The organism is Pseudomonas sp. QTF5 (assembly GCF_000512695.2).
Classification (GTDB): domain Bacteria; phylum Pseudomonadota; class Gammaproteobacteria; order Pseudomonadales; family Pseudomonadaceae; genus Aquipseudomonas.
In genome coordinates this window covers 112,531-169,547 of sequence record NZ_AZRW02000008.1, presented here as the reverse complement: position 1 = coordinate 169,547, position 57,017 = coordinate 112,531, and the positions used below count along the sequence as shown (strand labels likewise).

The following is a 57,017-nucleotide window of genomic DNA, read 5'->3' as shown; positions in this document are numbered from 1 at the left end:
TCTTCCGCTTCCTCCTGCTCCGGGTTGTTCGCCTGGATCTTCAGCTGACCATTGGCCAGTTGCAGACGGATGCCACGGTACTTCTCGTTGGACAGAATCGCGGTACGGCTGAACGCTTCACGCAACGCCTGGCGATCGCCGAGTACCAGCTTGTCGCCGCCTTTAGGCAGAACACGCTCGTAGTCAGGGAATTTACCGTCGACCAGTTTCGAGGTGAAAGTGAACTCGCCGGTGGTGGCGCGGATGTGGTGCTGGCCCAACACGATGCTGACGTTGCCGTCCGGTTCGGTCAGCAGACGCGCCAGCTCCAGAATACCTTTGCGCGGCACGATCACCTGATGACGATCCGGCTGACCGATATCGGCCTGCATCGAGCACATGGCCAGACGGTGACCATCGGTGGCTACGGCGCGGATGACCCCGGCCGAGACTTCCAGCAGCATGCCATTGAGGTAGTAACGTACGTCCTGCTGCGCCATGGCGAAGCTGGTGCGTTCGATCAAACGACGCAGTTTGCTTTGCTCGAGGCTGCAGGTCAGCGAGCCCGGGCCTTCTTCCACTGTCGGGAAGTCATTGGCCGGCAGGGTCGACAGGGTGAAGCGGCTACGGCCGGCCTTCACCACGAGCTTCTGCTCATCGACCTTGATGTCGATCAGCGCATCGTTCGGCAGGCTCTTGCAGATGTCCATCAGCTTGCGCGCAGGCACAGTGATGGAACCCGGGTCCGCAGGCTCTTCGAGTTGCACACGACCGACCAGCTCGACTTCCAGGTCGGTACCGGTCAGCGACAGTTGCTGGCCTTCGACAACCAGCAGCACGTTGGAAAGCACCGGCAAGGTCTGTCGGCGCTCGACGACGCCTGCGACCAGTTGCAGGGGTTTCAACAGGGCTTCGCGTTGAATGGTGAAATGCATGGTCTAGTCCCTTGCCTTAATAAGCTGCGCTGGTGTTCATCAAGTAGTCAGTGTACGCAGCAGGTTCTTATAGTCCTCGCGGATGTCCGCGTCGGATTCCTTAAGCTCGTTGATCTTGCGGCAGGCGTGCAAAACAGTCGTGTGGTCGCGGCCGCCAAACACATCGCCGATTTCCGGCAAGCTGTGGTTGGTCAGTTCCTTGGACAACGCCATAGCAACCTGACGCGGACGTGCCACCGAGCGTGAACGACGCTTGGACAGCAGGTCGGAGATCTTGATCTTGTAATACTCGGCGACGGTGCGCTGAATGTTATCCACAGAGACCAGTTTGTCTTGCAGCGCCAACAAGTCTTTCAGGGATTCGCGAATCAGCTCAATGGTGATATCGCGGCCCATGAAGTGCGAGTGGGCGATCACGCGTTTGAGCGCGCCTTCCAGCTCACGAACGTTGGAGCGAATACGCTGGGCAATGAAGAACGCCGCGTCGTGTGGCAGATCGACTTTGGCCTGGTCGGCCTTTTTCATCAAGATCGCCACGCGGGTTTCCAGCTCCGGCGGCTCGACGGCAACCGTCAGGCCCCAGCCGAAACGTGACTTCAGGCGTTCTTCAAGGCCTTCGATTTCTTTCGGATAGCGGTCACTGGTAAGAATGACCTGCTGGCCACCTTCAAGCAGGGCGTTGAAGGTGTGGAAAAACTCTTCCTGGGAGCGTTCCTTGCGGGCGAAGAACTGAATGTCATCGATCAGCAAGGCATCCACCGAGCGGTAGAAGCGCTTGAACTCGTTGATCGCATTCAGCTGCAAAGCCTTGACCATGTCCGCGACAAAACGCTCGGAATGCAGGTACACAACCTTGGCATTCGGATTCTTCTTTAACAGGTGGTTACCCACAGCATGCATCAAGTGGGTTTTACCCAAGCCGACACCGCCATAAAGGAAGAGCGGGTTGTAGCCGTGCTTGGGGTTGTCCGCCACCTGCCAGGCCGCAGCCCGGGCGAGTTGGTTGGACTTGCCTTCGACGAAGTTCTCGAAGGTAAAGGTGCGGTTCAGGTAGCTGGTGTGCTTGAGCGCGCCTTCGACCTGCACCGTGCGCTGTTCGGAGCGGACCGGGGCCTGTTGCGAACTGGCGCCGGCCATTGGATCGAAGCTGTCGCGGGACGGCTCTTCACTGACTTCAGCAACTTTTTGTGTCGCACGTTTGGTCGGAGCAGCTGCCGGACCAGGCGCTGGTGCGCTGACAGGCGCTTGAGCGGCCTGAGCCTGGGACGCCGCAGCGGCCAACGGGGCATTGGGCGCCGCCCGCGGTGTCGAACTGCGTTTGCTGCCTATTAATAAGGAAAGCGCCGGCGCCAGGCCATTGCCATTCTCATCCAACAGTTCAAGGACGCGGCCCAGGTATTTTTCATTGACCCAGTCGAGAACAAAACGATTCGGCGCGTAGACACGCAGCTCATCGCCTTCGGCTTCGACCTGTAGTGGACGGATCCAAGTGTTGAATTGTTGGGCAGGCAGCTCATCGCGCAAAAGCTCTACGCACTGCTGCCAAAGTTCCACTGACACGGATATCCCCTAAGTTGAAAGCCGGTGAGGCAAAAACAAGCGGTCATTGTAGCGACCAGTCGTCCACTTATCCACATGCAGGTTGCGCACAGGACATGATTTATCAATGCGTTAACCCAAAAAAAGAAGACCAACGGTATGTGCATAAGCTCTGTGGATAACCGCCCATGAGGGCACTGGACAAGTGGGGGCGAAACACGGTGGATAACCTGCCTGTGGATAACTAGCCTTTCCACACACAGCTTATCCGACAGCGCAGCACAGGCTGACCACCGTTTTCCACCGTAGTTGTCATTCTCTGTACATCACGGTTTAGAAGGGCTAAAGGCAGTTATCCCCAGAAGACCGTGGCCCTAGCTTTTATAAGCATTACAGAAAAGCTTTAAATAATTCCCTTCTTTATTTCTATATCTAGCGAACGGCCTTCGGCGACCAAATCGTCTGGAGATCTATTTATAAGGAAACGCTGGTTGGAAATTGACCTAGAGGCTTGCTTTCTCTAGAATCCCCGGTCTCTTAAAACGGGGGCCATTCCGGCCCGTTGTGGACGAACCAGGTAACACGACAATGAAACGTACTTTCCAACCAAGCACTATCAAACGCGCTCGTACCCACGGTTTCCGTGCTCGCATGGCTACCAAGAACGGTCGTGCCGTCCTGTCGCGTCGTCGCGCCAAAGGTCGTGCGCGTCTGGCAGTTTGATAATCCGGCACTGGAGGTGAGTCAGGACTTCAGTCGGGAAAAGCGTCTGCTTACTCCCCGGCATTTCAAGGCAGTCTTTGACTCCCCTACCGGCAAGGTTCCGGGGAAAAATCTCCTGCTCCTTGCGCGCAACAACGATCTTGATCACCCCCGTCTCGGGCTGGTTATCGGGAAAAAGAGCGTAAAGCTCTCCGTCGAGCGCAATCGCCTCAAACGTCTGATGCGCGAATCGTTTCGCCTGAACCAGGATTTACTGGTCGGTTGGGACATCGTTATTGTCGCGCGCAAAGGTTTGGGTGACGTAGAAAGCCCCGAATTGATTCAGCATTTCGGCAAACTCTGGAAACGTCTGGCACGCAGCAAGCCGGTACCAGCAGCTAAAACCGAAACTGTAGGGGTAGACAGTCCCGATGCGTAAACTGGCGCTCGTTCCGATCCAGTTTTATCGCTATGCCATCAGTCCTTTGATGGCCAGTCACTGTCGTTTCTACCCCAGTTGTTCCTGCTACGCGTATGAAGCCATTGAAAATCATGGCCTTCTGCGCGGTGGCTGGCTGACCTTTCGTCGTTTAGGTCGCTGTCATCCGTGGAATCCCGGTGGTTATGACCCGGTTCCATCTATCCCTACCTCCCGTTCTTCTTCGATGGCCGAGTAATCATGGATATCAAACGCACGATCCTGATCGTCGCCCTGGCAATCGTGTCCTACGTTATGGTTCTTAAATGGAACCAGGACTATGGCCAGGCTGCCCTGCCGACTCAGAATGTTGCTTCCAGTACTACCGCACCGGGCCTACCGGACACTGCGACTGGCAATAATGCTTCTGTCAGTGACGACATTCCACGCGCCGCAAGCGATACCAGTGCAACTGCACCTGCTGAAACGCCAGTGGCAGCAAGCAAAGACCTCATCCAGATCAAAACGGATGTGCTCAACCTGGCCATCGATCCACAAGGTGGTGATGTTGCCCAGTTGACGTTGCCGCTGTATCCACGTCGCCAGGACCATCCTGAAATTCCATTCCAGCTGTTCGATAACGGCAACGAGCGGACTTATCTGGCTCAGAGCGGCCTGATCGGCACCAACGGTCCGGACGCAAGTCCTGCCGGTCGTCCGGTTTACTCCTCCGAGAAGAAGATTTATCAACTGGCTGACGGTCAAGACCAATTGGTCGCGGACCTGAAGTTCAGCAAGGACGGCGTCAACTACATCAAGCGTTTCACGCTGAAACGTGGCCTGTATGACGTAACCGTTTCCTACCTGATCGACAACCAGAGCGCTCAGCCCTGGTCCGGTGCAATGTTCGCGCAATTGAAGCGTGATGCCAGCTCCGATCCTTCTTCCAGCACCGCCACCGGCACCGCGACTTACCTAGGCGCCGCCCTGTGGACAAGTAACGAGCCGTACAAGAAAGTGTCGATGAGCGACATGGACAAGGCTCAGCTGAAAGAAACCGTCACTGGTGGTTGGGTTGCCTGGTTGCAGCACTACTTCGTGACTGCATGGATTCCGGTCAAGGGCGAAAACAACATCGTCCAGACCCGTAAAGACAGCAAAGGCAACTACATCATCGGCTACACCGCCCCGGCAATGACTGTCGCGCCAGGTGCGAAAGCTGAAACCAGCGCCGTTCTGTACGCCGGTCCGAAAAGCCAGGCTGTGCTGAAAGAGTTGTCCCCAGGCCTGGAGCTGACTGTCGACTACGGCATTCTGTGGTTCATTGCCCAACCAATCTTCTGGTTGCTGCAAAATATCCATGCGCTGGTCGGTAACTGGGGCTGGTCGATCATCTTCCTGACCATGCTGATCAAAGGGATTTTCTTCCCGCTATCGGCTGCCAGCTACAAATCCATGGCGCGCATGCGTGCAGTGGCACCGAAACTGGCCGCGCTGAAAGAGCAACATGGCGACGACCGGCAGAAAATGTCGCAATCCATGATGGAGCTGTACAAGAAAGAGAAGATCAATCCGCTGGGTGGCTGCTTGCCAATCCTCGTGCAGATGCCGGTTTTCCTTTCGCTATACTGGGTTCTGCTGGAAAGCGTGGAAATGCGCCAGGCGCCGTTCATGCTGTGGATTACTGACCTGTCGATCAAGGATCCGTTCTTCATTCTGCCGATCATCATGGGCGCAACCATGTTCATCCAGCAGCAGTTGAACCCGACACCTCCGGATCCGATGCAGGCGAAGGTCATGAAAATGATGCCGATCATCTTCACCTTCTTCTTCTTGTGGTTCCCTGCTGGTCTGGTGCTGTATTGGGTTGTGAACAACGTTTTGTCGATCGCACAACAGTGGTACATCACGCGTAAAATCGAAGCGGCTACCAAAAAAGCCGAGGCGTAACTTACTCTGTGGATAACCACTCAAAACGCCCCCTAGTGGGGCGTTTTGCTATCTGTCACTTTTGTCTGGATACCGGTTTATGAGCGTTCCTCGTGAAACCATCGCTGCCGTCGCCACCGCTCAAGGTCGCGGCGGTGTGGGCATTGTCCGTATTTCCGGGCCGCTGGCGAGTCTGGCGGCCAAAGCCATCAGCGGTCGCGAACTGAAACCGCGGTTTGCCCATTACGGTCCGTTCCTCAGTGCAAACGAAGAGGTGCTAGACGAAGGCATCGCGCTATATTTCCCGGGACCGAACTCGTTCACCGGCGAAGATGTGCTTGAGCTGCAGGGCCACGGCGGCCCGATCGTTCTGGATATGCTGCTCAAGCGTTGCCTGGAACTGGGCTGTCGTCTGGCCCGGCCGGGTGAATTCAGCGAGCGTGCCTTCCTCAACGACAAGCTCGATCTGGCTCAGGCCGAAGCCATTGCCGACTTGATCGAGGCAAGTTCTGCACAGGCGGCACGAAATGCCCTGCGTTCGTTGCAGGGTGCGTTTTCCCAGCGTGTGCATAACCTCACCGAGCAATTGATAGGCCTGCGCATTTACGTCGAAGCAGCCATCGACTTCCCCGAGGAAGAAATCGACTTCCTCGCGGATGGTCATGTCCTGAGCATGCTCGACAAAGTGCGCGATGAATTATCCACAGTACTGCGTGAAGCCGGGCAAGGGGCCTTGCTACGCGACGGCATGACCGTGGTGATCGCCGGCCGGCCGAATGCCGGCAAATCCAGCCTTCTGAATGCCTTGGCTGGACGGGAAGCGGCGATCGTGACCGAGATTGCCGGCACGACCCGGGACATTCTTCGCGAACATATCCACATCGATGGCATGCCGTTGCACGTGGTCGACACTGCCGGCCTGCGCGATACCGATGATCAGGTGGAGAAAATTGGCGTCGAACGGGCATTGAAAGCCATCGGCGAGGCAGATCGGGTATTGCTGGTGGTCGATGCCACAGCTCCCGAGGCCCTTGATCCATTTGCCTTGTGGCCTGAATTTCTCGAAACCCGCCCGGATCCGGCAAAAGTTACGCTGATCCGTAACAAGGCTGATCTGACGGGCGAAGCGATTGCTCTGGAAGTCAGCAACGATGGCCACGTTACTATCAGCCTCAGTGCGAGGTCTGCCGGCGAAGGCCTGGAACTGTTGCGCGAACATCTCAAGGCCTGCATGGGTTACGAGCAGACCTCCGAAAGCAGCTTCAGTGCTCGCAGGCGTCACCTGGAGGCATTGCGTCATGCGAGTGCGTCCCTTGAGCATGGCCGTGCGCAGCTGACGTTAGCGGGTGCCGGTGAACTGCTGGCCGAAGATTTGCGGCAGGCACAGCAGTCTTTGGGCGAAATCACCGGCGCGTTCAGCTCCGATGATCTGCTGGGAAGGATCTTTTCCAGCTTCTGTATCGGTAAATAACCCCTTTCGCTGTCCACAGACAGGCCATTCAGGCCTGTCTGTTCTCTCCTTTTCTGAAATTTTTCCCCCAGTGCCGAGCAGATTCTTCGCTTGAGCGGATTTCCCTTGCCCGGGATTTGCTTATTCGACGGCTTTTCTGTGGATTAAGCCCTGTGAATAAGTGCCGCTAAGGGCAGTTGATAACAAGGCCTGAAAACTGAAGATAACCACCTCTGTGGATAACCGACCCTTTCATCCACAGGCTTAAACCGGTTATCCAAGGGCCTCCTTGGCACATGACCACAGGGTTTTGAATCTCTGTACATATTGAAAATAAAGGGCTGTATCAATCTATCCACAGAAAGGTGGCTCAGTAGAAATAAACATAAAAACAAAGATTTAATTAATTTCTCTCTTTTTAATTTCTATAACCTCGAGTTCTCCACAGCTGGTTAAATTTTGTGCAAAGGGTTCTTTAGGAAGGGCGAAGTCCCTATACTTGCCGACCAGGTCCAAAAACCTGAGCTCAAACTATTTCCGGATTACCTGACTGAAGCAGGCACGAGGTGCGTGGTGGATTTCCCTTCCCGTTTTGAAGTGATCGTCATCGGCGGCGGTCATGCCGGTACCGAGGCAGCACTTGCATCTGCACGTATGGGGGCAAAAACCCTGTTGCTGACGCATAACGTGGAAACCCTCGGTGCCATGAGTTGCAACCCAGCCATTGGCGGGATCGGCAAAAGCCATTTGGTTAAAGAAATCGATGCCCTGGGCGGCGCGATGGCCATGGCGACCGATAAAGGCGGTATTCAGTTTCGCGTATTGAACAGCCGCAAAGGCCCAGCCGTGCGTGCAACCCGCGCTCAGGCAGATCGGGTTCTGTACAAGGCCGCTGTCCGCGAAACTTTGGAAAACCAGCCGAACCTGTGGATATTTCAACAAGCTGCTGACGACCTGATCGTCGAGCAGGAACAAGTGCGCGGTGTTGTCACCCAAATGGGTCTGCGTTTCTTTGCAGATTCCGTGGTGTTGACCACTGGCACCTTCCTCGGTGGACTTATCCACATCGGCATGCAGAACTATTCCGGTGGTCGCGCCGGTGATCCGCCGTCGATTGCTTTGGCTCATCGCCTGCGCGAACTGCCATTGCGGGTCGGTCGCCTGAAAACCGGTACTCCGCCGCGTATCGACGGTCGCTCTGTGGATTTCTCGGTCATGACCGAGCAGGCAGGGGATACGCCGATTCCGGTGATGTCGTTCATGGGCTCCAAAGAGCAGCATCCGAAACAGGTCAGCTGCTGGATTACCCACACCAACGCCCGTACCCACGAAATCATCGCTTCGAACCTTGATCGTTCGCCGATGTATTCCGGTGTGATCGAAGGTATCGGCCCGCGTTATTGCCCATCGATCGAAGACAAGATCCACCGCTTTGCCGACAAGGAAAGCCACCAGGTCTTCATCGAGCCGGAAGGTCTGACCACCCACGAGCTGTACCCGAACGGGATATCCACTTCCCTGCCGTTCGACGTGCAGCTGCAGATCGTGCAATCGATTCGTGGCATGGAAAACGCGCACATCGTTCGCCCAGGCTACGCCATCGAGTACGACTACTTCGACCCGCGTGACCTGAAGTACAGCCTGGAAACCAAAGTGATCGGCGGTCTGTTCTTTGCCGGGCAAATCAACGGCACCACCGGTTACGAAGAAGCCGGCGCCCAAGGTTTGCTGGCCGGAGCCAACGCCGCACTGCGTGCGCAGGGCAAAGATGCCTGGTGCCCGCGTCGCGACGAAGCGTACATCGGCGTTTTGGTCGACGACCTGATTACCCTGGGAACCCAGGAACCGTATCGGATGTTCACATCCCGCGCCGAATACCGTTTGATCCTGCGCGAAGACAACGCCGACCTGCGTTTGACCGAAAAAGGTCGCGAATTGGGTCTGGTGGATGACGTGCGTTGGGCGGCGTTCTGCAAGAAACGCGAAAGTATCGATCTGGAAGAGCAACGCCTGAAAAGTACCTGGGTTCGCCCGGGCACCGAGCAGGGCGATGCGATTTCCGAGAAATTCGGTACGCCGCTGACCCACGAATACAATTTGCTCAACCTGCTGAGCCGTCCGGAAATCGACTACGCTGGTCTGATCGCCGTGACCGGTGGGGGCGCAGAAGATCCACAGGTCGCCGAACAGGTCGAAATCAAAACCAAATACGCCGGTTACATCGATCGTCAACAGGATGAAATCGCGCGCCTGCGGGCCAGCGAAGACACCAAACTGCCTGTGGATATCGATTACACGAACATCTCTGGTCTCTCGAAAGAGATCCAGAGCAAGCTCGGCGCGACCCGTCCAGAGACCCTGGGCCAGGCGTCGCGTATTCCGGGCGTGACCCCGGCAGCGATTTCGCTGTTGATGATTCATTTGAAAAAACGCGGCGCGGGCCGTCAGTTGGAGCAAAGCGCTTGAGTTCGTTGGTCACCTCGCAACACGCCGAAGAGTTATCCACAGGTGCTCGCCAGCTCGGTGTCAACCTGACGGAAGCCCAGCATGCACAGCTGCTGGGTTATCTGGCCCTGTTGATAAAATGGAACAAGGCCTACAACCTCACCGCAGTGCGTGATCCAGACGAAATGGTTTCACGGCATTTGCTCGACAGCCTGAGTGTTATGTCCTTCATCGAAAACGGCCGTTGGCTGGATGTGGGCAGTGGCGGCGGCATGCCAGGGATACCGTTGGCGATCCTGTTTCCCGAGTCGCAAGTGACCTGCCTGGACAGCAATGGCAAGAAAACCCGCTTCCTGACCCAGGTCAAACTCGAACTCAAACTGGATAACCTGCAAGTTATCCACAGTCGCGTCGAAGCCTTCCAGCCGGAACTGCCATTCAACGGGATCATTTCCCGGGCGTTCAGCAGCATGGAGAACTTCAGCAACTGGACTCGCCATTTGGGCGATGCCGATACACGTTGGCTGGCAATGAAGGGCGTTCATCCCGCCGATGAGCTGGTAGCATTGCCGGCAGACTTCCACCTCGATAGCGAACACGCCCTGGCCGTACCCGGTTGCCAAGGCCAACGCCATCTGCTGATACTGCGCCGCACGGCATGATTGGGAACACAAGCAAGAATGGCTAAGGTATTCGCGATAGCGAACCAAAAGGGTGGTGTGGGCAAGACCACCACCTGCATCAACCTCGCAGCTTCCCTGGTCGCTACCAAGCGTCGGGTGCTGTTGATCGATCTCGATCCACAGGGCAACGCCACCATGGGTAGCGGTGTGGATAAACACGGCCTGGAAAACTCGGTCTACGACCTGCTGATCGGTGAATGCGATCTGGCCCAGGCCATGCACTATTCCGAACACGGTGGTTACCAGTTGCTGCCGGCCAACCGCGACCTGACCGCGGCCGAAGTTGTTCTGCTGGAAATGCAGATGAAGGAAAGCCGTCTGCGCAGTGCGTTGGCGCCAATCCGTGAAAACTACGATTACATTTTGATCGACTGCCCGCCGTCGCTGTCGATGTTGACGCTCAACGCGCTGGTTGCCGCCGACGGGGTGATTATCCCCATGCAGTGCGAGTACTTCGCGCTCGAAGGGTTGAGCGACCTTGTGGATAACATCAAGCGCATTGCCGAACTGCTGAACCCGAACCTGAAAGTCGAAGGCCTGTTGCGGACCATGTACGACCCGCGCTTGAGCCTGATGAACGACGTATCGGCGCAGCTCAAGGAACATTTCGGCGATCAGCTCTACGACACCGTGATTCCGCGCAACATCCGTCTGGCCGAAGCGCCAAGCTATGGGATGCCGGCGCTGGCGTACGACAAATCATCGCGGGGCGCGATTGCCTATCTGGCATTGGCTGGCGAGATGGTTCGCCGTCAGCGCAAAAACTCACGCATCGCCGCTGCTCAGGCAACTTAAGGGATCCCCATGGCCGTCAAGAAACGAGGTCTCGGACGTGGACTGGATGCACTGCTGAGTGGTCCGACTGTCAGCGCGCTGGAAGAACAGGCTGTACAGGCCGATCAACGTGAACTCCAGCACCTGCCGCTGGACCTGCTCCAGCGTGGCAAATACCAGCCGCGGCGGGACATGGACTCACAAGCGCTTGAGGAACTGGCGCAATCGATCAAGGCCCAGGGCGTGATGCAGCCGATCGTGGTTCGTTCGATCGGCAGCGGCCGCTTCGAAATCATCGCTGGCGAACGCCGCTGGCGTGCCAGCCAGCAGGCTGGTCAGGAAACCATCCCGGCAATGGTTCGCGATGTGTCGGATGAAACCGCCATCGCCATGGCGCTGATCGAGAACATCCAGCGTGAAGACCTCAATCCGATCGAAGAAGCGGTGGCCTTGCAGCGGTTGCAGCAGGAATTCCAGCTGACTCAGCAACAAGTGGCCGAGGCTGTGGGTAAGTCCCGCGTCACCGTCGCCAACCTGTTGCGTCTGATTGCGTTGCCGGAAGTCATCAAAACCATGCTGTCTCACGGTGACCTGGAAATGGGTCATGCCCGTGCCTTGCTCGGCTTGCCGGAAAACCAACAAGTCGAAGGGGCGCGACACGTTGTCGCACGGGGGCTGACTGTGCGCCAGACTGAAGCACTGGTTCGCCAGTGGTTGAGTGGCAAACCGGAGCCTGTGGAACCGGCAAAACCGGACCCGGATATCGCCCGACTCGAGCAGCGCCTGGCCGAGCGCCTAGGCTCTGCGGTGCAGATCCGCCACGGAAAGAAGGGTAAGGGGCAGCTGGTGATTGGCTATAACTCTCTTGATGAGCTTCAAGGTGTGCTTGCACACATCCGCTGAAACAATTCCTCATGTAGCGTGAAGTCGGAAATCACTACCTGACGGTTGAATAGGGGCAGAACCGCCCCTATACTCTGCGCGCATTTTGTCGGCACAAATTATGCCAGATTATTGAATTCCGGCAGCCGACCATTGGGGAGTAGAAGTGATGGAAAACCGCACGCCAGACCGCTTGCCGTTCCATCGCTTGGCAGTTTTTCCGGTGTTAATGGCTCAATTTGTCGTTTTGCTGATTGCCGCTTTGGCGCTCTGGCAATGGCATGGAGTCGTTGCCGGGTACTCAGGACTTTGCGGAGGCCTGATAGCCTTGCTTCCCAATATTTATTTCGCTCACAGGGCATTTCGGTTTTCCGGCGCCCGAGCAGCTCAAGCCATCGTCCGGTCTTTTTATGCCGGCGAGGCGGGCAAACTGATTTTGACGGCAGTGCTGTTTGCATTGACGTTTGCAGGTGTGAAGCCACTGGCGCCGTTAGCAGTATTCGGCGTCTTCGTGCTGACCCAACTGGTCAGCTGGTTCGCTCCCCTGCTGATGAGAACAAGACTTTCGAGACCTTAGGGCGTTTGAGGCAACCATGGCAGAGACAACCGCTTCGGGCTATATCCAGCACCACTTGCAGAACCTGACCTTCGGTCAGCACCCAACTGGCGGGTGGGGTTTTGCCCACACCGCAGCAGAAGCCAAAGAAATGGGCTTCTGGGCTTTCCACGTCGATACTCTCGGCTGGTCGGTCGCGTTGGGTCTGATCTTCGTTCTTCTTTTCCGCATGGCGGCAAAGAAGGCGACTTCCGGTCAACCTGGTGCTTTGCAGAACTTCGTTGAAGTATTGGTCGAATTCGTCGATGGCAGCGTGAAAGACAGCTTCCATGGCCGTAGCCCGGTGATTGCACCGTTGGCGCTGACCATCTTCGTCTGGGTCTTCCTGATGAACGCCGTCGACCTGATTCCGGTTGACTGGATTCCTCAAGTGGCCATGTTGATCTCCGGCGATCCGCACATTCCGTTCCGCGCCGTATCGACCACTGACCCGAACGCTACCCTGGGCATGGCCCTGTCGGTATTCGCGTTGATCATTTTCTACAGCATCAAGGTCAAGGGCATCGGCGGTTTCATCGGCGAACTGACCCTGCACCCATTCGGCAGCAAGAACATCTTCGTTCAAGCCCTGCTGATTCCGGTGAACTTCCTGCTTGAGTTCGTGACACTGATTGCCAAGCCAATCTCGTTGGCACTGCGTCTGTTCGGCAACATGTATGCCGGCGAACTGGTCTTCATTCTGATTGCTGTGATGTTCGGCAGCGGTCTGCTCTGGCTTAGCGGCCTGGGCATAGTTCTGCAGTGGGCGTGGGCTGTGTTCCACATCCTGATCATCACCCTGCAGGCGTTTATCTTCATGATGCTGACCATCGTTTACCTTTCGATGGCGCACGAAGAGAACCATTAAGACCAGTCTCGACTGGTCTGATGTCCCACCCGGTAACACGGGTGGGGGCCCGAACAGGGCTATGAAACGATTTGTTTTACCGCTTTAAAATCTAAAAAACCTAAACCATACGACGTAAAAGTCGGGAGGAAAGATGGAAACTGTAGTTGGTCTAACCGCTATCGCTGTTGCACTGTTGATCGGCCTGGGCGCACTGGGTACCGCAATTGGTTTCGGCCTGTTGGGTGGCAAGTTCCTGGAAGGCGCAGCGCGTCAGCCAGAAATGGTTCCAATGCTGCAAGTTAAAATGTTCATCGTTGCCGGTCTGCTCGACGCCGTAACCATGATCGGTGTTGGTATCGCTCTGTTCTTCACCTTCGCGAACCCATTCGTTGGTCAACTCGCTGGCTAATCACTCGAATCGTCGAGTGATTAGTGTGTTGTGCAACGAACGAGCGAGGTGTTGGCGTGAACATTAATGCAACCCTGATTGGCCAGTCCGTTGCGTTCTTAATCTTTGTACTTTTTTGCATGAAGTTCGTATGGCCTCCGGTCATCGCGGCTTTGCACGAACGTCAGAAGAAGATCGCGGATGGACTGGACGCTGCCGCCCGAGCAGCTCGCGACCTGGAGTTGGCCCAAGATAAAGCGGGTCAACAACTGCGCGAAGCGAAAGCTCAGGCAGCTGAAATCATTGAGCAAGCCAAGAAACGCGGTAACCAGATCGTTGAAGAGGCTGTTGAAAAAGCCCGTATCGACGCTGACCGTGTGAAGGTTCAGGCTCAGGCCGAGATCGAGCAGGAACTGAACAGTGTCAAAGACGTGCTGCGTGCCCAACTGGGTGCACTGGCTGTCGGCGGCGCCGAGAAGATCCTGGGTGCCACAATCGATCAAAACGCGCACGCGGAGCTGGTAAACAAACTGGCTGCTGAAATTTAAGCGAGGGCGATCATGGCAGAATTGACCACGTTGGCCCGACCTTACGCTAAGGCAGCCTTCGAGCACGCCCAGGCCCACCAGCAACTGGCCTCTTGGTCAGCCATGCTCGGCCTGGCTGCAGCAGTGTCGCAAGACGACACCATGCAGCGCGTGCTCAAGGCCCCGCGACTGACGAGCGCAGACAAGGCCGCCACGTTTATTGACGTGTGCGGCGACAAGTTTGATGCCAAGGCACAGAACTTCATTAACGTCGTTGCCGAAAACGACCGTCTCCCGCTTTTGCCGGAGATCTCCGCTCTGTTCGACCTGTACAAGGCCGAGCAAGAGAAGTCGGTAGACGTTGAAGTGACCAGTGCATTTGCATTGAACCAAGAACAGCAAGACAAACTCGCCAAGGTTCTCAGTGCACGACTCAACCGGGAAGTGCGCCTGCAAGTTGCGGAGGATGCCGCCCTGATAGGTGGTGTCGTAATCCGCGCCGGCGACCTGGTTATCGATGGCTCGGTTCGCGGCAAACTCGCGAACCTTGCCGAAGCATTGAAATCTTGAGTTTGAAGGGGCAGCAGAGCAATGCAGCAACTCAATCCTTCCGAAATAAGTGAAATTATCAAGGGCCGCATCGACAAGCTCGATGTGACCTCCCAAGCCCGTAACGAAGGCACTGTCGTCAGCGTATCTGACGGTATCGTGCGGATTCACGGTCTGGCCGACGTCATGTACGGCGAGATGATCGAGTTTCCGGGCGGCGTCTTCGGTATGGCACTCAACCTGGAGCAAGACTCTGTAGGTGCCGTTGTATTGGGCGCATACCAGTCTCTGGCTGAAGGCATGAGCGCCAAGTGCACTGGCCGCATCCTCGAAGTTCCGGTTGGTAAGGAACTGCTGGGTCGCGTAGTCGACGCACTGGGTAACCCTGTTGACGGCAAAGGTCCACTGGGCAACACCGAGACCGACGCGGTCGAGAAAGTTGCTCCAGGCGTGATCTGGCGTAAGTCGGTAGACCAGCCTGTACAGACTGGCTACAAGGCTGTCGATGCCATGATCCCTGTCGGCCGTGGCCAGCGTGAGCTGATCATCGGTGACCGTCAGATCGGTAAAACCGCTCTGGCGATCGACGCGATCATCAACCAGAAAAACAGTGGCATTTTCTGCGTCTACGTAGCGATCGGTCAGAAGCAATCGACCATTGCCAACGTGGTTCGCAAGCTGGAAGAAAACGGCGCTTTGGCCAACACGATCATCGTGGCTGCCAGTGCTTCGGAATCTCCTGCACTGCAATTCCTGGCACCGTACTCCGGTTGCACCATGGGTGAATTCTTCCGCGACCGCGGTGAAGACGCGCTGATCGTTTATGACGATCTGTCCAAGCAAGCAGTGGCTTACCGCCAGATTTCCCTGCTGCTGCGCCGTCCACCAGGCCGTGAAGCTTACCCAGGCGACGTGTTCTATCTCCACTCCCGTCTGCTGGAGCGCGCATCCCGCGTTTCGGAAGAATACGTAGAGAAGTTCACCAACGGCGCAGTGACCGGCAAAACCGGTTCCCTGACCGCACTGCCGATCATCGAAACCCAGGCTGGCGACGTTTCCGCGTTCGTTCCGACCAACGTGATTTCCATCACCGACGGTCAGATCTTCCTGGAATCGGCCATGTTCAACTCGGGCATCCGTCCTGCAGTGAACGCCGGTGTTTCGGTATCCCGTGTGGGTGGTGCCGCTCAGACCAAGATCATCAAGAAGCTGTCCGGTGGTATCCGTACCGCTCTGGCTCAGTACCGTGAACTGGCGGCATTCGCCCAGTTCGCTTCTGACCTGGACGAAGCGACCCGTAAGCAACTTGAGCATGGTCAGCGCGTTACCGAGCTGATGAAGCAGAAGCAATACGCACCAATGTCGATCGCTGACATGGCGCTGTCGCTGTATGCCGCTGAGCGTGGGTTCCTGACTGACGTCGAAATCGCCAAGATCGGCAGCTTTGAACAAGCGCTGATTGCTTTCTTCAACCGCGATCACGCCGATTTGATGGCGAAGATCAACGTGAAGGGTGACTTCAATGACGAAATCGACGCTGGCATGAAAGCCGGTATCGAGAAGTTCAAGGCCACCCAAACCTGGTAAGCCGCAGCGGGAGCCGCAAGGCTCCCGCTTGCTAACCTGATAGGTGTTACATGGCAGGCGCAAAAGAGATTCGCAGTAAGATTGCGAGCATCAAAAGCACGCAAAAGATTACCAGCGCCATGGAAAAAGTGGCGGTCAGCAAAATGCGCAAGGCACAAATGCGCATGGCTGCTAGCCGTCCTTACGCGGAGCGCATCCGCCAGGTTATTGGCCATCTGGCCAACGCCAACCCGGAATATCGCCACCCATTCATGATCGACCGTGAAGTAAAGCGCGTCGGTTACGTTGTGGTGAGCAGTGACCGTGGTCTGTGTGGTGGCTTGAACACCAACCTGTTCAAGGCCCTGGTCAAGGACATGGCGGTAAACCGCGATAACGGCGTCGAGATTGATCTGTGTGTAGTGGGTAGCAAGGGTGCGGCTTTCTTCCGCAACTTCGGCGGTAACGTCGTTGCAGCTATCAGCCACCTGGGTGAAGAGCCGTCGATCAATGACTTGATCGGCAGCGTCAAGGTGATGCTGGATGCCTACCTGGACGGCCGTATTGACCGCTTGTCCGTGGTGTCCAACAAGTTCATCAACACCATGACGCAACAGCCTACCGTGGAGCAGCTGATTCCACTGGTGGCAACCGCAGATCAAGAACTCAAGCACCACTGGGATTATCTGTACGAACCGGACGCCAAAGAGCTGCTTGACGGCTTGATGGTCCGCTACGTGGAGTCGCAGGTCTACCAGGCGGTGGTCGAGAACAACGCGGCTGAACAAGCTGCGCGGATGATCGCGATGAAGAACGCTACCGACAACGCCGGTGATTTGATCAGCGATTTGCAGCTGGTCTACAACAAGGCGCGTCAGGCTGCGATCACCCAAGAGATCTCGGAAATCGTCGGCGGCGCTGCCGCGGTTTAACGGTTCAAATATTCAGAGGATCCAGCTATGAGTAGCGGACGTATCGTTCAAATCATCGGCGCCGTTATCGACGTGGAATTTCCACGCGACAGCGTACCGAGCATCTACAACGCGCTGACAGTTCAAAGCGCGGCCGGGACCACCCTGGAAGTTCAGCAGCAGCTGGGCGACGGCGTGGTTCGTACCATTGCGATGGGTTCCACCGAAGGCTTGAAGCGCGGTCTGGACGTTGTCGACTCTGGCGCAGCCATCTCCGTACCGGTCGGTAAAGCGACTCTGGGCCGGATCATGGACGTTCTGGGCAACCCGATCGACGAAGCTGGTCCTATCGCCACTGAAGAGCGTTGGGGCATTCACCGTCCAGCGCCTTCGTTCGCTGAACAGGCTGGCGGCAACGACCTGCTGGAAACCGGCATCAAGGTTATCGACCTGGTTTGCCCGTTCGCCAAAGGCGGTAAAGTCGGTCTGTTCGGTGGTGCCGGTGTAGGCAAAACCGTAAACATGATGGAACTGATCCGTAACATCGCCATCGAGCACAGCGGTTATTCCGTGTTCGCCGGTGTGGGTGAGCGTACTCGTGAGGGTAACGACTTCTACCACGAGATGAAGGATTCCAACGTTCTGGACAAAGTGGCACTGGTTTACGGTCAGATGAACGAGCCGCCGGGTAACCGTCTGCGCGTAGCACTGACCGGCCTGACCATGGCCGAGAAGTTCCGTGACGAAGGTAACGACGTTCTGCTGTTCGTCGACAACATCTACCGTTACACCCTGGCCGGTACTGAAGTATCCGCACTGCTGGGCCGTATGCCTTCTGCAGTAGGTTACCAACCGACCCTGGCTGAAGAGATGGGCGTTCTGCAAGAACGTATCACTTCGACCAAGGAAGGTTCGATCACCTCGATCCAAGCGGTATACGTACCTGCGGATGACTTGACCGACCCGTCGCCAGCGACCACCTTCGCCCACTTGGACGCCACCGTCGTTCTGTCCCGTGACATCGCTTCCCTGGGTATCTACCCAGCGGTAGACCCACTGGATTCGACTTCGCGCCAGCTGGACCCGAACGTTATCGGCCAGGACCACTACGACACCGCTCGCGGCGTTCAGTACGTTCTGCAGCGTTACAAAGAACTGAAGGACATCATTGCGATCCTGGGTATGGACGAGCTGTCGGAAGCCGACAAGCAGTTGGTAAACCGTGCTCGTAAGATCCAGCGTTTCTTGTCGCAGCCGTTCTTCGTGGCTGAAGTCTTCACCGGTGCATCGGGTAAATACGTTTCCCTGAAAGACACCATTGCTGGCTTCAAAGGCATCCTCAACGGTGACTACGACCACCTGCCAGAACAAGCGTTCTACATGGTCGGCGGCATCGAAGAAGCGATCGAGAAAGCCAAGAAACTGTAATCCCGGCGCCCGGCAACGGGCGCTAATTTAGGTTGAGGCAATCAGATGGCTATGACAGTCCATTGCGATATCGTCAGCGCGGAAGGAGAAATCTTTTCCGGTCTGGTCGAGATGGTGATTGCGCACGGTGCACTGGGTGATCTTGGTATCGCCCTGGGTCACGCGCCGTTGATCACTAATCTCAAGCCGGGCCCGATCCGCCTGGTCAAGCAGGGCGGGGAAGAGGAGGTGTATTACATCTCCGGCGGTTTCCTCGAGGTTCAGCCGAACATGGTCAAGGTGCTTGCCGACACTGTGCAACGTGCTGCCGACCTGGACGAAGCCTCCGCTCAGGAAGCCGTTAAGGCTGCCGAGAAGGCCTTGCATGAGCGGGGCGCGGAATTCGACTACGGTTCTGCTGCCGCACGTCTGGCCGAGGCTGCAGCTCAGCTGCGCACCGTCCAGCAGATCCGCAAGAAGTTCGGCCATTAATCGGCCATAGACTTGTTGTGCGATTGATTAAAAAGGGTAGCCTCGGCTACCCTTTTTTCTTTTCCGATTTTCATCACCTGGTCGCAGTTGCTGACCACCCAGGATTGGTAGCCAGTCATGTCTCTTGAAATCGTTATCCTCGCTGCCGGCCAAGGCACTCGCATGCGTTCGGCCTTGCCAAAAGTCCTGCATCCTGTTGCCGGTAATTCGATGCTTGGCCATGTTATCCAAAGCGCCCGGCAACTTGATCCCCAGCGCATCCATGTGGTGATCGGCCATGGTGCCGAAGTGGTGCGCGAGCGTCTGGCCGCCGATGACCTGAATTTCGTCCTGCAGGACCAACAGCTGGGTACCGGTCATGCAGTGGCCCAGGCTGTGCCTTTCATCGAGTCCGACACGGTGCTGATTCTGTACGGCGACGTGCCGTTGATCGAAGTCGAAACCCTGCAACGCTTGCTCAAGCATGTCGTGCCAGGGCAGATGGGCCTGCTGACCGTTGAACTGGACGATGCGACTGGTTATGGCCGCATCGTGCGCGACACTGACGGTAAAGTTGCAGCCATTGTTGAACACAAGGACGCCAACGAGGCTCAACGTGCCATCAACGAAGGCAATACCGGCATCCTTGCTGTGCCTGCCGATCGCTTGGCCGACTGGACGAGCCGTCTGTCGAACAACAATGTACAGGGTGAGTACTACCTGACCGATGTCATCGAAATGGCGGTCAGCGATGGTCTGGTGGTGGCTACCGAGCAACCCCATGACCCTATGGAAGTGCAAGGCGCCAACGATCGCAAGCAACTGGCCGAGCTTGAGCGTCACTACCAGCTGCGCGCCGCTCGTCGTTTGATGGCTCAAGGCGTAACCCTGCGCGACCCCGCACGTTTCGATGTGCGTGGTGAGGTCATCGTCGGCCGCGATGTGCTGATCGATATCAACGTGATCCTTGAAGGCAAAGTGGTCATCGAGGACGACGTGGTGATCGGCCCGAACTGCGTGATCAAGGACAGCACCCTGCGCAAAGGCGTGGTGATCAAGGCCAACAGCCATATCGAAGGCGCGATGCTCGGTGAAGGCAGCGATGCCGGTCCGTTCGCTCGTTTGCGTCCGGGCACGGTGCTGGAAGCTCGCGCGCATGTGGGTAACTTCGTTGAGCTGAAGAATGCCCACCTGGGCGAGGGCGCCAAAGCCGGTCACCTGACGTATCTGGGCGACGCCGAGATCGGTGCGCGCACCAACATCGGCGCGGGCACCATCACCTGTAACTATGACGGCGCCAACAAGTGGAAAACCGTGTTGGGTGAAGATGTGTTCATCGGTTCCAACAACTCGTTGGTGGCGCCTGTGGATATCTCAGCGGGGGCGACGACGGCGGCCGGTTCGACCATTACCCAGAATGTGGATAAGGCTCAGTTGGCCGTAGGTCGGGCTCGGCAGAAGAACATCGATGGCTGGAAACGGCCGGAGAAGGTCAAGAAGAGCTGAGTTATCCACAGCGCATGATGTGACGCTCATGAGATCGCTTTCGCGGGCATGCCTCGCTCCTACGGAATATCACCGTCCGTGGGAGCGAGGCTTGCCCGCGAAGCTTTTTATCCACAGATCATTTTTATCATGTCTCGCTTGACGAAGTTTCGCTTATAGGTTTTGATTGCTTACGTTATCTTTCGAATCGAAACTTACCAAGCCCATGTCAAAGCGCAACACGCCCCAACGCCGCCACAACATCCTCGCCTTGCTCAATGAGCAGGGGGAAGTCAGTGTGGACGAACTGGCCAAGCGCTTCGAAACCTCGGAAGTTACGATTCGCAAGGATTTGGCGGCGCTTGAAAGCAATGGTTTGTTGCTGCGTCGCTATGGCGGGGCGGTCACCATGCCTCAGGAGCTGGTCGCCGACCTCGGCCAACCGGTTTCCAAATACAAGCAGGCCATTGCCCGCGCCGCCGTCACGCGGATACGCGAGCATGCGCGAATCATCATCGACAGCGGCAGCACCACCGCCGCGATGATCCCGGAACTCGGCCAGCAACCGGGTCTGGTGGTGATGACCAATTCCCTGCATGTCGCCAACGCTTTGAGCGAACTCGAGCACGAGCCGGTGCTGTTGATGACCGGGGGGACCTGGGACCCGCATTCCGAGTCCTTCCAGGGGCAGGTGGCCGAGCAAGTACTACGCTCATATGACTTTGATCAGCTATTTATCGGTGCCGATGGCATCGATCTGGTGCGCGGGACCACCACTTTCAACGAATTGCTGGGCTTGAGCCGTGTCATGGCCGAGGTTGCCCGCGAAGTGATCGTGATGGTCGAGGCCGACAAGATCGGCCGCAAAATTCCCAATCTGGAGCTGCCGTGGAGCAGCGTCCATACCCTCATTACCGATGATCGTCTGCCACTTGCGGCACGCGATCAGATTCAGGCCCGCGGCATCAATTTGATCTGCGCCGCCGTCAGTCAGGAGAACTAGCATGTGTGGAATTGTCGGTGCAGTCGCAGAACGTAACATTACCGCCATCCTGCTCGAAGGCCTCAAGCGTCTGGAATACCGAGGCTATGACAGCGCCGGTGTGGCGGTGTACACCAACGATGAAAAACTCTTGCGCACGCGTCGTCCGGGCAAGGTCAGCGAGCTGGAACAGGCGCTGATCGAAGAGCCTCTGGTCGGCCGCCTGGGCATTGCCCACACCCGCTGGGCGACCCACGGCGCGCCCTGCGAACGCAACGCTCACCCGCATTTTTCAGGCGATCTGGCGGTGGTGCACAACGGCATCATCGAGAACCATGAAGCCCTGCGCGAGCAACTCACGGCTTTGGGCCACGTATTCACGTCGGACACAGACACTGAAGTCATCGCGCATTTGCTGAACGAAAAACTCAAGCTTCAACCCGACCTGACGCTGGCCCTGAAAGCGACCGTGCAAGAGCTGCACGGTGCTTACGGCCTGGCGGTGATCAGCGCCCTTCAACCGGATCGCCTGGTGGCGGCACGCAGTGGCAGCCCATTGGTGATCGGTCTGGGTATGGGTGAGAACTTCCTGGCCTCCGACCAGTTGGCGCTACGTCAGGTCACCGACCGTTTCATGTACCTGGAAGAAGGCGATATCGCCGAAATTCGCCGCGACAGCGTGCAGATCTGGGACATCAATGGCGCGCTCGTCGAGCGTGAAAGCGTTCAGTACCGCGACGGTGCCGAAGCGGCTGACAAGGGCGAATTCCGCCATTACATGCTCAAGGAAATTCACGAACAACCGGTCGTAGTGCAGCGCACTCTCGAAGGTCGCCTGAGCCATAACCAGGTGCTGGTCGAGGCATTCGGCCCAGGAGCTGCCGAGCTGTTCGCCAAAGTGCGCAATGTACAGATCGTCGCCTGTGGCACCAGCTATCACGCCGGCATGGTTGCCCGTTACTGGCTCGAAGAACTGGCCGGCATTCCGTGCCAGGTCGAAGTTGCCAGCGAATTCCGCTACCGCAAAGTAGTGGTGCAGCCGGACACCCTGTTCGTGAGCATTTCCCAGTCAGGTGAAACCGCCGACACCCTGGCCGCGCTGCGTAATGCCAAGGAGTTGGGTTTCCTCGCCAGCCTGGCAATCTGCAACGTCGGCATCAGCTCGCTGGTGCGTGAATCGGACCTGACGCTGCTGACCCAGGCCGGTCGTGAAATCGGCGTGGCCTCGACCAAAGCCTTCACCACTCAACTGGTTGGCCTGCTATTGCTGACCCTGTCTCTGGGTCAGGTTCGCGGTACGTTGGCCGAAGGCGTCGAAGCCACGCTGGTCGAAGAACTGCGTCGCTTGCCAACCCGTTTGGGCGAAGCCTTGGCCATGGACAGCACCGTGGAGAAAATCGCCGAGCTGTTTGCCGAGAAGAACCACACGCTGTTCCTCGGTCGCGGCGCGCAATTCCCGGTGGCGATGGAAGGAGCTCTCAAGCTCAAGGAAATCTCCTACATCCACGCCGAAGCCTATCCGGCGGGAGAGCTCAAACACGGCCCATTGGCGCTTGTGGATAACGACATGCCGGTGGTCACCGTGGCGCCGAACAACGAGTTGCTGGAGAAGTTGAAGTCCAACCTCCAGGAAGTCCGTGCTCGTGGTGGTGAGCTGATCGTCTTTGCCGACGAGCAGGCCGGCATGACCAATGGCGAAGGCACTCATGTCGTCCAGATGCCGCACATCCACGACATCCTGTCGCCGATCCTCTACACCATTCCGTTGCAGTTGTTGTCGTACTACGTGGCTGTGTTGAAAGGTACTGACGTTGATCAGCCACGTAACTTGGCGAAATCGGTGACGGTGGAGTAATTCAAATGACGCAGGAGCACGATGAGTGCTCCTGCGTCGTTGTTTTACCAAAGCACTGCCATACGATGCTCAAAACGCTGTCAGAAAAACCCCTGAAAAAATTCGCAAAAAACACCAAGGTCAAGGAAAACAGAGGCTTTGAAGGTAGTCTTGAATCCGCTAAAAAATCCGCGATTCTGGAAGCTTCATGAGCGCTTAGTTCGGAATAAGCGGCTCAATATGTTGAAATCTGATAGGCGAACTATCCTGATATAGGTTTCATTTTCGCGAGGGCGTGAGGGAAACACTTGGCGATAATCGCTCTAGCGCCCGTCGGAAACTTTCCACTTTGGCTGAATCTCCTCGAGTTCTGTGGGTAATGGCGCCATAGGCATAAGGGAGTAAACCTTCCAGCCAATCTCGTGGGTGGATTTCTACACTGTTCTCCAAGGTCGACACGACCCAGTCTGGCAGCCACGACACATCGCGGTCCGAGAAGTTGACTTCGCCTGCGATAAGCAACGCCAGCGTGGTACGCAACGAAGACTTGTCCTTCAATAATTGTTCTTGCAGCGCCTGGCAAGCGTCCGAGTCATCCAGTAACACGCGAAGATCGTTGGGCTTGCTCAGCTTCAGCGAGGCCGGAAGCAGCGCAGACAACGCCGGTAACGAGTCCATCCAGCGTTTTTGCACCTCCAGATCAATCCCGACGAAGTCCAGCGCCGGGGGCACAAGCGGCGCGTGACGGATAACCGTGGGTGTCAGGTAGCGCAGGCGAAGGCTCATGATGTCCATAAAGAGCCGGTCACTGGCGCATAGAAACTCAACGGCAGGTGCGGTGCCCAGTATGTTTGATGACGGTGGGCCGATAATGAACGTCGCATTGCGTCGATGGGGCAGGTGATGAATGTCGCCCCAGCTGTCGTTCAGGCAGTGGGCGAGCCAAGCTTGGGGCGTAGGGCCGTTGAACGGGTCCAGGTTCATGGGAACGCCAAAACCGTTGAACACCACGTGACCGAGGGGATTAAGGCGGCTCTTCAATAGTTGGTGGAATCCGTGATCAAACACGATCGGGGCATAAGCGCTCTGGGTGTAGAGGTCGACAATAATGACGTCGTACCGGTCGGGGGTGACGACCAGGAAGTGGGCGGCATCGGCGACCACGCTTTCAAAGTGGATATGCGTCGCAAGTCGGTTCCGGTTGTCGAGGCTGCGCACGAGTGCGGTCTCGTCCAGATCAACAGCCAATAGACTGGCCACTCTGGTGCTGGCTGCGATCGGCGCCAGCGCCACACCGTCCGAAAGCCCCAGCATCAGAACCGAGATTCGATCCTTGGACGGATCCCCCAGGAAACCGGTACAGCCCATGTCGTCATAATATTGGCCGCAGAAGATCTGTTCATGTCGAGCAGATTCAGGTCGATCCTTGAAGTCCGGCATGGTGAAAGACAACTCCGTTTGTAAGAGGCGGGGGTACGGCGAGGCACGTCAGTGCGCAAATGCTTCAGGGTATTTGTCCAGGTAGGCATCATTGAGCTGCGTATCTTGGGAACGCATGAAAGTTTTGAAATCCGGTACCAGAAAGACCAGCAGAGACAACAACAGCACCATGACGCCCAGCAGCGTGATTGTCAGTGCGACCCCCAGATAGGCAATCAAGGTGTTCATTGCGAAACTGCCCAAGGGGCTGGCCGCCGCAGACAGAAATGAAACCGTGGCAAATATGCGGTTGCGATGGAGCTTGGGCGTCGCCAGTAACCTCACAGCGGAGGTGGGGATGTTGATCAACATCAGGCCGACACCGCCGCAGAAAAAGGCCGCGGGCACGATGAACGACGATGAAACGGTGCCGACCACCACTAAGTTGCACCCCAGTAATGCAAAACCTGCGGACACACACATGTCACGGGGGACCCGGTCGGATAGCCAGCCGATGATCTTGTAACTGCCCGCCAGAATGCCCAGCCCGAAGCACGAATCCAGAAGACCGATGTAAGTGACTGGGTACTGGATGACCTCTTTTACGTACAGTGGGATCAGGATGGTGAAGAACGGAAACAAGGCAAAGTTGATCAGCATTGCAATGATGGCCAGGTAAAATTCGACTTTCACTCCGTAAACCACTTTGAAGCCGGAATAGATCATGCTGAAGCCGCTGGCGCCCGGGGCTTTTTCGCCTTGGTCAGTGGAACCGATGTGGCTCGGGATGGTCGCGATCAACGCCCCGGCGATGAGAATCGCAAAAAAATCGACGGCAAAGGCGAACGAGATACCGAACCCGTAAATCAACCCGCTGGCCAATACCGGCCCCAGCAGAATGGAAAAGGACGACATCACGCTTTTGGTCCGAAAGGCCAGGGAGACTTTATCGTCGTCTGCAAACAAAGGAATGATCGACGCCTGGAGAGGATCGCGCACGCCGACGATCGCACTGCTGATCATCATTAGCGCGCCCACCGTCCAGGGGTTGAACGACCCCGTGGCGGACAGCATCACCATCAACAGCGCTGTCAGCAGGCTGATCCATGAGGCCAGCTTGATGATCAGGAGTTTGTTGTACTTGTCCCCCAGCCATCCCAGCAGGGGTTTAGCTAACACCTCCGCTGCGATGGAACAGGCAATCATGTTGGCGAAATACAGCGCAGAGCCTGTTTCCTGCAAGGCCCACCAAGCCACCGCCAGTTGATTGCATCGTCCCCCCAGAACCATCAGCAAAAAGCTGAATTGCACTTTCAGTAGACGCCGGTCGATTCCGGGAAAGCCCCACGTAATGCCTGAAAAATTTGCACTCATTGACGTACCTTTGATCCAGATAGGTGACTGCGCAATCAGGGGCGTTCAAATAGGACGGGGTATCGTTCATCAGGGTAAATCGCCAGATATCGCTCGATGCCACCCTCAAGGCTATAGAGTTCCGCTTGCTGGCTGACGCTGCGAACTGCCAGCAGGGCCGCCTTGCTCCTGACGCCTGATCTGCAATAGAAAACGATACGGTGAGTGGTATCGAGTTCTTCCTGGCGCTTGATGATGTCTTTAAGCGGAATCAGTCTGCCGCCCAGGGAACCTTGCTGGTGCTCGCTGACGTCGCGCACATCGACCAATTGAAATGGCGCTTGTGTCGCTATCCAGTCATGCAGTGTGTCGGGTGACAGCCAGTCGCTGTCGCGCCACGCAAGCGTGGTCGTAGCGCCAAGCGTTTTCGCAGGGGGCCGGTCCCGTGTTTTTTTGTTGATGTTCAATAGGTGGAAAGTGTTGTCCAGGCAGTCGATAGACAACAATTGCCCGCTCAAGGGCTCCCCGGCACGGAGGATAAGCTTGAGTACTTCATTGGCTTGAAAGCAACCGAGCAAGCCAGGTATGACGCCAAGAACGCCCGCTTCCGAGCAGTTTTGTGTCAAGTGCGGTGGCGGCGGTGTTTCGAACAGATCCCGGAAGCATGGCCCCCGTTGTTGGGTGTGCCGGTTGTAATAGTTAAACACCGACACCTGCCCCTCGAACTGACTGATCGAGGCATAGACCATCGGCTTTTCACACTCGATACAGGCGTCACTGATAAGGTATTTGGCGCCGAAGTTATCAGTGGCGTCGACGATGATGTCGTATTCCGCCAGCAGCGACAGGACGTTGTCCGGGTTCAGCGTCGTGGCAACGGTGTGGACGACGATGTCGGGGTTCAATTGGTTGATGCGGCGCTTGGCTGCCAATACTTTCAGGTCGCCTACATCGGCAATCGCATAGAGAATTTGTCGGTGCAGATTGCTCACGTCGACGATGTCGTTATCAACAATACCGATTGTCCCGATGCCAGCACCTGCCAAGTACAGGAGTACCGGGCAACCCAGCCCCCCGGCGCCGACCACCAGCACCTTGCTGTCTTTGAGGCGCTGCTGCCCCTGAACGCCGACCTCGCTGAGGATGATTTGGCGGGCATAACGGGATGTATCCGTCTTCAGATTGCATTGCATGTCAGCCACCTGCCACTGCGTTGATCAGAATCAATTGCGCGTTATTGTCCAGGGGACAACGGCGGTGTTGCTCACTGGTCACGGGCACGCCGTCGATGAACAACCCCACGAACGGCAGCGGGTACAGGTCCTCAGAGAAGACCGGGCCAATTAGGTCGGGAAACCGAGCGGTCAGATTGTTCAGTACATCGCTAACACACAAGCCCTCAGTGGCGTATGTTTTATGTTGATCGGTGTAGGACATGAACTGCCGGGGAAAGTGTACGACGGCCATGGGTCATCCTTGAACGGTGTCAGTTGTCAGGTCGCTGGAAAACGCATCCAGCCTGGAGGTGATCAGTTTTCCGATTTCGGACAGTTCGGCCGACGTTTGGAGAGTGGCCAGACTTTTGAGGAAGTACTGGTGCAAGTATTCGAGCCGTTCGGGTCGAGCTCGCACGGAACCGCTGGCCAACAACCGCTGGTGGTAGTTCACGGCGCTGACCGCAAACAGGCAAGCCAGCAAGACACCCCTAGGGTTCTTGCCGCCGGTTCCTGATGGCAGTATGTAGTTGTTCGAACTGTCTTTGAGCTGGAAGTCGTAAATCTCAGCGATCAAACTGGACCAGATATGGGACAGTTCATGCACCAGCAACTCTTCAAGATCTGTCATGCTGGTAAACGCGGCTTCGCCCAGAAACATTTGTTGCGGCAGCACGGGATTGGTCAGGCTGACTTGTTGAGTCAGCAACTTATGTATTTTAACCGGCAAGTCCAATAAATTGGCCCATTCCGGCAGCAAGGCTTTGAGGTTGCTCTTCGCTTCAGCCACCATGATCTGCTCGGCGTTACCGAGCGCTTGATGGGGCGGAAACGCGGGCGCACCTTCGACGTGCCGACTATATAGGGTGGTGGCAAAGTCTGGTTGCAAATAGGAAGTTAAAGGTAACTCGCCTCCCTCGATATTTTTACGTACAACGGCGACGAGCGTTAAAAGTTTGATGCTATTGAACATGGGGTGCACAAAGGGCAAACCATTTATTTCACACAGTATCTCTGATGGCGACATTCTGTTTTACCGTCCGCGTCCATGGTTGCAGTTTGAGAAAATCGATCAAGTCCAGGCTCTTTATTCTGTAGGCAGAAAAGTTGGCCAAGGCGCTATCTATTTGTTGCTCCGCGACAGGGAGTGCCAGCAAGGCTTCTTTCAAACAATTTAGTGTTCGATGTCCGTACCACATATTTTTTAGGTAGTGAAGTAGGTGTTGTTCTTGTGCTGGCGTAATGATCTGTTCAGTCGTCCACTGTCTTAAAAATTGCCTGATATGAATAAGTGGTTCACTGAGTGAAAGAAAAGGCTCTTGTGCTTGATGTATCAGGGTCACTTCGTCGTCGGACATGTCAGGATCACTGGCGAATTGTCGATACACTTCACCAAAGCCTGTCATTCCCAGCGTATCCATTTCACAGGCACGAATGGCTCCCATGGACGACAATCCCCAAATGCGCCAACCCGCGCCCAGGGCGTCGAGTATCTCGGCATGGCCGACGGCAGGGTGTGCATGAAACACGCCATCGACAATGGCGAGGTTCGAAGGGGGTGATTGCGCCACTAGGCGTTCGATATCGCCGCGTTTGACAGGCGGGCGTAACACCAGGTCGCCACCGCACAGTAATTGATTGTCTATTCCTTGCAGGGAGGGGCCCGCAAACAGTGTGCATACTTCAAGCGCTTTGTTTGACATACGTAAGTAACCTCGGACCGACCCTTTTCAAACCGGGTTCAAAGGCTTCAAGCCCCGGAATAATGATTCTGACCACAGTGATGTCGTCCGTCGTTTTACTTAGCAAAACCCTTAGCACAGTACTGAGCCCGATATTCTGCAACCGCTCAACGAGCAACTCCCAGGCCGATTCGATCGTGGGTATCGCGGCTTCTTGGCAGTCGATGGAGGAGTAATCGATCATCTGTTTCCGGGAGGTGGCCACGGTACGCAAGCGTGAGATGGCCTGAAGCTCGACCGAACGGCCCTTCTTCTCGAAGTATTTGACGCGCTCGATGATGTCGTCCCGGCCTCCATGGATGTGGCTTAAACGGCTCTGGGCCGCCTCGCAGATGGCCCGGATCAAGGCGATTTCCTTGATTGGATGCAACCCTGAGCCGGTGGCCACAGAGATGGGCGCCTGGGAAGACTCTTCCATGATAAAAGCCTGAAAGTAGGCCATGCCAAAACAGTTCTCGGTGTAACGAACCGACAAGCTTAATCCCGCGTCATTGATTTTATTGATCAGGGCGTCGGTTTCTACGCTGTAGCGGTCCAGATTGACGATGCAGGAGCGGTCATGCAGGTGATTGAAGGCTTGAACATCGCGCTCCATGAGTTCGCAAACAGCGTGTACCGAGGCTTCCACCAAGTCATTTCCTGAAGCCAGGCCACTGGAGCTTTCCCCGAAGAGTCGTTGCCCGGGGTTTTCAGAGTAGGGAATGAATACCAGTTCGGCGGGTGCAAGCACCTTTTGCTTGCGCAATACATCGTCAACTTCGACAGCCATGATGAGCGAATCGGCGTCGGCAGAGAAGCCATACAACATGCAGAACTGATTGAATGCTATTCGTCCTTCGTGGCTTTCAATGAGTTGTCTCGGCGTGGTTTTTAACAGTTTCAGTTGTGCAGTGTTGTATTGCGCAAGGCTGAACTCGATGGCTTCCATGTACGCGCCTATTTTGGCTTCTGCTGATCTGAGGCCTTTGCCAGCGTTTACGCACAGCGAACCCTTCAAAGCATCCGGTCGTATACTGGCAAACACCGGAATGCCAATACGGTCCAGCCAGGTTGTGTCGGTCACTCGGGTAATGCCCAAGCGCGGGGCTATGTTGTTGACGATAATTTTTAATGTTTCTTCGGCACTGCGGCGACGAAGGCTCGAACTAAGCCTTTGCATAAGTGGTCACCTTTTAGTGATTGATCAACAAGCATCATGTTCGACACTATAGAAAACGGGAGGGAATTACTTCCCTCCCGTTTTTTCAGGCTGCGATTTTTACGTCTTCAGCCAGAGCCAGCGTCAATACATTGTTGTTCGACTGATGTGCCACAAAACCAGCATGCATGAGGCTTTCATCGTTCAGAATGACGGAGAACTTCTCCGCAGTTTCTGTGTCCAGTTGAAGCTCGAAGGTTACATCATTAATTGTAGAATCCATTAGCTGTTACTCCATCCTTAGTATTGCGTTTGAGAAGGTCTGTTGCGCAACACCTAGATTTTTTGCAGATGAAGTCGGGGATGTCAAGCTAATAATTTATATCCGCGACCTGGTCTGGTTTTAACTGTAATTGTTTTTCGGGCGGCGCCTACACGAATTAGAGAATATTCGTACAGAGGACGGGTAAGTTGTAGGAAGTTTTAATTATGTTTTTTGTCAGCCGAAAAATAGGTTTGTTGTATAGGTTCATGATTAATAATGGTAAATAATATCGTTTAGAATTATTAATGTGGTTTATTAACAGATTTCATTTTTCTGGTTTTTCTACTTTAAAGGAGCTTCGGTATGAAGAAGCTAAACTACTTATTTTTCGCAATAGACTACGAGAAGCTGCCGCGGCTTCGATCTTTTGATTTTTAATGAGGGAATGCCCGATGGACCGCTTCCAGGAAATGCAGGTCTTCGCCACCGTCGCCCAGGAGCAAGGCTTTTCGGCGGCGGCACGGCGTTTGGGGATGTCGGCGGCCAGTGTCACCCGGGCGGTGGCGGCGCTTGAAAGGCGCATTGGCACCCAGTTGCTGACACGTACCACCCGCAGCGTGCATTTGAGCGAGGCGGGTCAGCGTTATCTTGAGGACTGTCGGAGAATTCTCACCGAGGTGCAGGAAGCGGAGGATTCGGCGGCCGGGAGCCACGTCCAACCCCGGGGGCAACTGACGATCACGGCGCCGGTATTGTTCGGTGATTTGTTCGTTACGCCGGTCATGGTCGGTTACTTGTCTCAATTCCCTGAAGTCAGCATCAATGCTCTACTGGTCGACCGGGTGGTGAGCATGGTCGAGGAGGGCATCGATGTGGCTGTGCGCATCGGGGATTTGCCTGACAGCAATCAGCATGCAATTCGCGTGGGCGAAGTGCGGCGGGTGATCTGCGCTTCCCCTGGATTCCTGACTGACCATGGTCGGCCCCGGCATCCTGCAGATTTGAGCGCAGCCCCGATCATCGCCACCTCGTCCATTGGGCAGCACAGAAGCTGGCCGTTCCTTGACGGGGGAGAGCCGATCAGCGTTCGTCTGGAACCGCGCCTTGTGGTCACCGCCAATCAGGCGGCTATTACTGCCGCCGCCATGGGACTGGGACTGACCCGAGTGCTGTCGTATCAAGTGGCGAGCCAGGTCGCCGCCGGTGAGCTGGAAATCGTTCTGGCTGACTTCGAACTGCCGCCATTGCCCATTCATGTGGTCTACCAGGGTGGGCGCAAGGCCCCGGTGCGGGTCCGAAGTTTTGTGGACTTCGCGGTGAAGGTACTGCGCGAACACCCCGCCCTGCACGGCTGAAGGGTTATTGCGCTGGCTGAAATAATGGATTGCATTTGCTGGTTATTCTGTTGTTTTGGTTGCGGATGGAAGATAGCCCCCTATCGGCGCTGATCTTTCCTGAAACGGCGCCACCACCCAGCGGAGTCGACCATGCAAGCCATCAAACTCTACAACTTCCCACGTTCTGGCCATGCTCACCGTGTGGAGCTGATGCTGTCGCTGTTGCAACTACCAACCGAGCTGATCTTCGTCGATTTGGCCAAAGGCGCGCACAAGCAAGCGGATTTTCTGGCGCTCAACCCGTTTGGTCAGGTTCCGGTGATTGATGATCAAGGCGTGGTGCTGGCCGATTCCAACGCGATCCTGGTTTACCTTGCGCTGAAATACGGCAACGGTCGCTGGCTGCCAACTGATCCGGTGGGTGCGGCCAAGGTTCAGCGCTGGTTGTCGGTCGCCGCCGGGCCGATTGCCTTTGGCCCGGGCAGGGCAAGGCTAATCACGGTGTTTGGTGCGCCTTACAACGCGCAAGAGGTGATCGCTTATGCCCACACCTGGCTCAAAGTGATCGATCAGGAACTGGGCGCAACGCCCTATCTGGCCGGTAGCGAGCCGACCATCGCCGACATCGCCGCGTACAGCTACATCGCCCATGCCCCGGAAGGCAATGTGTCGCTGGATGACTACGCCAACATCCGCGCCTGGCTGGCGCGGATTGAAGCCTTGCCAGGATTTGTCGGTATGCCGCGCACCGTCGCCGGTTTGCAAAAAACTGCCTGATGCTCACGGCCCGATTCAGTCGGGCTGTTCTTATTGCGCGAGGAGCGCAGGGGAGAAGCCGTTATGGAACGTTCACCTTGGCACGCAGGCGAGAAACAGTTGCAGGCTCACGTGGGTGTCGCCGAGCGAATGGACGCATTAGGTCGTAGGGTGATTCGCAGCGAGATGCCGGATCAGCACCGCACGTTCTATCAGCAACTGCCGTTCATGCTGTACGGCGCGGTGGATGCTGACGGCAACCCTTGGGCCGGCATTCTTGAAGGAGCGCCGGGCTTTGCCCATTCTCCAGAGCCTACGCTGCTGCAGTTCGGCAGCCTGCCTGGCCACGACGACCCTGCGCAATTGCAAGAGGGAGCGGCGATCGGTCTGCTTGGTATCGAACTGCACACCCGACGTCGCAACCGTCTCAATGGCCGAGTTGGCGCTGTGACGGCGAGCGGCTTCGAGGTGAAGGTGGAGCAGTCTTTCGGCAATTGCCCAAAATACATTCAATTGCGCCAGTTTCGCTCGGTACCCTTGGCGGATCCGTCGACCCGTGTCGCGCAGGACCTTAACGGGCTGGATGACGCGGCCAAAGCCATGATCGCCGGCGCCGATACCTTCTTTGTCGCCAGTTATGTGGACGTCGATGGCCAACGCTCGGTGGACGTTTCTCACCGGGGTGGCCAGGCCGGTTTCGTCCAGGTAGAGGGCAATCGCCTGACCATCCCGGACTTCGCCGGCAACCTGTTCTTCAATACCCTGGGCAACTTGCTGATCAATCCTCGTGCCGGTTTGCTGTTCATCGATTTCGATTCGGGCGACCTGTTGCACCTCAGCGGTCGCACCCAAGTCATCCTCGAAGGCCCGCAGGTCGAAGCCTTTCAAGGGGCCGAGCGGCTGTGGACATTCGAGGTGGAGCGCGTGGTGCGACGGCCCGCGGCACTGGCCTTACGCTGGCGCTTTGACGGCGTGTCACCCAAAAGTTTGCTGACCGGTACTTGGGCCCAGGCGAATGCGCGCTTGCAAGCCCGGGACCCGGTTGATCAGCGGTCAGTTGATTTATCCACAGGCGCTGGCGGCAGGACCGGATAACGGACAGATGCTGATTTGTTGTGCGGTGCCGGCGCAGGGTTCGCAGCCGTTGGTGTTGGATCTGTAACTGAACCAGACAACACAGAAAATCCCCTGTGGGAGCGGGCTTGCTCGCGAAAGCGGTGTGTCAGACAACTTCCATGTTGAATGTTAAACAGCCTTCGCGAGCAAGCCCGCTCCCACATTTGATCTCGGCTGGCCTGAAAACATTTGCGAATATCCTACAGATTTGGCTGTTCTGAAGGACGATTCCGACAAGTTCTAGCGGTTGTCGTGTCAGAAGTCGGGGGGATAGGCTTTGGGGGTCGCTGCAAATTCAGTGATCGGGTTTGGTCGCCCAGGTTTAGAATGGCGCACTTTTGTGCTTGCTTCATGTCGAGCTGCGCGTGGGAGGGCTTAGGCCCTGCCGGGTTCCATTCCCTGGTCGACCAACCCGCGTACGGTTCGCCACCCTTCTGCTTGGTCGCAGAGGGGTTGAGGTAGTGATCGAGCGCGCGGTCAGCGGCTTCGTGGAGTTTTTTTGAATTGAGGGATTCGTAGGGGGAAACGTCTTCGGTTTCCCAACGGGGACAAGCCCCCTCGCCACAGTTCGCTCCTACGGAGTCAGGCGTAGGACAGGGATTTTTCTTCCAGTAATTCTTCGTACAACTCCGTCCACTTGCGACCCATTTCGTCAGCCGTGAACAACTGTTGATAACGCGCCTCAGCCTTCACGCCCATTTCGGCCGCAAGCATCGGGTTTTCCCACAGCGTGCGCATGGCTTCACGGAACGCCTGTGGATGACTCGGCGGCACCACCAGTCCGGTTTCGTTGTGGATGTTGATGTAGCTGGTGCCGGTACCGATTTCGCTGGAGATCATTGGTTTGCCGTACATCGCGCCTTCGAGCAGCGAGATGCCGAACGCTTCGGAGCGCAGGTGCGACGGAAATACGATGGCGTAACTCAGTTGCAGCAGCGCGACTTTGTCTTCGTCCCCCAGACGCCCGAGAAAGTGAATATTGCGTAAACCCAGCGCCGCGGCCTGGGCGTGCAGTTCGGCTTCCAGCGGCCCGGCGCCAACGATCACCACTGGGTAATCCACGTCTTTCAAGGCGTCGAGCAGGATGTGCAGGCCTTTGTAATAGCGCATCACGCCCACAAACAGGAAAAACTTATCCCCAAGCGTTTGCCGCCAATGGTCCATGCGTTCGTTGTCGGGTTGTGGATAACCTGCCTTGTTAAGGCCATAGGGAATGACTCGGGTCTTGTCCTGAAACTGCTGCAATACATCACTGGTGTGCAGATAGTTGGGGGAGGCGGCGACGATCCGGTCGGCGCTGGCAAGGAAACGGTTCATCAATGGCCGGTAAAGTTTGAGCAGGTGCTTCTGGCGAATGATGTCCGAGTGGTAGGTGACGACGCTGGGTTTGTTCAGGCCGCTGAAGAAATGCACCAGGTCCATGAACGGCCACGGGAAGTGGTAATTGACCACGTCCGCCTCAGCCGCCATTTCGCGAAATTGCTTGAAGACGCTGTAAGAAAAGCCTGTGGAAGCGAACTGAATGTCGAGTTTGGCCCGATGGACTTCGTGCTGCCCGAGCTGCACCACCGGCGGTGTCGGATCGGCACTGAGGGTCAGCACCTGGCCTTCAATGCCATGCTGGGCGCCGCTTTCACATAACTGGAAGATCACTTGTTCGATCCCGCCGACCGAGTCAGGCAGGTACGTCTTGAAAAAATGAAGAACTCGCATTCAACCTCCCATAGCCTGGCGGTAGGCGCGGGCGGTGATCTTCGCGCAACGCTCCCAGGAAAAAAGCCTTGCCTGCTGCAATCCGGCTTTTCGGCATGCCTGCCAATGTGTTTGATCGTCGATCAGACGGCGCATGGCATCGCGCAAGCCATCTGGATCGTCAGGTTCAATATAGTTGCCCGCAACGCCTGCGACTTCGGGCATGGCCGAACGTCGGGTCAGGATCACCGGCGTGCCACTGGCCATGGCCTCCAGCACCGGTAGGCCGAAGCCTTCGTAGAGCGACGGAAAAATCAGCGCCCGAGCGCCCGCCAACAACTGTGCGACCTGCTCGTCGGGCAGATAACCGAGCAAACACACATGACCATTGGCCAATGCCTGGTGCAGCTCATCGCTGAATTGCTCGCGCTGCCAACCGGCCATGCCGACGATCAGCAGCGGAAAGCGCTGACGCAACGCTTCCGGTAGTTGGGCGTGGGCGCGCAGGGCCAGGGTCAAGTTCTTGCGTGGTTCCAGGGTACCGACGCAGAGAAAATAATCCCGCATCTCGACACCGTGAGCCTTGAGTACCGCATTGATGGCTTCGGGTTCGCGGGGGTGGAAACGTGCCGCCACGCCCAGCGGGGCGACCACAAAGCGCTCGGCCGGCAGTGCGAAATGGACCTGAGCCTCGTCGGCGATGTACTGCGAGTCGGTGAGAATCAGCCGCGCCTGTTGCACGCCATCGGCCAGCCGCCGCTCGATTTCTCGCAGGCGTGCCGGTGGTTGCGTTTCGGGATAGTGCAGGTGCGTCAGGTCATGCAGGGTGATGACCGTCGGGCCGTCGAACGACAACGGCCACAGACTGGGTTCGTGATAAAGGTCGATCGCCTGGGCGCGGCCTTGATCAAAGCGTTTCTGCGCCAGCCAACGTCGAGCCTGATACGCCCCCGGTATCTGCCGCAACAATGGCGTCAGCCGCGAGTACCCCGGCATGGCCGCATCGGGTAGCGAAGAACTCCAGCCCCAGCCATGGAACAGCGACAACTCCACGTCCGGCTCACCGGCCAGGGCGTTCACCAGTTCGGCGACGTAATGGCCGATGCCGGTGCGCGGAGCCTGGAGGATTCGGGCGTTAAGGGCAATTCGCATGTTGCCTCTCTTGCACCACGGTTGTTTCCCCAAGGTTGCGCAGGGTTCGTTCGGCCAGTTGCGCACTGGCTTCACGCCAGCCGATCCAGCGCCAGTCCGCCACATTGCGGGCGGCCGGGAATTGTTGACTGCTCTCGAATCGAGCGACCAGATCGGCCAGGCTTTTTGGTTCGGCCAGGTCGAAGTACGCCATGAACTCGCCGCCTATTTCACGGAAGACCGGGATGTCACTGCCCATGGCCGGCAAACCGCGCTGCATGGCTTCCACCAATGGCAGGCCGAAGCCTTCGACGTAGGACGGAAACACCAGCGCACTGGCGTGGGAATAGGCGTGTTCGAGGCTGGTGTCGCTCAGGTCGTTAAACATGAACAGTCGCGTATTCAGCTGCGGGTGATTGCGCACCCGGGCGAGCAGGGCATCGCACTTCCAGCCAATGCGCCCGGCGATGCACAGCCGGGCTTTCGAGCCGGCGGCCCAGGCGAGTTCGAAGGCGTCCAGCAAGTAGTCATGGTTCTTGCGCGGCTCGATGGTGCTGACCATCAGGAACACCGGTTCCGGAGTATCGAACAGCCGTGTCAGGCGCGTTTCGACAGCGGCGGTTTCTTCGCGCAGGTCCAGCTCGGAGCCCAAGTGGAAATAGTCGAACCACAAGGTGTCGGCTTTGGCAGGACCGACTCGACGATGCAATTCATCGCGCACCTGATCGCGCACCGTGGCGGAAATCGCCACATAGCCGTCGGCGGTTTTGGCGATCCAGTCGAACCACTCGTTGAAAATCTGCACCAGTCGCGTGTCGTAGAACTGCGGGTGGGTCAGGGGAATCAGGTCGTAGATCACCGAGACGATGCCCACGCCTTCGCGTTTGAGTTGTTCGGCCAACGGGAAGAAATCGGCGTGCCAGGACGAATCCAGCAACACTAATTGATCGCCCGGTTGATGCGGCAACGGCGAGCAGCGTTTGGGCAGTTGATATTGGTTGATCCGGTCGATCAGGCGCAGCGGAACGCTGAAACCCGCCAGCGCCGTCAGGCGGTAGGCCACATACAGCGCACGCCGAGTCCATCGCGATGTACAGCGTTCGTCGAGGCGCTGGTGCAGTTGCCAGAAACGATGGGCCAAACGCTCAAACTGGCCACCGAAGGTCATCAATCCATCAAAAAACGGTATGTTTAAAGGGCCTAGCTGCAGCACGCGGTAGAGCTTGCCCTTGAGCATCACCACCGGGATGCACTCGACGCCATCGACGCTTTCAGGCAACTGATTGATGACGTTGCGCACCACCCGTTGAATGCCCGAATTGACCTTGGGGTGCTGGAACACGTGGGTGCATTCCACCAGAAGACGCGTCATGGCGTGTTCTCCGAGACAATCGATTCGGCTGTTCGAGTGATGGTGGTTTTCGCCCCCAGCCACGAGCAACCGACGAAGTCTTCGTGTCGGTTGTTGATCACGTGGAACACCAGGCCGTAGTCACGCCACTCGAAATTGCGGTCCAGGTGCGAGTCCAGCCGCGACAGGCTCAGGGCCACGGAATAGTTGCCCTTACCCAGGCCCATGACGAAAGCAAAGCGGTAGGTTACCCGCTCGCCAGCCTGCAGGTCGGTGAGGGCGAGGTCCTGACGATGGGTGTTGATGCCGTACATGGCCTGGCCCAGGCGATCCTTGATCATGAAACCCAGCACCAGGCGTTCGATGTCCTGGCGCACTTCGACTTGCACCTCAAGCACTACCGGCTGGCCAACTTCGGCGGCATCAATGGCGCGTTCACGTTCATCCAGCAGGCGCACGCTGAGGATCCCGGCTTCACCGGTACCGGAAACGGTTTGCACCTGACCGCCCACGAGCATTTCCTGACGCACCGTCTGGCCTTCTCGCTCGGCGAGCAGGGCGTTGTAGTAGTCCATGACGGCTTCGGGCTTGCCATGCATGGCCATGCGACCGTTTTCCAGAAGGATCGCCGAGTCGCAAATCGACTGAATCGCCGAGCGGTCGTGGGACACGATCAGCAACGTGGTGCCGGCCTTGCGGAAGCTGCGGATGCGATCGAAGCTTTTGTGCTGAAAATAGGCGTCGCCCACCGACAACGCTTCGTCGACGATCAGGATATCCGGGCGCCTCGCGGTGGCCACGCTGAACGCCAGGCGCATCTGCATGCCGCTGGAATAGGTGCGCACCGGGTGGTCGATGGCTTCGCCGATTTCCGCGAAGTGTTCGATGTGCGGCATCAGGGTTTCGATTTCTTCGACCTGCATGCCCAGCAATTGCCCGGCCATGATCGCATTTTGTCGGCCGGTGAAATCCGGGTGAAAACCCATGCCCAGTTCCAGCAGGGCGGCGACGCGTCCTTCAAGCCGGATCTGCCCGCAGGTGGGTTGGGTGGTGCCGGTGATCATCTTCAGCAAGGTACTTTTGCCGGCACCGTTGACCCCGACGATGCCCACCGCTTCACCGGGAGCAATCTCGAATGCCACGTCTTGCAGCACCCAATGCTGGCGATGGCGGATCGGCGAAAACGGGATCAGCCACTCGGCCAATCGGCTCCAGCGCGTGGGGTATTGCTTGTAGGCCTTGCCCAGGCCGGTCACGCGTATGTGTCCCATCAGAGTTCATCCACCATTTCGCCGACCCGCTGACGAAACAGCCGCAGCCCGATCAGGCAGAACAACACACCGATCACGAAGATCGGCAGCAGCGAACTCCAGACCGGCCATTGGCCGTAAAGGAACAGGTTCTGGTAGCTGCCGATCAGGTTGGTCATGGGGTTGAGTTGCAACAGCCGTTGCACCCACTCGGGCAGAATGCTCAGGGGGTACACGATCGGTGTCAGCCAGAACCAGAATTGCAGGCAGATGCCGAAAAATTGCCCGACATCGCGAAAGAATACGTTCAGCACGCCGAGGATCATCCCCAGCCCGGCGCAGAACATCACTTGCAGCGCCACCAGCGGCAGTAATGCTAGCAGTGCCATGCCCGGCAGGCGCCCGGTGATCAGCAGAAAGCCCAGGAACAGCCCGATGATGATCGCGAAGTTGATGCCGGCGTTAAACAGCACGATCACTGGCAGACAGATTCTCGGGAAGCTGATTTTCTTCAGCAGGTTGGCGTTTTCCAGAAACATGTTCTGGCTGCGCAGGGTGATTTCCGAGAACAGGCCCCAGGTCAGCAACCCGGCGCAGAGGTAGATGCTGTAGGCCATGCCGTCATCCACACCCGGCAAGCGAGCGCGCATGATGTGGGAAAAAATCACCGTGTAGACGACGATCATCGACAGCGGGTTGAGCACGGTCCACAGGGCACCGAACAGCGAATTGCGATAACGCGCTTGAAACTCTCGCTTGACGCTACCGAGGACGAAACCTCGATAGCTCCACAGCGAGCGATACAGGGAAAGCAGCATTCAAACCGTCCTGCCGTATTGGTCTTCGAAGCGAACGATATCGTCCTCTCCCAGGTATTCACCGCTTTGCACTTCGATGATCACCAGGTCGATCACGCCGGGGTTTTCCAGGCGGTGCCTGTGCCCGGCGGCAATGAACGTCGACTCGTTCTTGGCCACCAGGTGCGAACCGGAACCGTTGTTGGTGACCTTGGCCATGCCTTCGACCACCACCCAGTGTTCATTGCGGTGATGGTGCATTTGCAATGACAACTTGGCGCCGGGTTTGACCACGATGCGTTTGATCTTGAAGCGCGGACCTTCCTCGAGCACGGTGTAGGTGCCCCAGGGGCGGCTGACCGTGCGATGCAGGCGATAGGCTTCGTGTTTATCGTCCTTGAGCTGCCGGGCTACCCGGCGCACATCCTGGGCGCGGTCGGCGTGGGCCACCAGCACCGCGTCGGCGGTGTCGATGATGATCAGGTTATCCACACCCACTGCCGCGACCAACCGGTCTTCGCTCTGGATGAAGTTGTTGTGGCTGTCGATGAAGATCGCGTCGCCGCTGGCGCGATTGTTCTGCGCATCGGCCGGCACCAGTGCGGCCACGGCGCCCCAGGAACCGATGTCGCTCCAGTCGAAACTGGCCGGTACCACGACCACTTTGTCGGAGCGCTCCATCAGCGCGTAGTCGATGGAGATGTCGGTGATTTCGGCGAAGTGAGTGGGTGACAGCTCCTGTTGCAGGCAACCACCGGTTTCCACCGGCGCGCTGGCCGCCATGCAGGCCCGGGCCTGTTCAAGCAGTGCGGGCGCGTGAAGGTGCAACTCGGCCAGCAGCGTAGCGATCGAGAAGCAGAACATCCCCGAATTCCACAGGAAGTTGCCGCTCTCCAGATAATGCGTGGCGGTTTGCAGGTCGGGTTTCTCGACGAAGCGCTGCACCTTGGCGGCGCCTTTGTCGTCCAGCGGGGCACCGGTTTCGATGTAGCCGAAGCCGGTTTCCGGGGCTGTCGGCACGACGCCGAAGGTCACCAGATGGCCGGCCTTGGCCAACGCCACGGCGTGCTCGACCGCGCTCTTCAACGCGTCTTCGTTGAGGATCAGATGATCGGCGGGCATCACCACCATGATTGCTTCGTCGCCGTGCAGGGCTTGTAGCGAAAGGGCTGCCGCCGCGATGGCCGGGGCTGTATTGCGACCCGTCGGCTCGAGCAGAAAATGCCCGCGATGGCGCTCCAGGCGCGCATCCTGATAGTGATCCTTGCTCTGGAAGTAATAGTCGCGATTGGTCACCGTGACGATGTCCCCCCAGCCATCGAGCAAACCGGCCGCACGCCGATAGGTTTTACCCAGCAGCGACTGACCGTCGGGCAGGGTCATGAACGGCTTGGGATGGCCTTCGCGGGACACCGGCCACAAACGGGTACCGGCACCACCGGAGAGAATCACGGGAATCAGCATGGCCTACTCCTTGGCAACGCGTTTCATGTCCGCATCCATCATCATGCGGATCAAGGTGTCCAGATCGGTTTTTGGCTTCCAGCCCAGCACGCGTTGGGCCTTGGCCGGGTTGCCAAGCAGTACCTCCACCTCGGCGGGTCGGAAAAATGCCGGGTCGATTTTCACGTAGTCGCGGTAGTTGAGGCCGATGTGATCAAAGGCGATGCGGCACATTTCGCGCACAGTAGTGGTCACGCCGGTGGCGACCACGTAATCGTCAGGCTTGTCTTGTTGCAGCATCAGCCACATGGCTTCGACGTAGTCGCCGGCAAATCCCCAATCGCGTTTCGCGTCGATGTTGCCCAGACGCAGCTCCTGCTGTTTGCCCTGTTTGATACGAGCGGCGGCGTCGGTGACCTTACGGGTCACGAACTCGATGCCGCGCAGCGGTGATTCGTGGTTGAACAGGATCCCGCTGCTGGCGTGCAGGTTGAAGCTTTCGCGGTAGTTCACGGTGATCCAGTGGCCGTAGAGCTTGGCCACGCCGTAAGGGCTGCGCGGATAAAACGGCGTGTTTTCGTCCTGCTGCTCGGCCTGAATCAAGCCGAACATTTCGCTGGTGGACGCTTGATAGAAACGCGTGTGCGGACTGAACTGGCGGATCGCTTCCAGCAGGTGAGTCACGCCCAGGCCGTCGACGATGCCGGTGGTCACCGGTTGATCCCAGGAGGCGGCGACAAAGCTTTGCGCCGCTAGGTTGTAAACCTCATCCGGTGCCGATTTGATTACCGCGCGCTGCACCGAGCAGGCATCGGCCATATCGCCATCCAGATAAACGATATCGCCCTCGATCCCCGTCTCGCGCAGCCGCCAACGCGAATCGCTGCTGCGCCGCGCCACCAGGCCATGGACTTTATAACCCTTGTCGAGCAGCAACTTGGCCAGATAGGCGCCGTCCTGACCGGTGATCCCTGTGATCAATGCACTTTTTGTCATTCTTGTCGTACTCGCTTCTCCCAGTCGGACAGGATCGCCCGCAGGGATTGTTGTGTTGTGATTTCGGGCGTCCATCCTGTGGTCTGGGCAAGCTTGGCATGGCTGCCACAAACGCGACGCTGATCCGCGCGGCGAAGACGCGCCGGATCCTGAATCAGTTGCATATCGACCTGGGCGAGGTCCCCCAGCTGTTCGATCAAACTGCGAATGCTCTGCTCGCGCCCCGAGCAAATGTTGTAGACCTGCCCCGGCGTGCCTTTCTCCAGCAACGCCAGGTAGGCCGATACCACGTCGCCGACATCGAGAAAGTCGCGGGTGACATCGATGTCACCGACTTCCAGTTGCGGGGTTTGCAGGCCTCGCTTGATTCGGCTGATCTGCCGCGCCGCGCTGGCGATGACGAAGCTGTCCTTCTGCCCGGTGCCGATGTGGTTGAACGGGCGCGCGACCAATACTGGCCAGCCCTCGCTCAGGCCCCATTGCAGGCTCAGGAACTCCGCCGACAGTTTGCTCACGGCATAAGGATTGCGGGGGCAGGGTGGCTGGAGTTCGGTAATGGGTAGATCGGTTTCATTGACCTGGCCATAGACGTCACCGGAGCTGACGTACAGGAAGGTGCCGTTAAAGCCGCGGGCTTTGAGGGCTTGAAGCAGGTTGAGAGTGCCCAGCAGGTTGATATTCAGCGTGCGCGCCGGATCACGGAAGGCTTCGGGGACGAAGGTCTGGCCGGCCAGATGAATGACCGCATCGGGCATCTCGGGCCACAGGCCTTCAAGGCTTTTTGGCTGTTCGAGATCGTACGGGGAGGGAACGGGCAGCAATTCCCATTCCGAGGCATCAGCCTTCAGTCGGGATTGGATGTGTTGTCCTACGAATCCACTCAGACCCGTCACGAACAGACGCTTTTTCAAGCAGCGACTCCCTTGATCATAAAACCTCATCCATTCCCCACAGGCTTGATGGAGATGTCTTACAGACCGGGTGGATTACGGGGTCGAAAGACAGGCGAAGTCGTTGTTGTAGTTGTTTGGTAGCCAATCTGTGCCAATTGCGCAGCAATTTCAACAGGTCCCACCGTGACCGATCAGTTCTCGTTTTCGCAGGCCCATTTATTCTCGCCGAGCGGTTCACGAACCCTTGATGGATGTGTTTAGAATGCCCCTCGTCACGATCGTCCAGGGTTCGGCAGGGTTGTTCTGCAACTGCGCGAAACTGACCACTAAAACAAGAATGTAGACGGGCACGAAGACTATAGACGAAGACGGGGACACGCCGTCTCGATCGGTGGCTTCGCCGTCATAGAGTGGGGTTGCCGGGATGGCGGCCTCATCGTGGGATGCCATGAATTTTATTCTTTACTCGGACGTCAACGACAGTTCCATCAGCCAGAGCCTCGGTCGTCCCGAATACAGTTATTACTTTGTGCTCAAGGCTTATCGTCCGGTGCTCGAAAGCCTTGGGCGGGTGCATGTGGTGTGTTCCACCGCCGAGGTCGATCCCCTTTACCGACAGCTGCTTGCCGCCGGCGAAGAGAGCCTGTTCCTGTCCTTCACCCCACCGCAGAAAACCCCGAACGACCTTGATTGCCCGACGATCTGCGTGGTGGCCTGGGAGTTCGATTCGATTCCCGATGAGCAGTGGGACAACGATCCCCGGCAGGACTGGACGCGCATGCTGGCGCGCCAGGGCCGGGTGATCACGCTCTCCAGTCATACCGCCCGCGCCATCCGTCGGGCCATGGGCGAAGACTTTCCGGTGTTGGTATTGCCGACCCCGTTGTGGGAAAACTTCGCGGCCATTCGTAGTCGCCATACCAGTGTGCCGGTCAATGCTGGGTCGACCCTCGATATCAAGGGTTGCATCCTCGATACCCGCACGCTCGGGCTGTCCGCCGACTCGTTGATTCCATCGCCGCTGACTCCAGAACAGCAGGCCGAACTCGAGGCCTTGCGCCCACCGCCGCTGACCCTCAAGCGCCGCTTCGTCATCGCCCGGCATTATTTGCGCCAGTGGGCGCTGGACCTGGGCAAGGCGCAACCGGTGCCGGTCCATCGCACTCATTTTCTGCGCCAGTGGTATTGGGAGGGGATTCGTGATCTGTTGTCCGACCCGGCTCACTCCAGGCTCGAAAAATACCTCCCGGCCATTGCCGGCCCGCAGGCAGTGCCGGCCCAGGTACCAGCCCCCCTGGACCTGCCAGACACTACGGAGCACGTCCAGATCCAGGTCGACGGCGTGGTCTACGTCACCGTGTTCAATCCCCGGGACGGTCGCAAAAACTGGCATCAACTGATCACTGCATTCTGCTGGGCGTTCCGGGAAACCGTGGACGCCACGCTGGTGCTGAAGATTACCCAGAGCGATCTGTCGTCTTACTACACCGAGCTGATGACCTTGCTGGCGCAGTTGTCGCCGTTCGCCTGTCGGGTGGTGGTGATGCACGGTTACCTGGACGATCCGCAATATGCCCGGCTCTATGAGGCGGCGAGTTATTACGTCAACGCCTCGCGCTGCGAAGGCTTGTGTCTGCCGCTGATGGAGTTCATGGCCAGCGGCAAACCGGTAATCGCCCCGGACCACACGGCCATGGAGGATTACATCGATGAGCGTGTGGCGTTTGTGGTCAAGTCCAGCGAAGAGCTGACCATCTGGCCTCAGGACACCCGCATCATCTATCGGACCCTGCGTCATCGACCGGACTGGGGGTCGTTGAAAACGGCCTACGAAAACAGCTACCGGATCGCCAAGGAACAGCCGCTGGAGTATCAGCAGATGTCTCACGCCGCGGTCGAGCGCATGCACGATTACTGCGCATTCGCTGCGGTGCAACAACGCTTGGCGGACTTTTTCGGGCTGGCGCCACACGGTGTGTCGGCAGCGACCGTCACGGATAACGCCTCATGCTGATCATCATTCATTCGGAAACCAACCAGCGCACCATTGCCCAGAACCTGGGCCGTTCGGAATACAGCTACTACTTCGTGCTCAAAGAGTATCGGCCGGTGCTGGAGCGACTGGGGCGGGTAGTGGAGGTCAGCGATCCGCAGACCGAAGTCGACGCCCTGTACCTCGACTGTCTGTCCCGTGGCGAAGACTGCGTGTTCCTGTCGTTCTCGCCGCCGCATCGCACGCCGGTGCATTTTGCCTGTCCGACCCTGGCGGTGTTTGCATGGGAATTCAGCACCATTCCCAATGAGCCGTTCGCCGGTGAACCGCGTAATGACTGGCGCACGGTATTGCGCGCGAGCGGTGCGGCGATTACCCATTCCAATTACACCGTTAATGCCGTTCGCGAAGCCATGGGCGCCGACTATCCGATTGTCGCGGTGCCGGCACCGGTGTGGGATCGTTTTGCCGAACGCGGTGCGCAATTGCAGCGTCAGCCATTGGCCCGCCAGGTGCGATTGAAGATCAAAGGCTTGCTGGCCGACAGTCGTCAACTTGATCTGCGGGCCTTTGGTCCTGCGCATTTGCGTGCCGGCAAGGGCATCGACTTTCAGGCGCCCGCCCGTGAACAAGAGCTGGTGCTCGACGGTGTGATCTACACCTCGGTGTTCAACCCCGGCGACGGGCGCAAGAATTGGGAAGACATGCTGAGTGCCTTTTGCGTGACCTTCCGCGAGGTGGAAGACGCCACGCTGGTGCTCAAACTGACGCACCACGATGCTGAAGAAGCGCTGACCGATATCCTTCATCACTTGTACAAAAACCAGTCCTACCGCTGCCGCATCGTGCTGATTTACGGCTACCTCGCGGATGCGGATTACGAGCGGCTGGTGCAGGCCACGAGTTACGTGGTGAATACGTCCTATGGCGAAGGCCAGTGCCTGCCGCTGATGGAGTTCATGTCATGCGGCAAGCCGGCAGTGGCGCCGCGCACCACGGCGATGATCGATTATCTGGACGCGGACAATGCTTTCCTCATCGACTCCACGGATGAGCTGACGGCCTGGCCCCACGACCCGCGCAAGGCGTTTCGCACCCTGCGTTACATCACCAACTGGGCCTCGTTATGCACGGCCTATCGGGCCAGCTATGACGTGGCCAAAGACGATCCGGAACGCTATGCAAGGATGTCCACCCATGCGGTGGCCAGCCTGCAAACCTTCTGCAGCCAGACGACCGCTGAACAGCGTCTGAAAGAGTTTCTTGCCCGACTGTTCGAAACCCGCGCTACATCTGCCGTGGAAACCCCCAAGGCATGATCCGCGCATTGATGAGGCGGCTGCGTCCAGTGGCGCAGCCCAAACCTGTGCCTGCACCGGTTGCGCAAGGCAGCGTGTCACCGCGCGATGTCGGCTTGCATGACGCCATCCTCGATGGCTGGTTTTTGAACGACAGCGGAGAATTGCTCAAGGGCTTTGCGATCACCGCGGACGACACTTTGCTGGATGTCGGTTGCGGTGAGGGCGTTGCGACGTTGTTTGCGGTGCGTCAGGGCGCCTCAGTGATTTTCACTGACAGTGAACACGACAAAGTCCGTGATCTGATCCGGCAAGTGGAAGCGCAGACGGACAAGCCAAGCCTGGGGCTGGTCAGCAATAGCCTGCCGTTGCCGCTGGCCGATGGCTGCGCGAGCAAAGTCGTGTGCATGGAAGTGCTCGAACACATCGATCAGCCCGAGCCGTTCATGGCCGAGTTGGTGCGCATGGGCCGTCCGGGTGCGCAGTATCTGCTGAGCGTGCCGGCGCCGGTAGGCGAGCATTTGCAACAGGGAATCGCCCCGGACAGTTATTTCCAATCGCCCAATCACGTACAGATTTTTACCCCGGAACGCTTCGCCGCGCTGGTGGAGGACGCCGGTCTGGTGATCGAGCATCGGCAGGCCAGCGGGTTTTTCTGGGTGATGGGCATGATCTTCTTCTGGGCCAGCGAGCGCGCGGCCGGGCGCGACCTGGGCGGCGCGGTGCGTGACCGGATTCAGGCGCCGTATCCGCCGCTGATGGAGAGCTGGGCGAAAACCTGGCAAGACCTGCTGGCGCAACCCAATGGGCTGGCGATCAAGCAGATGCTCGATCAGTTCATGCCCAAGAGCCAGGTGATCATTGCACGCAAACCGATGACGCCCGGCTCAAAGGCCGGGACGCTGCCATGAATAGTCGACGGATTCTCGACATCGAGTTGTTGCGCGGGGTCGCCGTGCTCGGCGTACTGGTGCATCACCTGCAAACCATGCCGTTTCCGGGGGGGCTTCCAGACTTTGAGTCGGGTGTGGACCACGGGCAATTCTGGTGGGGCGTGGACCTGTTTTTCGTCATCTCCGGTTTTGTCATCGCTCGAGGCTTGATTCCGCTGCTGCGTGGTTGCCAGACACCGCAGGCCTTCTGGCAGGAAACCCGCGATTTCTGGATTCGCCGGGCCTTTCGTCTGTTGCCATCCGCGTGGTTATGGTTGCTGCTGATGTTGTCGGGCGTACTGTTTTTCAATCATTCGGGCGCCTTTGGCACGGTGCAGGCCAATCTGCAGGCGACGCTGGCGGGCTTTCTGCAGTTTGCCAATTTCCGCTTTGCCGAAAGCTTCATGCGCTTCGAATACGGCGCCAGTTTCGTCTACTGGAGCCTGTCCCTTGAAGAGCAGTTCTACCTGTTACTGCCGTTACTGATCCTCGTCTGCCGCAAGCGTCTGGTGTGGGTGTTGCTGGCCTTGGTTGCCGTGCAATTGTTCACCTGGCGCTCAGCCTTGTTGATGAGCATCAGGACCGATGCCCTGGCGTTGGGCGTGTTGCTGGCGATGTGGAGCTCAAGGCCGAGCTATCTGACCTGGGAGCCACGGTGGTTGCGCCGTCGTTGGTCAGGCCCGTTGATACTGATCGGCCTGGGGGCTGCATTGAGCGTCCTGGCGAGCGCACCGTTCAATGTGGCGAACTATCGAATCGGGGCGATTGCGATGTTGTGTGCGGCGCTGGTCTGCATCGCTTCCTACAATCGCGATTACCTGCTGCCCAAGGGCAAGTTCAAGCAAATACTGGTCTGGTTGGGCGCTCGTTCCTACGGGATTTACCTGATACACATTCCGACGTTTTTTGCTGTGCGCGAAGGCTGGTTTCGTTTCGCGCCTGCCGGTTCGCAAGACGTGGCGATGCAGCCGGCACTGGCGCTGTTTTGCGCCATAACCCTGATCGTGCTGCTGAGCGAACTCAACTATCGATTCATCGAGCTGCCCATGCGCAACCGGGGTGCCCATCTGGTGCAACGCTTGCGTATGTCCCGATCAGCCCTTCCATCCTCTGGAGCCACCTCATGCTGAGCCTTTTGAAGAAACTCACGACGGGTACGCCCGCTGCCGCGACGCCAGTACCCTCGGCCCCGGACAAGGTCGACCCGTACATGCTCGGCCTGCACGACGCGATGCTCAGCGGCTGGTTCAACCAGCAAACCGGCGAGCTGTTCACCGGTTTCCCGGTCAGCCCCGAGGACACGCTGCTGGATGTGGGCTGTGGTGACGGCGGCAACGTGCATTTCTGCGGCATGCGCGGGGCGAAGATCATCATCGCCGACATCGACGCCGCCAAGGTCGAAGCGACTCGTCAGCGCCTGAGCGACACGCCGGCGCGGGGCGTCGAGTGTCACGTCACGGACTGTAATCCGCTGCCGATTGCCGACGCGACCGCGACCCGGGTGGTGTCCACCGAAGTCATTGAACACGTCGACGATCCAGCGCAGTTCCTCGCCGAGCTGGTGCGGGTCGGCAAGCCAGGGGCGCTGTATTTGCTCAGCGTTCCGCACCCGAGTTCCGAAGACCTGCAAAAAGACATCGCCGCGCCAGAGTATTTCCAGAAGCCCAACCACATTCGCATCATCAGCGAGGAGCAGTTCAAGGCGATGGTCAGTGACGCCGGCCTGGAAGTCATCAGCCACAGCCAGTACGGGTTCTATTGGTCGATGTGGATGCTGTTGTTCTGGGAAGCCAAGGTCGATTTCAGCAACGCTGACCATCCGTTGCTCAACCATTGGGCCGACACCTGGCAGGCCGTTCTGTCCTCGCCACGGGGCGCGCAGATCAAACAGGCACTAGATGCAGTTGTTGCGAAAAGTCAGGTGATCATTGCCCGCAAGCCAATGGCTGAGTAGGGTAACGAGCAGAGTGACAAAGGGCCTTCAGAGGCTAATGCCAGTCAGTTAAGCGCAACCCATGTGGGAGCGGGCTTGCTCGCGAAAGCGGTATGTCAGGCGACATCGATGTTGACTGTGCCGCCGTCTTCGCGAGCAAGCCCGCTCCCACAGGTTCCGCACCTTAACTGACAGGCATTGGCCTTCAGAGGCCCTTTTTGTATTTCAGGGATAAGGTTTTTCATGGTGTTTTTCACACGCTTGATCGTTTTGCTGGCAGCGGTGTTGCTTAACGGTTGCGAGCGACCGGACGCGCCGCCGCTCGATCAGCAACTCTATGTATGGCAACGGCAATGGACGTCGGCCCATGACGCCGCGCTGCGCGACAGCCGCGCCGATTTCTCGACCTTGCGCGTGCTGGCCTTGCAGGCATTCCCGCAGGCCGGCTGGAGCAGGGCGCGGATCGATCCGGCGTTGCTCAAGCGTGATGGCCGGCCGTTGATTGCAGTGATTCGTCTGGATGGCCAGCTCAAGGGGCTGGATCAGGACGAGGTCACGGCGCACATCCAGCAGGTGCTCAGCGATTGGCAAGGGCAGGGGCTGATCGTCTCCGGCGTGGAAATCGACCACGATGCGGGCAACGCCCGGCTACCGGCCTACGGCGAATTCCTCTCGCATTTGCGCGCCGTTCTGCCGGCCTCCTTGCCACTGAGCATCACCGCGTTGCCGGCCTGGCTCGACAGCCCTGAATTGCCGGCGTTGCTGGCGACGGTCGACAGCAGCGTGTTGCAGGTGCACGCGGTGAGCGATCCACGGCGTGGGCTGTTCGACCCGCATCAGGCACGGCAGTGGGCCAAGGCCTGGAGCCGCATTACCTCGAAACCATTTTATCTGGCGCTGCCGGCTTATGGCGTGGCGTTGTTGCCGGGGGCCGGTGGCGCGCCGGTCGTGGAGAGCGAAGTGTCTATCGACCAGGGTGGCGATCGCCGGGAGTTGCTGGCGGATCCGCTGCAACTGAGCAAACTCGGCGCCGAGTTGCGCGCCGATCCTCCGGCTCATCTGGCCGGGCTGATCTGGTTTCGCCTGCCGCTGGCCAATGATCGCAGGGCCTGGAGCCTGACGACGCTAATCGCTGTGGCGCGTGGCGATACGCTCGACAGTCGTATGGGGTTGAAGCTCTCGGCGCAAGACGGCCTCTACGACATCATCGTCAGCAATCAAGGCAATCTCGACACTGCCTGGCCCGAACGCCTGACGCTGGCGGTGCAGGGCTGCGATGGCGCCGATGCATTGGCCGGTTATGCGTTGCAACAGCGCCCGGATCTGCTTACCTTCACCCGCCTGCGCGAGGGTCGAATACCGGCCGGCGGGCAGCGCGCCATCGGTTGGGCACGCTGCGCAAATATTGATCAAGGAGGTTCGAATGTTCAACCGTAACTGGCCCCGCCATGTGCTTTGCCTGAGCCTCAGCCTGCCGTTGGGTTCGGCGCTGGCCTGCGGGCCGGACTTCCCCATGCGCCTGCTGGACAACCGTGGCCAGTCGCTGGCGGAACTGCCGGAAGGCAACTTCAACTTTGAGATCAGTCGCCTCGGGCGTGCCATCGCGGGACTGAAAAATGTCACCGCAGCCACCAACATTCCGGGGGACGGTTACGGCGATGCGCCGGATTACGCGGGTCAGCGGAACAGCGCCGAACAGGCCGGTCTGACGCCTGAGCAGCAAGCGCTGGTGCAACAGCTGCGCAGCCTGACCGATGCCCGTCAGGTTGAAGAGCAAGGCGCGAGTCTGCCCACCGAGCACATGTTCTATCTGGCGGGCGCTGCGGCGTTCAACGCGGGTGACCATGGCTTGGCCACCGAGTATTTTCAGAAAGTGCTGGCGCTGCCGGCGGATCAACGTGCGTTGCGCAGTACCTGGGCGGCTTACTCATTGGGCCGGGCACTGTTTGCCATGAGTTCTGAGGCGGGCGCGGGTCCCGACCTGTTGGCTCAATCTCGAAAAGCCTTCGAGCAGACTCGTCAATTGAGCATCGACGGCTTCAGCGACCCGTTGGAGCTGGGTGTCGCCAGCCTCGGCGAAGAAGCGCGAGTAGCCCGCACTGCGGGTGATTGGGATAGCGCCATCGAACTCTACGCGACGCAGAACCTCCACGGTTCGGCGGTGGGCTACAGCTCGTTGAAGTTGTTGATGGCCGATCTGATGACAATGCCCGACGATCAACTGGCCGTGTTGCTCAAGGGCAAAGCGGTGCAGCAACCTGGTGACGGCGTCGTTGATCAGTCGACTGGGCTGGTCATTCGGTGATCAGCCGCCAAGCGAACAAAAACTGATCAAGCTGCTGCAAAACAGCACCCGTGGCAGCCTGGATAACGCGGATCGCCTAGCGGCGATGAATTATCAGCAGGGCGATTACGCCAGTGCCAAAGCCTTCCTTGAACAGGCCGGTGACGGCGGCCTCGCGTGGTGGCTGCGGGCGAAACTGGCGTTGCGTGATGGCGACAAAAGCGCTGCTGCGGCGGCCTATGCCAAGGCGGCCCAGGCCTTCCCGCAGAACGAGTCTTGGGGTGAACGACGGACCCCAGACTGGGATTACGAAACGGTGCAGCCCAAGTGCCGGGTCGATGGCGAAAGCGCGATCCTGGCCCTGCAACGCGGCGATTATCTGCAAGCCTTTGATCAGCTCTATCGCAGTCAAAACATTTACTGGTACGACGCGGCCACCGTTGCCGAGCGGGTGCTGACCCTCGATGAACTCAAGCAGTACGTCGACACTCAGGTGCCCGCACCGCCGCCGCTCAGCCAGCAGGATCGCGACAATTATGTGCCGTTGTCGGTAGCCGCGAACCTGCGCAATTTGCTCGGGCGGCGCCTGCTGCGTGAAGAACGCTACGATGAAGCACCGGCTTACTTCGACAACGTCGATCTGCAGAACAAGGCCAAGGCGTATGGGCAGTTGCGTCAGGAGGCGGACGCGGCATGGTGGCCGACCAAACGTGCCGCGGCGTTGTTCAATGCCGCGTCGACGGCACGCCAATGGGGGATGGAGCTTCTCGGCTACGAAATGGCGCCGGATTACGCCACATTTGGTGGTAATTACAGCCTTGAGAGCCGTGAGCTAAAGGTCGGCCCGTTAGTGGCTGAAGATGAAGTCCTGCGTCAGCAAGCCAGCGCCGCTCAACCCGATGAGCGCTATCACTATCGTTATGTCGCAACGGCTTTGGCCAGTCGTGCAGCCGATAATCTGCCTCATACCAGCCATGCTTTTGCGGCGGTGTTGTGTGCGGCGGCGGGGTGGAACACCAGCCTTGAAGAAGAAAGTGCCTTCTATCAACGGTATGTAAAAGAAGGGCCGTACGTGGATTGGGCGGAGAACTTCGGTCACCAATGCCCTTATCCCGACTTTGAAAACGCCAGCAAACGTTATGTCACCCAGGCCACCGATGCTACGCGTTCGATGCTGCGGCCCTACAAGAAACCGGTGCAGGTAGGCGCTATTGTGGCGATCACGGCAGCGGCGCTGTTACTGATCAGTCGCCGCCGTCGTAGAGCGCGATAACCCTCAAGCCTGTTGTACAAAAGTCAGCCGCACCGCGAAGCCGATCAGCAGGCTGCCGAACAACCACTGCTGCACCCGCTGGGCCGATGGACTGCGTTGCAGCCAGCGGCCCAGTGCGGCGCCGACCAGCGCGTAGGCGCTGTCGAACAACAACCCTACACCCACCAGCATCATGCCCAGCGTTGCGAATTGCGCGAGCACAGGCCCGGCGTGCGGATCAATGAACTGCGGCAGCAGCACCGAGCAGAACAGCAGCGCCTTGGGGTTGAGCAGGTTGGTCAACAAACCGCGCTGGATCGCCTCGCGCCAATGCGGTTTTTCAGTCGTTGCGTCTGTACCGTTCAAGCTCGGCAGCATCGTGGTGCGCAGGCACTGAATGCCGATCCACAGCAGGTACGCGGCCCCGACCAGGCGCACCACGTCGAAAGTCCAGGGCGCCGTCTTGAACAGCGCCGCCAAACCCAACGCGGCCAAGGCCACATGACAACCACGCGCTATGCCCAAACCCAACGCAGTGGCCAGCGCCGCGGCTTTGCCCTGACGCGCGCCGGTCTGCAACAGCAGAATCATGTCCGGGCCGGGCAACAGGTACACCACCGCCAGCGCCATGAAAAACAACCAGAGTCCTGCCATGTTGCACCCCATTCGTTGTCGATTTGGTGGGATCAGTCTATGGCTGAAGAGCAGGGCAGGTGGTTGCGTAGTCAGCTTCTAAAGCTTCCATATTTGGCATAACCTGCCATTTTGTGACGATCGAACCATTGGGATCTGCCAAACCATGAAACTGGACGCCTTCGACCGCAAGATTCTCGCGGCGCTGCAACGGGACGGTCGCCTGAGCAACGTGCAATTGGCCGACGAGATTGGCCTGTCCGCCTCGCCCTGTTTGCGTCGAGTACGGATGCTGGAAGAGGCGGGGGTGATTCGCGGCTATCAGGCCAATCTGGATCGAGATGAAGTGGGGCTTGGGCTGACGGTGTTTGTCGGGGTCAAAGTCGAACGACACAACGATGAACAGGCCGAAGCTTTTCGCCTGGCCGTGACGGCATTGCCTGAGGTGATTTCGGCGTTCCTGGTGTCAGGAGAGTCGGATTTTCTGCTGCAAGTGGTGGTGCCGGATTTGCGCGCCTATGATCGATTTCTTACCGGGCGACTGCTGAAATTGCCGGGTGTGAGCGACATTCGCAGCAACTTTGCGATTCACACGGTGAAGACGCCGGGGGCACTGCCGTTGGAGCATTTGCCGCTTTAGACCGAGTCGACCCATTCGCGAGCAAGTCGGATCGCCGCACCGCCGCTCCCACAGTAGATCTTCAGTGAGCACAGATTTTGTGTTCGGCAATGATCGAGTGTGGGAGCGGCGGTGCGGCGATCCGACTTGCTCGCGAATGGGTCAGTTCAACCACCACCAAATCATCGCCCCTACATCTGCGTCGCCATCCCCTCCACATCCATTGCCGCCTGGCGCAAGGCTTCGGAGCGGGTCGGGTGTGGATGACAGGTCAGGGCGATGTCTTCGGCCGAGGCGCTGAACTCCATGGCTACGCAATATTCGCCAATCATTTCACTGACGCTAGGGCCCACAAGGTGCACGCCGAGGACTTCGTCGGTGCGCTCATCGGCCAATACTTTGGCGAAGCCTTCGGTTTCATGGTTAATTTTCGCCCGGCTGTTGGCGGTGAAGGGAAATTTGCCGACCTTATAGGCGCGACCTTCGGCCTTCAGCTGTTCTTCGGTCCTGCCAACGCTGGCCAGCTCCGGTTTGGTGTAGATCACGCTGGGGACCAAGTCGTAATTGACCTCACCGGCCTTGCCGACGATCTGCTCGATGCAGGTCATGGCTTCGTCTTCGGCCTTGTGGGCGAGCATGGGCCCCGACGTCACATCACCGATAACCCAGACGCCAGCGGCCTCGGTGCGGTGGCCCTTATTGGCGAGCATCCCGCGTTTGTCCGTGGCGAGACCGACGTTTTCCAGTCCCAGGCCTTGGGTATAAGGGCGCCGCCCAATGGCCACCAACACGTAATCGGCTTCAAGTAACTCGGCGGTGCCACCCGCGGCCGGTTCGACGCTGAGCTGAACACCGCTCGCCGACGTCGTGGCGCTGGTGACTTTCGAGCTCAACTTGAAGCTGATGCCTTGCTTGCTCAATGAGCGCTGAAGGGTCTTGCCCGCTTCGCCATCCACACCGGGGCAGATTCGGTCGAGAAATTCGACCACCGTCACCTGAGCGCCCAGACGCCGCCATACCGAGCCCAACTCCAGGCCGATCACCCCGGCACCGATCACCACCAAGTGCTTTGGTACTTCGCCCAGCGACAGGGCGCCCGTGGAGTCGAGGATGCGTTTGTTGTCGATGTCTACGCCGGGCAGGGGAGTGGGTTCGGAACCGGTGGCGATAACGATGTCCTTGGTGCTCAGCTCGGTCTTGACGCCCTGGCTGTCGGTCACCGTGACTTTGCCCGGCCCGTCGATGTGGCCCCAGCCCTTGATCCAGTCGACTTTGTTTTTGCGAAACAGAAACTCGATGCCTTTGGTCAGCCCGGTAACGCTTTCATCCTTCTGTTTCATCATTTGAGCGAGGTTGAGGACAGGTTTGACCTCAATCCCCAAGTTGGCGAATTCCGCCCCCATGGCCGCGTCGTAGAGTTCGGAGGCATGCAGCAGCGCCTTGGACGGCATGCAGCCGACATTCAGGCAGGTCCCGCCCAGAGTGGCGCGGCCTTCCACGCACGCCGCTTTCAGACCCAGCTGGCCGGCGCGGATCGCTGCGTTGTAACCGCCGGGGCCGGCGCCCAGAATCACGACGTCATAGGTGCTCATAGTGGTACTCCTGGTGAAAGGGACGGGATCGGTAAAGTTAGTCTTCGATAAAAATTACGAGCGTAATATGTGCGTTTCGAACCATTTCGGTCAAGGCTTCAGCTTGGCGACAGGTTTGACGCTTTTAGATAGAACGATTTAGCACGAAAATTTCACCACTTCCGTTATATCGTAACGAATTGCGATGTGAGGCTGGGATGGTATGCAAGTCGATCTCGATGGCGATGGGGCACAGATAGCAGGGCTGCCGCGCTTTCAGCAGGCGGTCATTCAAGGACGTCGATTGCGGCAATTCGCGATCGGTTTGGCGGCCTTGGCGGCAACAGGCTTGGTGCTGGCGTTTTTTGTCGGGCTGTTTGCGCCGCAGTCGCTTTGGCCGGCGTTGCTGGTCAATCAGAGCGCCGGTTTGCTGGTGCTGGTCGCCGGCCTGCAATCGGCCTGGTGGGTGACGCAATGGCGCGCAATGGCGATGAATCCGGCTGTGATAGTGCCGGTGGTTGTCGCTGAGGAAGTCGTTGTCGCCGAAGGCTGGTATGAGCGGTTGCTGGACCGGATCAGTCAGCGTTGGTTGCGCTTGCTGGGGCAGATCGGTAAACCGACGCTATGGCTGGGTGGCTGGGCGTTGTTGACGTTGTACAGCATCGAGCAAGTCTGGAACTTTGCCTTGCCGCCCGCAGCGTTGGGGTTGTCGGCCAGTGTCGGCGCCGTGCTGTCGTTGTTGCTGGCTTTCGGTTTGCTGGTGCTGGAGCGGCAACTGGCGCAGGAAAACCTCGCCCAGTGGCCCGAAGCAGGGCCGTTGGCGCAGCTGACCCGGGTCGCGATAATTTGCCTGGTGCTCAGCGCCCTGTGTTTGTTGTTCGGCAGCGAAACATCGGTCTGGCCGGTGCGTCTGGCGGTGCTGATCGGCTTGCTGCCGGGGCTGGTCGCCGTCGAGTTGCTGCTGCGCGCCGTGTTGTCGCTGTTCAGTCCCCGTCGTGAACAACTCGAACCCGCCTTGTTGGCGCGAAGCTTCGTTGCCGACATGCTGCGCTGGCCGCCGCAACCCCTGCTGGCGTTGCAGCATGAGTTGCACAACCGCTTTGGTATCGACCTGCGACAAATTTGGGCTTTCACCTACATGCGTCGAGCGTTTTTGCCGGTGTTGGCGGTGGTGACAATCGTCGGTTGGTCGCTCACCGGCATTCACGAAATTCCGCTGCAAGGGCGCGGTATCTATGAGCGCTTTGGTAAACCGGTGGAAGTTTTCGGTCCTGGTTTGCACGCCGGTTTACCGTGGCCGTTGGGCCG

Annotated in this window: 53 protein-coding genes and 3 pseudogenes (2 of these 56 only partly in view); 34 read left to right on the top strand and 22 right to left on the bottom strand. The window is 58.0% G+C overall.

Annotated elements, in window-relative coordinates; all coding sequences use genetic code 11:
• Positions 1-914, bottom strand: partial view of a DNA polymerase III subunit beta gene (gene dnaN, locus IC37_RS09315; RefSeq protein ID WP_030132563.1) — the 5' portion only. 190 nt of this gene lie to the left of the window's left edge; 914 of the gene's 1,104 nt are visible here — the first part of the coding sequence; the start codon lies at positions 912-914; the stop codon falls past the left edge of the window.
• Between the two features lie 39 nt (positions 915-953).
• Positions 954-2,474 carry a chromosomal replication initiator protein DnaA gene (gene dnaA, locus IC37_RS09310; protein ID WP_030132562.1) on the bottom strand — a complete coding sequence of 507 codons (1,521 nt, stop codon included), beginning with the start codon at positions 2,472-2,474 and terminating at the stop codon, positions 954-956.
• 567 nt (positions 2,475-3,041) lie between these two features.
• Between dnaA and rpmH the strand changes: the two genes are divergently transcribed.
• The 22 genes from rpmH (at position 3,042) to IC37_RS09195 (ending at position 23,513) form a co-directional block, all read left to right on the top strand.
• Positions 3,042-3,176 (top strand): 50S ribosomal protein L34, encoded by a 135-nt coding sequence (gene rpmH / locus IC37_RS09305; protein ID WP_003213577.1) that lies wholly within the window; start codon positions 3,042-3,044, stop codon positions 3,174-3,176.
• Positions 3,177-3,192: 16 nt separating this feature from the next.
• A complete protein-coding gene (gene rnpA / locus IC37_RS09300; RefSeq protein WP_030132561.1) occupies positions 3,193-3,594 on the top strand; it encodes a ribonuclease P protein component in 402 nt (133 codons plus the stop codon).
• The gene (yidD, locus tag IC37_RS09295) at positions 3,587-3,832 is read left to right on the top strand and encodes a membrane protein insertion efficiency factor YidD (protein ID WP_052966011.1); all 246 of its coding nucleotides are present in this window, start codon (positions 3,587-3,589) and stop codon (positions 3,830-3,832) included. Before rnpA ends, yidD begins: the two co-directional genes overlap by 8 nt.
• A gap of 2 nt (positions 3,833-3,834) precedes the next feature.
• Positions 3,835-5,523, top strand: a complete 1,689-nt coding sequence (gene yidC, locus IC37_RS09290; RefSeq protein ID WP_030132560.1) for a membrane protein insertase YidC — start codon at positions 3,835-3,837, stop codon at positions 5,521-5,523.
• Between the two features lie 79 nt (positions 5,524-5,602).
• Positions 5,603-6,973 carry a tRNA uridine-5-carboxymethylaminomethyl(34) synthesis GTPase MnmE gene (mnmE, locus tag IC37_RS09285; protein WP_008073644.1) on the top strand — a complete coding sequence of 457 codons (1,371 nt, stop codon included), beginning with the start codon at positions 5,603-5,605 and terminating at the stop codon, positions 6,971-6,973.
• Between the two features lie 552 nt (positions 6,974-7,525).
• Entirely contained in the window at positions 7,526-9,418 is a 1,893-nt protein-coding gene (mnmG, locus tag IC37_RS09275; RefSeq protein ID WP_030132559.1) for a tRNA uridine-5-carboxymethylaminomethyl(34) synthesis enzyme MnmG, read from the top strand.
• Positions 9,415-10,059 (top strand): 16S rRNA (guanine(527)-N(7))-methyltransferase RsmG, encoded by a 645-nt coding sequence (gene rsmG, locus IC37_RS09270; RefSeq protein ID WP_030132558.1) that lies wholly within the window; start codon positions 9,415-9,417, stop codon positions 10,057-10,059. Before mnmG ends, rsmG begins: the two co-directional genes overlap by 4 nt.
• 18 nt (positions 10,060-10,077) lie before the next feature.
• Positions 10,078-10,875: a ParA family protein gene (locus IC37_RS09265; protein ID WP_008007890.1), complete on the top strand. Its 798-nt coding sequence runs from the start codon at positions 10,078-10,080 to the stop codon at positions 10,873-10,875.
• A 9-nt stretch (positions 10,876-10,884) separates the two neighbouring features.
• A complete protein-coding gene (locus IC37_RS09260) occupies positions 10,885-11,757 on the top strand; it encodes a ParB/RepB/Spo0J family partition protein (RefSeq protein WP_030132557.1) in 873 nt (290 codons plus the stop codon).
• A 148-nt stretch (positions 11,758-11,905) separates the two neighbouring features.
• Positions 11,906-12,313, top strand: coding sequence for a F0F1 ATP synthase subunit I (locus IC37_RS09255; RefSeq protein ID WP_007903021.1), 408 nt, complete (start codon positions 11,906-11,908; stop codon positions 12,311-12,313).
• 16 nt (positions 12,314-12,329) lie between these two features.
• A complete protein-coding gene (gene atpB, locus IC37_RS09250; protein ID WP_030132556.1) occupies positions 12,330-13,199 on the top strand; it encodes a F0F1 ATP synthase subunit A in 870 nt (289 codons plus the stop codon).
• A gap of 133 nt (positions 13,200-13,332) precedes the next feature.
• Positions 13,333-13,590, top strand: coding sequence for a F0F1 ATP synthase subunit C (atpE, locus tag IC37_RS09245; RefSeq protein WP_002555987.1), 258 nt, complete (start codon positions 13,333-13,335; stop codon positions 13,588-13,590).
• Between the two features lie 56 nt (positions 13,591-13,646).
• Entirely contained in the window at positions 13,647-14,117 is a 471-nt protein-coding gene (locus tag IC37_RS09240) for a F0F1 ATP synthase subunit B (protein ID WP_030132555.1), read from the top strand.
• A 12-nt stretch (positions 14,118-14,129) separates the two neighbouring features.
• On the top strand, positions 14,130-14,666 hold the full coding sequence (locus IC37_RS09235) for a F0F1 ATP synthase subunit delta (RefSeq protein ID WP_030132554.1): 537 nt from the start codon (positions 14,130-14,132) through the stop codon (positions 14,664-14,666).
• A 21-nt stretch (positions 14,667-14,687) separates the two neighbouring features.
• Positions 14,688-16,232, top strand: coding sequence for a F0F1 ATP synthase subunit alpha (gene atpA / locus IC37_RS09230; protein ID WP_030132553.1), 1,545 nt, complete (start codon positions 14,688-14,690; stop codon positions 16,230-16,232).
• Positions 16,233-16,282: 50 nt separating this feature from the next.
• The gene (gene atpG / locus IC37_RS09225; RefSeq protein ID WP_030132552.1) at positions 16,283-17,143 is read left to right on the top strand and encodes a F0F1 ATP synthase subunit gamma; all 861 of its coding nucleotides are present in this window, start codon (positions 16,283-16,285) and stop codon (positions 17,141-17,143) included.
• Between the two features lie 27 nt (positions 17,144-17,170).
• Complete coding sequence (atpD, locus tag IC37_RS09220) at positions 17,171-18,550, top strand: F0F1 ATP synthase subunit beta (protein ID WP_008045671.1); 1,380 nt, start codon at positions 17,171-17,173, stop codon at positions 18,548-18,550.
• A 45-nt stretch (positions 18,551-18,595) separates the two neighbouring features.
• Positions 18,596-19,021 (top strand): F0F1 ATP synthase subunit epsilon, encoded by a 426-nt coding sequence (locus tag IC37_RS09215; protein ID WP_007969909.1) that lies wholly within the window; start codon positions 18,596-18,598, stop codon positions 19,019-19,021.
• A gap of 117 nt (positions 19,022-19,138) precedes the next feature.
• Positions 19,139-20,506 (top strand): bifunctional UDP-N-acetylglucosamine diphosphorylase/glucosamine-1-phosphate N-acetyltransferase GlmU, encoded by a 1,368-nt coding sequence (gene glmU, locus IC37_RS09210; protein WP_030132551.1) that lies wholly within the window; start codon positions 19,139-19,141, stop codon positions 20,504-20,506.
• A gap of 205 nt (positions 20,507-20,711) precedes the next feature.
• Positions 20,712-21,488 (top strand): DeoR/GlpR family DNA-binding transcription regulator, encoded by a 777-nt coding sequence (locus IC37_RS09205; protein ID WP_030132550.1) that lies wholly within the window; start codon positions 20,712-20,714, stop codon positions 21,486-21,488.
• Position 21,489: 1 nt separating this feature from the next.
• Complete coding sequence (gene glmS / locus IC37_RS09200; RefSeq protein ID WP_030132549.1) at positions 21,490-23,322, top strand: glutamine--fructose-6-phosphate transaminase (isomerizing); 1,833 nt, start codon at positions 21,490-21,492, stop codon at positions 23,320-23,322.
• 5 nt (positions 23,323-23,327) lie between these two features.
• On the top strand, positions 23,328-23,513 hold the full coding sequence (locus tag IC37_RS09195; protein WP_030132548.1) for a hypothetical protein: 186 nt from the start codon (positions 23,328-23,330) through the stop codon (positions 23,511-23,513).
• Positions 23,514-23,580: 67 nt separating this feature from the next.
• On the opposite strand, the gene IC37_RS09190 is transcribed toward IC37_RS09195, so the two are convergent.
• The 8 genes from IC37_RS09190 to IC37_RS29950 all read right to left on the bottom strand — a co-directional run bounded on the left by IC37_RS09190 (position 23,581) and on the right by IC37_RS29950 (position 30,450).
• Positions 23,581-24,741: a spermidine synthase gene (locus IC37_RS09190; RefSeq protein ID WP_030132547.1), complete on the bottom strand. Its 1,161-nt coding sequence runs from the start codon at positions 24,739-24,741 to the stop codon at positions 23,581-23,583.
• Between the two features lie 48 nt (positions 24,742-24,789).
• Positions 24,790-26,094, bottom strand: a complete 1,305-nt coding sequence (locus IC37_RS09185) for an MFS transporter (protein ID WP_030132546.1) — start codon at positions 26,092-26,094, stop codon at positions 24,790-24,792.
• Between the two features lie 35 nt (positions 26,095-26,129).
• On the bottom strand, positions 26,130-27,266 hold the full coding sequence (gene moeB / locus IC37_RS09180) for a HesA/MoeB/ThiF family protein (protein WP_033865089.1): 1,137 nt from the start codon (positions 27,264-27,266) through the stop codon (positions 26,130-26,132).
• Between the two features lies 1 nt (position 27,267).
• Positions 27,268-27,540, bottom strand: a complete 273-nt coding sequence (locus tag IC37_RS09175; RefSeq protein ID WP_030132544.1) for a MoaD/ThiS family protein — start codon at positions 27,538-27,540, stop codon at positions 27,268-27,270.
• Positions 27,541-27,543: 3 nt separating this feature from the next.
• Complete coding sequence (locus tag IC37_RS09170; protein ID WP_143519166.1) at positions 27,544-28,260, bottom strand: hypothetical protein; 717 nt, start codon at positions 28,258-28,260, stop codon at positions 27,544-27,546.
• A 28-nt stretch (positions 28,261-28,288) separates the two neighbouring features.
• On the bottom strand, positions 28,289-28,990 hold the full coding sequence (locus IC37_RS09165) for a TfuA-like protein (RefSeq protein ID WP_081729433.1): 702 nt from the start codon (positions 28,988-28,990) through the stop codon (positions 28,289-28,291).
• Entirely contained in the window at positions 28,971-30,188 is a 1,218-nt protein-coding gene (locus tag IC37_RS09160; protein ID WP_030132541.1) for a YcaO-like family protein, read from the bottom strand. The genes IC37_RS09165 and IC37_RS09160 overlap by 20 nt, the downstream gene beginning before the upstream one ends.
• An 85-nt stretch (positions 30,189-30,273) precedes the next feature.
• Positions 30,274-30,450 (bottom strand): hypothetical protein, encoded by a 177-nt coding sequence (locus IC37_RS29950; protein ID WP_158225654.1) that lies wholly within the window; start codon positions 30,448-30,450, stop codon positions 30,274-30,276.
• A 434-nt stretch (positions 30,451-30,884) separates the two neighbouring features.
• On the opposite strand from IC37_RS29950, the gene IC37_RS09155 reads away from it, so the two are divergent.
• The 3 genes and pseudogenes from IC37_RS09155 to IC37_RS09145 form a co-directional block, all read left to right on the top strand.
• On the top strand, positions 30,885-31,787 hold the full coding sequence (locus tag IC37_RS09155) for a LysR family transcriptional regulator (protein WP_030132540.1): 903 nt from the start codon (positions 30,885-30,887) through the stop codon (positions 31,785-31,787).
• A 132-nt stretch (positions 31,788-31,919) separates the two neighbouring features.
• Complete coding sequence (locus IC37_RS09150; RefSeq protein ID WP_030132539.1) at positions 31,920-32,546, top strand: glutathione S-transferase family protein; 627 nt, start codon at positions 31,920-31,922, stop codon at positions 32,544-32,546.
• A 63-nt stretch (positions 32,547-32,609) separates the two neighbouring features.
• Positions 32,610-33,560, top strand: a pseudogene (locus tag IC37_RS09145) (pyridoxamine 5'-phosphate oxidase family protein); the annotation flags it as partial.
• 518 nt (positions 33,561-34,078) lie between these two features.
• Here IC37_RS09145 and IC37_RS30915 read toward each other — a convergent pair.
• From IC37_RS30915 to IC37_RS30070, 10 genes and pseudogenes are all read right to left on the bottom strand, one after another.
• Positions 34,079-34,297, bottom strand: a pseudogene (locus IC37_RS30915) (hypothetical protein); the annotation flags it as partial.
• A complete protein-coding gene (locus IC37_RS09135) occupies positions 34,224-35,354 on the bottom strand; it encodes a glycosyltransferase family 4 protein (RefSeq protein ID WP_030132537.1) in 1,131 nt (376 codons plus the stop codon). The gene IC37_RS09135 and the pseudogene IC37_RS30915, both read right to left, overlap by 74 nt.
• Positions 35,355-36,485, bottom strand: coding sequence for a glycosyltransferase family 1 protein (locus IC37_RS09130; protein WP_030132536.1), 1,131 nt, complete (start codon positions 36,483-36,485; stop codon positions 35,355-35,357).
• The gene (locus tag IC37_RS09125) at positions 36,469-37,836 is read right to left on the bottom strand and encodes a glycosyltransferase family 1 protein (protein ID WP_030132535.1); all 1,368 of its coding nucleotides are present in this window, start codon (positions 37,834-37,836) and stop codon (positions 36,469-36,471) included. Before IC37_RS09125 ends, IC37_RS09130 begins: the two co-directional genes overlap by 17 nt.
• A complete protein-coding gene (locus IC37_RS09120; RefSeq protein ID WP_030132534.1) occupies positions 37,833-39,086 on the bottom strand; it encodes an ABC transporter ATP-binding protein in 1,254 nt (417 codons plus the stop codon). The genes IC37_RS09125 and IC37_RS09120 overlap by 4 nt, the downstream gene beginning before the upstream one ends.
• Positions 39,086-39,883 carry an ABC transporter permease gene (locus tag IC37_RS09115; RefSeq protein ID WP_030132533.1) on the bottom strand — a complete coding sequence of 266 codons (798 nt, stop codon included), beginning with the start codon at positions 39,881-39,883 and terminating at the stop codon, positions 39,086-39,088. Before IC37_RS09115 ends, IC37_RS09120 begins: the two co-directional genes overlap by 1 nt.
• Positions 39,884-41,326 carry a mannose-1-phosphate guanylyltransferase/mannose-6-phosphate isomerase gene (locus tag IC37_RS09110; protein ID WP_030132532.1) on the bottom strand — a complete coding sequence of 481 codons (1,443 nt, stop codon included), beginning with the start codon at positions 41,324-41,326 and terminating at the stop codon, positions 39,884-39,886.
• A gap of 3 nt (positions 41,327-41,329) precedes the next feature.
• The gene (gene gmd / locus IC37_RS09105) at positions 41,330-42,301 is read right to left on the bottom strand and encodes a GDP-mannose 4,6-dehydratase (RefSeq protein ID WP_030132531.1); all 972 of its coding nucleotides are present in this window, start codon (positions 42,299-42,301) and stop codon (positions 41,330-41,332) included.
• Positions 42,298-43,212, bottom strand: coding sequence for a GDP-mannose 4,6-dehydratase (locus tag IC37_RS09100; protein WP_030132530.1), 915 nt, complete (start codon positions 43,210-43,212; stop codon positions 42,298-42,300). Before IC37_RS09100 ends, gmd begins: the two co-directional genes overlap by 4 nt.
• A 216-nt stretch (positions 43,213-43,428) precedes the next feature.
• Positions 43,429-43,644: a hypothetical protein gene (locus IC37_RS30070; protein ID WP_033865088.1), complete on the bottom strand. Its 216-nt coding sequence runs from the start codon at positions 43,642-43,644 to the stop codon at positions 43,429-43,431.
• Here IC37_RS30070 and IC37_RS09095 point away from each other — a divergent pair.
• The 7 genes and pseudogenes from IC37_RS09095 (at position 43,643) to IC37_RS09065 (ending at position 52,907) form a co-directional block, all read left to right on the top strand.
• Positions 43,643-45,208 (top strand): glycosyltransferase, encoded by a 1,566-nt coding sequence (locus tag IC37_RS09095; RefSeq protein WP_033865086.1) that lies wholly within the window; start codon positions 43,643-43,645, stop codon positions 45,206-45,208. The two genes, IC37_RS30070 and IC37_RS09095, sit on opposite strands and share 2 nt — an antisense overlap.
• On the top strand, positions 45,202-46,506 hold the full coding sequence (locus IC37_RS09090; RefSeq protein WP_030132528.1) for a glycosyltransferase: 1,305 nt from the start codon (positions 45,202-45,204) through the stop codon (positions 46,504-46,506). The genes IC37_RS09095 and IC37_RS09090 overlap by 7 nt, the downstream gene beginning before the upstream one ends.
• Positions 46,503-47,396, top strand: a complete 894-nt coding sequence (locus IC37_RS09085) for a bifunctional 2-polyprenyl-6-hydroxyphenol methylase/3-demethylubiquinol 3-O-methyltransferase UbiG (protein ID WP_030132527.1) — start codon at positions 46,503-46,505, stop codon at positions 47,394-47,396. The genes IC37_RS09090 and IC37_RS09085 overlap by 4 nt, the downstream gene beginning before the upstream one ends.
• Positions 47,393-48,547, top strand: coding sequence for an acyltransferase (locus tag IC37_RS09080; RefSeq protein WP_030132526.1), 1,155 nt, complete (start codon positions 47,393-47,395; stop codon positions 48,545-48,547). The genes IC37_RS09085 and IC37_RS09080 overlap by 4 nt, the downstream gene beginning before the upstream one ends.
• Entirely contained in the window at positions 48,541-49,371 is an 831-nt protein-coding gene (locus tag IC37_RS09075; protein ID WP_030132525.1) for a class I SAM-dependent methyltransferase, read from the top strand. Before IC37_RS09080 ends, IC37_RS09075 begins: the two co-directional genes overlap by 7 nt.
• A 222-nt stretch (positions 49,372-49,593) precedes the next feature.
• Positions 49,594-50,787 carry a DUF3142 domain-containing protein gene (locus IC37_RS09070; protein WP_030132524.1) on the top strand — a complete coding sequence of 398 codons (1,194 nt, stop codon included), beginning with the start codon at positions 49,594-49,596 and terminating at the stop codon, positions 50,785-50,787.
• A pseudogene (locus IC37_RS09065) lies at positions 50,774-52,907 on the top strand (hypothetical protein). Before IC37_RS09070 ends, IC37_RS09065 begins: the two are co-directional and overlap by 14 nt.
• A gap of 3 nt (positions 52,908-52,910) precedes the next feature.
• Here IC37_RS09065 and IC37_RS09060 read toward each other — a convergent pair.
• Complete coding sequence (locus tag IC37_RS09060) at positions 52,911-53,540, bottom strand: LysE family translocator (RefSeq protein ID WP_030132523.1); 630 nt, start codon at positions 53,538-53,540, stop codon at positions 52,911-52,913.
• A gap of 145 nt (positions 53,541-53,685) precedes the next feature.
• On the opposite strand from IC37_RS09060, the gene IC37_RS09055 reads away from it, so the two are divergent.
• Positions 53,686-54,159, top strand: a complete 474-nt coding sequence (locus IC37_RS09055) for an Lrp/AsnC family transcriptional regulator (protein WP_030132522.1) — start codon at positions 53,686-53,688, stop codon at positions 54,157-54,159.
• Between the two features lie 170 nt (positions 54,160-54,329).
• On the opposite strand, the gene lpdA is transcribed toward IC37_RS09055, so the two are convergent.
• A complete protein-coding gene (gene lpdA / locus IC37_RS09050; protein WP_030132521.1) occupies positions 54,330-55,730 on the bottom strand; it encodes a dihydrolipoyl dehydrogenase in 1,401 nt (466 codons plus the stop codon).
• Positions 55,731-55,932: 202 nt separating this feature from the next.
• Here lpdA and hflK point away from each other — a divergent pair, with 202 nt between their 5' ends.
• A protein-coding gene (hflK, locus tag IC37_RS09045) for a protease modulator HflK (RefSeq protein ID WP_030132520.1) crosses the window boundary here: on the top strand, positions 55,933-57,017 show its 5' portion. The gene runs 880 nt beyond the window's last position; the window shows 1,085 of its 1,965 coding nt (coding positions 1-1,085); the start codon lies at positions 55,933-55,935; its stop codon lies beyond the right edge, outside the window.

Bases quoted from the DNA above. Each gene is read 5' to 3' on its own strand.
- IC37_RS09115 (WP_030132533.1), bottom strand. From the start codon at position 39,883: ATGCTGCTTTCCCTGTATCGCTCGCTGTGGAGCTATCGAGGTTTCGTC.
- atpG (WP_030132552.1), top strand. From the start codon at position 16,283: ATGGCAGGCGCAAAAGAGATTCGCAGTAAGATTGCGAGCATCAAAAGC.
- IC37_RS09070 (WP_030132524.1), top strand. From the start codon at position 49,594: ATGGTGTTTTTCACACGCTTGATCGTTTTGCTGGCAGCGGTGTTGCTT.
- IC37_RS09075 (WP_030132525.1), top strand. From the start codon at position 48,541: ATGCTGAGCCTTTTGAAGAAACTCACGACGGGTACGCCCGCTGCCGCG.
- gmd (WP_030132531.1), bottom strand. From the start codon at position 42,301: ATGACAAAAAGTGCATTGATCACAGGGATCACCGGTCAGGACGGCGCC.
- IC37_RS09120 (WP_030132534.1), bottom strand. From the start codon at position 39,086: ATGGGACACATACGCGTGACCGGCCTGGGCAAGGCCTACAAGCAATAC.
- moeB (WP_033865089.1), bottom strand. From the start codon at position 27,266: ATGCAATGCAATCTGAAGACGGATACATCCCGTTATGCCCGCCAAATC.
- IC37_RS09135 (WP_030132537.1), bottom strand. From the start codon at position 35,354: ATGCGAGTTCTTCATTTTTTCAAGACGTACCTGCCTGACTCGGTCGGC.
- IC37_RS09060 (WP_030132523.1), bottom strand. From the start codon at position 53,540: ATGGCAGGACTCTGGTTGTTTTTCATGGCGCTGGCGGTGGTGTACCTG.
- atpE (WP_002555987.1), top strand. From the start codon at position 13,333: ATGGAAACTGTAGTTGGTCTAACCGCTATCGCTGTTGCACTGTTGATC.
- atpB (WP_030132556.1), top strand. From the start codon at position 12,330: ATGGCAGAGACAACCGCTTCGGGCTATATCCAGCACCACTTGCAGAAC.
- IC37_RS09085 (WP_030132527.1), top strand. From the start codon at position 46,503: ATGATCCGCGCATTGATGAGGCGGCTGCGTCCAGTGGCGCAGCCCAAA.
- IC37_RS09125 (WP_030132535.1), bottom strand. From the start codon at position 37,836: ATGACGCGTCTTCTGGTGGAATGCACCCACGTGTTCCAGCACCCCAAG.
- glmS (WP_030132549.1), top strand. From the start codon at position 21,490: ATGTGTGGAATTGTCGGTGCAGTCGCAGAACGTAACATTACCGCCATC.
- IC37_RS09255 (WP_007903021.1), top strand. From the start codon at position 11,906: ATGGAAAACCGCACGCCAGACCGCTTGCCGTTCCATCGCTTGGCAGTT.
- yidC (WP_030132560.1), top strand. From the start codon at position 3,835: ATGGATATCAAACGCACGATCCTGATCGTCGCCCTGGCAATCGTGTCC.
- IC37_RS30070 (WP_033865088.1), bottom strand. From the start codon at position 43,644: ATGGCATCCCACGATGAGGCCGCCATCCCGGCAACCCCACTCTATGAC.
- IC37_RS09260 (WP_030132557.1), top strand. From the start codon at position 10,885: ATGGCCGTCAAGAAACGAGGTCTCGGACGTGGACTGGATGCACTGCTG.
- IC37_RS09150 (WP_030132539.1), top strand. From the start codon at position 31,920: ATGCAAGCCATCAAACTCTACAACTTCCCACGTTCTGGCCATGCTCAC.
- atpA (WP_030132553.1), top strand. From the start codon at position 14,688: ATGCAGCAACTCAATCCTTCCGAAATAAGTGAAATTATCAAGGGCCGC.
- IC37_RS09185 (WP_030132546.1), bottom strand. From the start codon at position 26,094: ATGAGTGCAAATTTTTCAGGCATTACGTGGGGCTTTCCCGGAATCGAC.
- IC37_RS09110 (WP_030132532.1), bottom strand. From the start codon at position 41,326: ATGCTGATTCCCGTGATTCTCTCCGGTGGTGCCGGTACCCGTTTGTGG.
- IC37_RS09090 (WP_030132528.1), top strand. From the start codon at position 45,202: ATGCTGATCATCATTCATTCGGAAACCAACCAGCGCACCATTGCCCAG.
- IC37_RS09215 (WP_007969909.1), top strand. From the start codon at position 18,596: ATGGCTATGACAGTCCATTGCGATATCGTCAGCGCGGAAGGAGAAATC.
- IC37_RS09095 (WP_033865086.1), top strand. From the start codon at position 43,643: ATGAATTTTATTCTTTACTCGGACGTCAACGACAGTTCCATCAGCCAG.
- rpmH (WP_003213577.1), top strand. From the start codon at position 3,042: ATGAAACGTACTTTCCAACCAAGCACTATCAAACGCGCTCGTACCCAC.
- lpdA (WP_030132521.1), bottom strand. From the start codon at position 55,730: ATGAGCACCTATGACGTCGTGATTCTGGGCGCCGGCCCCGGCGGTTAC.
- yidD (WP_052966011.1), top strand. From the start codon at position 3,587: ATGCGTAAACTGGCGCTCGTTCCGATCCAGTTTTATCGCTATGCCATC.
- IC37_RS09155 (WP_030132540.1), top strand. From the start codon at position 30,885: ATGGACCGCTTCCAGGAAATGCAGGTCTTCGCCACCGTCGCCCAGGAG.
- atpD (WP_008045671.1), top strand. From the start codon at position 17,171: ATGAGTAGCGGACGTATCGTTCAAATCATCGGCGCCGTTATCGACGTG.
- glmU (WP_030132551.1), top strand. From the start codon at position 19,139: ATGTCTCTTGAAATCGTTATCCTCGCTGCCGGCCAAGGCACTCGCATG.
- IC37_RS09265 (WP_008007890.1), top strand. From the start codon at position 10,078: ATGGCTAAGGTATTCGCGATAGCGAACCAAAAGGGTGGTGTGGGCAAG.
- IC37_RS09195 (WP_030132548.1), top strand. From the start codon at position 23,328: ATGACGCAGGAGCACGATGAGTGCTCCTGCGTCGTTGTTTTACCAAAG.
- IC37_RS09190 (WP_030132547.1), bottom strand. From the start codon at position 24,741: ATGCCGGACTTCAAGGATCGACCTGAATCTGCTCGACATGAACAGATC.
- mnmE (WP_008073644.1), top strand. From the start codon at position 5,603: ATGAGCGTTCCTCGTGAAACCATCGCTGCCGTCGCCACCGCTCAAGGT.
- IC37_RS09235 (WP_030132554.1), top strand. From the start codon at position 14,130: ATGGCAGAATTGACCACGTTGGCCCGACCTTACGCTAAGGCAGCCTTC.
- IC37_RS09055 (WP_030132522.1), top strand. From the start codon at position 53,686: ATGAAACTGGACGCCTTCGACCGCAAGATTCTCGCGGCGCTGCAACGG.
- IC37_RS09170 (WP_143519166.1), bottom strand. From the start codon at position 28,260: ATGTTCAATAGCATCAAACTTTTAACGCTCGTCGCCGTTGTACGTAAA.
- IC37_RS09205 (WP_030132550.1), top strand. From the start codon at position 20,712: ATGTCAAAGCGCAACACGCCCCAACGCCGCCACAACATCCTCGCCTTG.
- IC37_RS09175 (WP_030132544.1), bottom strand. From the start codon at position 27,540: ATGGCCGTCGTACACTTTCCCCGGCAGTTCATGTCCTACACCGATCAA.
- IC37_RS09160 (WP_030132541.1), bottom strand. From the start codon at position 30,188: ATGCAAAGGCTTAGTTCGAGCCTTCGTCGCCGCAGTGCCGAAGAAACA.
- IC37_RS09130 (WP_030132536.1), bottom strand. From the start codon at position 36,485: ATGCGAATTGCCCTTAACGCCCGAATCCTCCAGGCTCCGCGCACCGGC.
- IC37_RS09165 (WP_081729433.1), bottom strand. From the start codon at position 28,990: ATGTCAAACAAAGCGCTTGAAGTATGCACACTGTTTGCGGGCCCCTCC.
- IC37_RS09080 (WP_030132526.1), top strand. From the start codon at position 47,393: ATGAATAGTCGACGGATTCTCGACATCGAGTTGTTGCGCGGGGTCGCC.
- IC37_RS29950 (WP_158225654.1), bottom strand. From the start codon at position 30,450: ATGGATTCTACAATTAATGATGTAACCTTCGAGCTTCAACTGGACACA.